Annotated in this window: 39 protein-coding genes, 1 tRNA gene and 1 riboswitch (1 of these 41 only partly in view); of the genes, 28 read left to right on the top strand and 12 right to left on the bottom strand. The window is 68.5% G+C overall.

The window, feature by feature from the left end:
* On the top strand, positions 1 to 595 hold a 595-nt coding region (locus NN2_RS03320; protein WP_063010188.1), incomplete at its 5' end, for a Fic family protein.
* A gap of 488 nt (positions 596 to 1083) precedes the next feature.
* On the opposite strand, the gene NN2_RS03315 is transcribed toward NN2_RS03320, so the two are convergent.
* Positions 1084 to 1863, bottom strand: a complete 780-nt coding sequence (locus NN2_RS03315) for an HAD family hydrolase (RefSeq protein WP_063010244.1) — start codon at positions 1861 to 1863, stop codon at positions 1084 to 1086.
* Between the two features lie 488 nt (positions 1864 to 2351).
* On the opposite strand from NN2_RS03315, the gene ssd reads away from it, so the two are divergent.
* The 7 genes from ssd to NN2_RS03280 all read left to right on the top strand — a co-directional run bounded on the left by ssd (position 2352) and on the right by NN2_RS03280 (position 7005).
* On the top strand, positions 2352 to 3437 hold the full coding sequence (ssd, locus tag NN2_RS03310) for a septum site-determining protein Ssd (RefSeq protein WP_063010186.1): 1086 nt from the start codon (positions 2352 to 2354) through the stop codon (positions 3435 to 3437).
* The gene (locus NN2_RS03305; RefSeq protein WP_063010184.1) at positions 3434 to 4621 is read left to right on the top strand and encodes a TadA family conjugal transfer-associated ATPase; all 1188 of its coding nucleotides are present in this window, start codon (positions 3434 to 3436) and stop codon (positions 4619 to 4621) included. The genes ssd and NN2_RS03305 overlap by 4 nt, the downstream gene beginning before the upstream one ends.
* A gap of 131 nt (positions 4622 to 4752) precedes the next feature.
* Positions 4753 to 5409 (top strand): type II secretion system F family protein, encoded by a 657-nt coding sequence (locus NN2_RS03300; protein ID WP_308248095.1) that lies wholly within the window; start codon positions 4753 to 4755, stop codon positions 5407 to 5409.
* The gene (locus tag NN2_RS03295) at positions 5406 to 6002 is read left to right on the top strand and encodes a type II secretion system F family protein (RefSeq protein WP_063010180.1); all 597 of its coding nucleotides are present in this window, start codon (positions 5406 to 5408) and stop codon (positions 6000 to 6002) included. The genes NN2_RS03300 and NN2_RS03295 overlap by 4 nt, the downstream gene beginning before the upstream one ends.
* Positions 6003 to 6059: 57 nt before the next feature.
* A complete protein-coding gene (locus NN2_RS03290) occupies positions 6060 to 6272 on the top strand; it encodes a DUF4244 domain-containing protein (RefSeq protein ID WP_063010178.1) in 213 nt (70 codons plus the stop codon).
* The gene (locus NN2_RS03285) at positions 6269 to 6616 is read left to right on the top strand and encodes a TadE family type IV pilus minor pilin (RefSeq protein WP_063010176.1); all 348 of its coding nucleotides are present in this window, start codon (positions 6269 to 6271) and stop codon (positions 6614 to 6616) included. Before NN2_RS03290 ends, NN2_RS03285 begins: the two co-directional genes overlap by 4 nt.
* Complete coding sequence (locus NN2_RS03280; protein ID WP_063010174.1) at positions 6613 to 7005, top strand: Rv3654c family TadE-like protein; 393 nt, start codon at positions 6613 to 6615, stop codon at positions 7003 to 7005. Before NN2_RS03285 ends, NN2_RS03280 begins: the two co-directional genes overlap by 4 nt.
* Before the next feature lie 353 nt (positions 7006 to 7358).
* Here the strand turns inward: NN2_RS03280 and NN2_RS03275 are convergent, their stop codons facing one another.
* Positions 7359 to 9734, bottom strand: a complete 2376-nt coding sequence (locus NN2_RS03275; RefSeq protein WP_063010172.1) for a DEAD/DEAH box helicase — start codon at positions 9732 to 9734, stop codon at positions 7359 to 7361.
* A gap of 435 nt (positions 9735 to 10169) precedes the next feature.
* Here NN2_RS03275 and NN2_RS03270 point away from each other — a divergent pair, with 435 nt between their 5' ends.
* The 8 genes from NN2_RS03270 to NN2_RS37615 all read left to right on the top strand — a co-directional run bounded on the left by NN2_RS03270 (position 10170) and on the right by NN2_RS37615 (position 21952).
* The gene (locus NN2_RS03270; protein ID WP_011206895.1) at positions 10170 to 10376 is read left to right on the top strand and encodes a cold-shock protein; all 207 of its coding nucleotides are present in this window, start codon (positions 10170 to 10172) and stop codon (positions 10374 to 10376) included.
* Positions 10377 to 10816: 440 nt separating this feature from the next.
* Complete coding sequence (gene topA / locus NN2_RS03265) at positions 10817 to 13669, top strand: type I DNA topoisomerase (protein WP_063010242.1); 2853 nt, start codon at positions 10817 to 10819, stop codon at positions 13667 to 13669.
* A gap of 76 nt (positions 13670 to 13745) precedes the next feature.
* A complete protein-coding gene (locus NN2_RS03260) occupies positions 13746 to 14957 on the top strand; it encodes a DNA polymerase III subunit delta' (RefSeq protein WP_063010170.1) in 1212 nt (403 codons plus the stop codon).
* 100 nt (positions 14958 to 15057) lie between these two features.
* The gene (locus NN2_RS03255) at positions 15058 to 15615 is read left to right on the top strand and encodes a YdeI/OmpD-associated family protein (protein ID WP_063010168.1); all 558 of its coding nucleotides are present in this window, start codon (positions 15058 to 15060) and stop codon (positions 15613 to 15615) included.
* 57 nt (positions 15616 to 15672) lie between these two features.
* Positions 15673 to 15748, top strand: a tRNA-Thr gene (locus NN2_RS03250).
* 784 nt (positions 15749 to 16532) lie between these two features.
* Positions 16533 to 19046 (top strand): FHA domain-containing protein, encoded by a 2514-nt coding sequence (locus NN2_RS03245; RefSeq protein ID WP_156511193.1) that lies wholly within the window; start codon positions 16533 to 16535, stop codon positions 19044 to 19046.
* A gap of 209 nt (positions 19047 to 19255) precedes the next feature.
* A complete protein-coding gene (locus tag NN2_RS03240) occupies positions 19256 to 21658 on the top strand; it encodes a serine/threonine-protein kinase (protein ID WP_063010166.1) in 2403 nt (800 codons plus the stop codon).
* Positions 21659 to 21796: 138 nt separating this feature from the next.
* Positions 21797 to 21952 carry a DUF6131 family protein gene (locus NN2_RS37615; protein WP_167356738.1) on the top strand — a complete coding sequence of 52 codons (156 nt, stop codon included), beginning with the start codon at positions 21797 to 21799 and terminating at the stop codon, positions 21950 to 21952.
* 131 nt (positions 21953 to 22083) lie between these two features.
* Here NN2_RS37615 and NN2_RS03230 read toward each other — a convergent pair whose 3' ends face one another.
* Complete coding sequence (locus tag NN2_RS03230) at positions 22084 to 22941, bottom strand: cyclopropane mycolic acid synthase family methyltransferase (RefSeq protein WP_063010163.1); 858 nt, start codon at positions 22939 to 22941, stop codon at positions 22084 to 22086.
* Between the two features lie 162 nt (positions 22942 to 23103).
* Positions 23104 to 25062: a heavy metal translocating P-type ATPase gene (locus tag NN2_RS03225; RefSeq protein ID WP_156511192.1), complete on the bottom strand. Its 1959-nt coding sequence runs from the start codon at positions 25060 to 25062 to the stop codon at positions 23104 to 23106.
* A 94-nt stretch (positions 25063 to 25156) separates the two neighbouring features.
* Between NN2_RS03225 and NN2_RS03220 the strand changes: the two genes are divergently transcribed.
* Together NN2_RS03220 and NN2_RS03215 are read left to right on the top strand one after the other, a co-directional pair.
* Positions 25157 to 25519 (top strand): ArsR/SmtB family transcription factor, encoded by a 363-nt coding sequence (locus NN2_RS03220; protein ID WP_039775672.1) that lies wholly within the window; start codon positions 25157 to 25159, stop codon positions 25517 to 25519.
* 237 nt (positions 25520 to 25756) lie between these two features.
* Positions 25757 to 26101, top strand: a complete 345-nt coding sequence (locus NN2_RS03215) for a YrdB family protein (RefSeq protein WP_030517376.1) — start codon at positions 25757 to 25759, stop codon at positions 26099 to 26101.
* A gap of 34 nt (positions 26102 to 26135) precedes the next feature.
* On the opposite strand, the gene NN2_RS03210 is transcribed toward NN2_RS03215, so the two are convergent.
* Together NN2_RS03210 and NN2_RS03205 are read right to left on the bottom strand one after the other, a co-directional pair.
* Complete coding sequence (locus NN2_RS03210) at positions 26136 to 26651, bottom strand: L,D-transpeptidase (protein WP_051041826.1); 516 nt, start codon at positions 26649 to 26651, stop codon at positions 26136 to 26138.
* A 172-nt stretch (positions 26652 to 26823) separates the two neighbouring features.
* Positions 26824 to 27612, bottom strand: coding sequence for an SDR family oxidoreductase (locus NN2_RS03205; RefSeq protein ID WP_063010161.1), 789 nt, complete (start codon positions 27610 to 27612; stop codon positions 26824 to 26826).
* Between the two features lie 99 nt (positions 27613 to 27711).
* On the opposite strand from NN2_RS03205, the gene NN2_RS03200 reads away from it, so the two are divergent.
* The 4 genes from NN2_RS03200 to NN2_RS03185 all read left to right on the top strand — a co-directional run bounded on the left by NN2_RS03200 (position 27712) and on the right by NN2_RS03185 (position 29466).
* Positions 27712 to 28335: a TetR/AcrR family transcriptional regulator gene (locus NN2_RS03200; RefSeq protein WP_146100955.1), complete on the top strand. Its 624-nt coding sequence runs from the start codon at positions 27712 to 27714 to the stop codon at positions 28333 to 28335.
* Between the two features lie 18 nt (positions 28336 to 28353).
* A complete protein-coding gene (locus NN2_RS03195; protein ID WP_082856674.1) occupies positions 28354 to 28731 on the top strand; it encodes a glyoxalase superfamily protein in 378 nt (125 codons plus the stop codon).
* A 64-nt stretch (positions 28732 to 28795) separates the two neighbouring features.
* A complete protein-coding gene (locus tag NN2_RS03190) occupies positions 28796 to 29248 on the top strand; it encodes a DUF2752 domain-containing protein (protein WP_082856673.1) in 453 nt (150 codons plus the stop codon).
* Positions 29249 to 29277: 29 nt separating this feature from the next.
* Positions 29278 to 29466: a hypothetical protein gene (locus NN2_RS03185; protein WP_030517370.1), complete on the top strand. Its 189-nt coding sequence runs from the start codon at positions 29278 to 29280 to the stop codon at positions 29464 to 29466.
* Between the two features lie 16 nt (positions 29467 to 29482).
* On the opposite strand, the gene NN2_RS03180 is transcribed toward NN2_RS03185, so the two are convergent.
* Positions 29483 to 30784, bottom strand: coding sequence for an aminotransferase class V-fold PLP-dependent enzyme (locus tag NN2_RS03180; protein ID WP_063010234.1), 1302 nt, complete (start codon positions 30782 to 30784; stop codon positions 29483 to 29485).
* Positions 30785 to 30996: 212 nt separating this feature from the next.
* A riboswitch (SAM riboswitch) is annotated at positions 30997 to 31110 on the bottom strand.
* Positions 31111 to 31217: 107 nt separating this feature from the next.
* Positions 31218 to 31682, bottom strand: a complete 465-nt coding sequence (locus NN2_RS03175) for a flavin reductase family protein (RefSeq protein ID WP_082856681.1) — start codon at positions 31680 to 31682, stop codon at positions 31218 to 31220.
* Positions 31683 to 31867: 185 nt separating this feature from the next.
* Between NN2_RS03175 and NN2_RS03170 the strand changes: the two genes are divergently transcribed.
* Positions 31868 to 32689: a crotonase/enoyl-CoA hydratase family protein gene (locus tag NN2_RS03170; protein WP_030517367.1), complete on the top strand. Its 822-nt coding sequence runs from the start codon at positions 31868 to 31870 to the stop codon at positions 32687 to 32689.
* Positions 32690 to 32818: 129 nt separating this feature from the next.
* Here the strand turns inward: NN2_RS03170 and ppa are convergent, their stop codons facing one another.
* Positions 32819 to 33310: an inorganic diphosphatase gene (gene ppa, locus NN2_RS03165; RefSeq protein WP_030517366.1), complete on the bottom strand. Its 492-nt coding sequence runs from the start codon at positions 33308 to 33310 to the stop codon at positions 32819 to 32821.
* Positions 33311 to 33578: 268 nt separating this feature from the next.
* Here ppa and NN2_RS03160 point away from each other — a divergent pair, with 268 nt between their 5' ends.
* From NN2_RS03160 to NN2_RS03140, 5 genes are all read left to right on the top strand, one after another.
* Positions 33579 to 35006: a D-alanyl-D-alanine carboxypeptidase/D-alanyl-D-alanine-endopeptidase gene (locus NN2_RS03160; protein WP_063010155.1), complete on the top strand. Its 1428-nt coding sequence runs from the start codon at positions 33579 to 33581 to the stop codon at positions 35004 to 35006.
* Between the two features lie 14 nt (positions 35007 to 35020).
* On the top strand, positions 35021 to 36157 hold the full coding sequence (locus NN2_RS03155) for a zinc-dependent metalloprotease (protein ID WP_082856671.1): 1137 nt from the start codon (positions 35021 to 35023) through the stop codon (positions 36155 to 36157).
* Positions 36158 to 36330: 173 nt separating this feature from the next.
* The gene (gene tilS / locus NN2_RS03150; RefSeq protein WP_063010230.1) at positions 36331 to 37263 is read left to right on the top strand and encodes a tRNA lysidine(34) synthetase TilS; all 933 of its coding nucleotides are present in this window, start codon (positions 36331 to 36333) and stop codon (positions 37261 to 37263) included.
* A 24-nt stretch (positions 37264 to 37287) separates the two neighbouring features.
* Entirely contained in the window at positions 37288 to 37842 is a 555-nt protein-coding gene (gene hpt, locus NN2_RS03145; protein ID WP_030517362.1) for a hypoxanthine phosphoribosyltransferase, read from the top strand.
* Positions 37843 to 38218: 376 nt separating this feature from the next.
* Positions 38219 to 39100 (top strand): LysR family transcriptional regulator, encoded by an 882-nt coding sequence (locus NN2_RS03140; protein WP_030517361.1) that lies wholly within the window; start codon positions 38219 to 38221, stop codon positions 39098 to 39100.
* A gap of 22 nt (positions 39101 to 39122) precedes the next feature.
* Here NN2_RS03140 and NN2_RS03135 read toward each other — a convergent pair whose 3' ends face one another.
* From NN2_RS03135 to NN2_RS03125, 3 genes are all read right to left on the bottom strand, one after another.
* Positions 39123 to 40499, bottom strand: a complete 1377-nt coding sequence (locus NN2_RS03135) for an amidase (RefSeq protein WP_369817529.1) — start codon at positions 40497 to 40499, stop codon at positions 39123 to 39125.
* Between the two features lie 553 nt (positions 40500 to 41052).
* Complete coding sequence (locus tag NN2_RS03130; protein ID WP_063010153.1) at positions 41053 to 41892, bottom strand: SDR family oxidoreductase; 840 nt, start codon at positions 41890 to 41892, stop codon at positions 41053 to 41055.
* Positions 41889 to 43137, bottom strand: the 3' portion of a protein-coding gene (locus NN2_RS03125; protein WP_227463121.1) for an aldehyde dehydrogenase family protein. The gene runs 287 nt beyond the window's last position; the window shows 1249 of its 1536 coding nt (coding positions 288-1536); the start codon falls outside the window, past its right edge — the gene reads right to left on this strand; its stop codon occupies positions 41889 to 41891. Before NN2_RS03125 ends, NN2_RS03130 begins: the two co-directional genes overlap by 4 nt.

Genomic DNA, 43137 nt, shown 5'->3' with positions numbered 1-43137 from the left:
GCGCTCCTCGGCGGCGATCGACGGCGGGGCCACCGAACTGCCCGCCGACGGCCGGGTCGCCGATCCGATTCTGGCGGGAGCGTTGCGGGTCGGGCAGGCCCTCGACGGTGACGCACTGCGGAATCTGGTCGGCGTGTGGCAGCGGGCGCCGCTGCAGGCGCTGGCTCGTCTGCATCTGCTCGCTGCGGCCGATCTGGTCGACAACGAAATCGAACTCGGCCGGCCGCGCCCGGAGCCGGGCATCGCCGAACGACTCGATCTACTGGCTCAGACCGTACTGACCTCGAGCGCGCCGGCCCCCGTGCTGGCCGCGGTGGTGCACGGTGAGCTGATGTCGTTGCGTCCCTTCGGTTCGGCCGACGGCGTGGTGGCGCGGGCGGCGTCCCGGCTGGTGGCCGTCGCGAGCGGCCTGGATCCGCACAGTCTGGGCGTACCGGAGGTCTTCTGGTTGCGACGCCGCCAGGCCTACCTCGACGCCGCGGCGGGCTTCGCCGACGGGACGGCCGAGGGTGTGGGCGGTTGGGTGGTGTTCTGCTGCGGCGCGCTGGAAGACGGTGCCCGCGAGGCTCGATCGATCGCCGATGCGGCGGCATGAACGCGGCGCGTGAGCGCTGATCACAGTGAGTGCGAAACGGGTCCGCACATCGAAGCGGGCGGCGTAGCCGTCGTCGGCCTCACCGCCCGCTAGCACGGACTACCCGGTTACCAAGCGTGCTTGTCGGGTTGTGTTCTGCGGCCTCGGCGATCATCCGAACCCCGCCGGTTCATCCCCGCAACCTGTGCGAGGCCATTGCCGACGTGAACTCGAATTTCGCAGGCCCACAACGCTTCTGCCCTTGTCGCGGCGCGCTCCGCGTGGGTGCCTGGCGTCCGTGCTGGGAAGTGCGGATGGGAGATCGAACCTTCTCTTCCGTTCCGATCTTGGCCTTCCGCCCCTCCGTGCGTCCATTGTTACTCTGTGAGACCCCTCACATCAAGGGTCGAAAGGACATTACTCATAATCGGCGTGTGGCCCCTCGAATCGTGGTTACATCGATGGGTTGCGCGTCGTTGACCAGCCGCGATGCGCTCGGAGCGCCACCCTCAGCGGCGCCGGCGCAGCAGCCGGTAACTGAGGGCGCCGGCCAGTACCGCGCTCACTCCGACCACCGCCGTGGCGGCCACCGTCGTGGTCGACGGCGCGGGAATCCGCGACCACAGTGACACCGGATTGGAGAAGGTCAGGATCGGCCAGTCCCGGGCCACCGCCTCGCGTCGCAGGTTCCGGTCGGGGTTGACCGCGGTGGGGTGTCCGACCGCCGACAGCATCGGCAGATCGGTGATCGAATCGGAATAGGCGTAGCAGCGCGACAGGTCGTAGCGCTCGGACGCGGCCAGCTTCTCGATCGCCTCGACCTTGCCCTCGCCGTAGCAGTAGAACTCGACTTCGCCTGTGTACTTACCGTTTTCGACCACCATCCGAGTGGCGGCGGTATGCGTCGCACCCAGCGCGGCGGCGATCGGGGCGACGATCTCCTCACCCGACGCCGAGACGATCACGACGTCGTGGCCGCGGATCTTGTGGTCGGCGATCAGATCCGACGCCTCCGCATAGATCAGCGGATCGACCAGTTCGTGCAGTGTTTCCGCGACGATCGAGCGCACCTGCGACACGTCCCAGCCGGCGGTCATCTTCGTCAGATGTTCGCGCATCCGCTCCATCTGGTCGTGGTCGGCGCCGGAGAGCAGGAACAAGAAGTGCGCGTAACTGGATTCCAGTACGGTGCGCCGATCGATCAGGCCCTGCGCGAAGAACGGCCGGCTGAAGACGAACGCGCTCGACTTGGCGATGACCGTCTTGTCCAGATCGAAGAACGCGGCGATCCGGGGTGCGGACGAAGCGTCCGTCGTCCGGTGCGCGCGATTCGCTGCTGCATCGTTGCGGTGTCGCGGGTGCCCGGTATCCCCGGCGGCCCGATCGTTCGTAGCTGTTTGGTCGCCCTCGGCCGTCACGGCTCCAGAATAGGGAGCTTCCCCGGTGATGCGGCGTTCAGCCCGGCCGCACGCCCCGTCCGATGCCCCGGGAGCCGCCCGCTCCGGGCCGAAACTTCGTCGCGCGATGGACTTGCATTGCCGCCGGTTTCTGGGTGTAGTATTGCTGGCACCTGGACATGGTCCAGGCGCGTTCAGCCCGACCCCCCGGGGCTGAACCCCGACGGCCCCAGCCTCCTCCCCCCCGGCTGGGGCCGTCCTCTATTTCCGGACCGTCCAGCTGTTACTCGGCGTGCAGTGTTTGTCCACAGCCCGCGAGTTGTCCACATTCGGCGTTGGGGCCCTGGTTCGCCCTGCCGATCCGGGTGAGGCTGGCTGACATGAATTCCGTTGCAGCAGTTCCTCCTCCGGCACTGGTGCTGGTCGGTGACCACCGGCTACGCGACGAGGTGCGTCGCATAGCGGCCGCCGCCGACCGTGGCCTGGACGAACGGTCCATGCCTGTCGGCAGGCATGCCTGGGCCGCGGCCGCGCTGGTGATCATCGATCTCGCGGCGGCGCGTACCTGTGCGGCCGCCGGATATCCGCGGCGCTCGGGCGTCGTGCTGGTCGGCAGCGGTGAACCGGATCTCGACCATTGGCAGGCCGCCGCGGCGGTCGGAGCCGAGCAGGTCATCGCGTTGCCGAGCGCTACCGAAACACTGATCGAGGCCTTCGCCGCCTACGCCTGGCGCGATCCTGGGGACGGACTCGTCCTGGCCGTCGTTGGCGCAGGGGGCGGTGCCGGGGCCTCGGTCTTCGCCGCGACGCTGGCCCTGGCCGCCGCGGCCCGGCGATTCCGGCCGCACATTCTGCTCATCGACGGCGACCCGCTCGGCGGTGGCATCGATCTGCTGCTGGGTATCGAGTCGGTGCCCGGTCTGCGCTGGCCCGAACTTTCCGTCGAGGACGGCCGGGTGGCCGCGCAAGCCCTGCACGACGCTTTACCCGCCGCCGCACCGGGACTCGGCGTACTGGCCTGCAGCAGACCGGCCGGCTCCGGACCGGACGATATCGGCATCGGCGCGGCCCGCGCCGTCGTCGAGGCCGGCCGCGGCGCCGGCGATCTGGTGGTGTGCGATATCTCCGGCAGTCGGGGCCCGCATACCGATCATCTCCTCGATGCCGCCGATCTCGTCGTCTTCGTGGTGCCGGCCCGGTTGCGTGCGGTGGCCGCCGCGGGGGCGGTCGTGGCGGATATCCGTCGTCGAAACCCCAACCAGGCCTTGGTCGTTCGAGGCCCCGCACCGGGCGGGCTGCGCGGTCGCGATATCGCGGAGGCATTGAGGCTGCCCCTGCTGGCCGCCATGCGCGCCCAACCCGGACTCGCGGCCCAACTGGAACGCGGTGGACTGACGCTCGGCCGCGGGCCGCTCGCGGCGGGAGCGGAGTCGGTGCTGTCCGCATTGCCGGAGGGGGCTCGATGAGCGGGGTGGTGAGTGCCGAACTCCTGGACCGGGTTCGGGAGCGACTGGCCGCCCAGCCGGGTGAACACGATCCGGCCCGCCTGGCCGCCGCCATCCGCGCCGAAGCCGGCCGAGTCCTCGGCGATACGGACCTGCTGCGCGCATTGCGCCTGCTGCAGACGGAGATGACCGGGGCGGGCGCGCTGGAACCGTTGCTGCACGACGCCCTGGTCTCGGATGTGCTGGTGACCGCGCCCGATGCGGTGTGGATCGATCGCGGTAGCGGTCTGGAGCGCACCTCGATCCGCTTCCCTGACGAAGCGGCCGTGCGGCGCCTGGCTCAGCGCCTGGCGCTCGCCGCCGGCCGCCGGCTCGACGATGCGCAACCGTGGGTGGACGGGCGGCTGCCGGAATACGAGCGAGCGCCCGGCGAGAGCTTCGGCGTGCGGCTGCACGCGGTCCTCGCGCCCATCGCACAGGGCGGAACGTGTATCTCGCTGCGGGTACTGCGCCCGGTCGGCCACAGCCTGCGCGGACTGACCACCTCCGGAACGCTCACACCGGAGTCGGAACTGCTGCTGGAGAGGATCATTCGCGCACGGCTCGCCTTCCTCGTGGTCGGCGGCACCGGCGCTGGAAAGACCACGTTGCTGTCGGCTCTGCTGGCGCACGTCGACCCCGCCGAACGCATCGTGTGCGTCGAGGATGCCGCCGAACTGTCGCCGCCGCATCCGCATGTCGTCCGGCTGGTCGCGCGTATCGCCAATGTGGAGGGCGCGGGTGCCATCACGGTCCGGGACCTGGTCCGTCAGGCGCTGCGGATGCGGCCGGATCGGATCGTCATCGGAGAGGTGCGCGGGGCCGAGGTGGTGGACCTGCTCACCGCACTGAACACCGGACACGACGGAGGCGCCGGCACGGTGCATGCGAACTCGCCACGGGAGGTGCCCGCTCGTCTGGAAGCCCTTGCGGCACTGGGCGGAATGGGGCGGGCAGGGCTGCACAGTCAGCTCGCCGCGGCCGTCCAGGTCGTGCTCGCGATGCGGCGCCGCCCCGACGGTGGGCGAGTCCTGCAGGAAATCGGGCTGGTGACCCGCGAAGGGGAGGCGGGTGTGCGCATCGAGACGGCCTGGTCCGTGGATCCCGTTGCGGCACCGGCGAACACCGCACTCCAGCGGTTGCTGAACGAGCGGTTGCGGCAATGACCCTGAGCTTGCTGTGCGGCGCCGCAGCGCTGCTGCTCCTGCCGACCACGCCCCGGCGGCACCGACTGCGTGTGCTGTGCGGACGACCGGAGGAAACGCGAAACAACCCGAGCCGCTGGATTATTCGCGGCGTGGCTGCTTCGGCGGTGGGGGCGGCGGTCGTCTTCGGTCCCGGGTCCGCGGGTGCGACCGCGGTGCTCGTCACCACGCTGACCGTGCGTTCGAAGAACCGCCGCGAGGAACGCCGCCACGACGACGAATGCCGGAAACTGCTGGAAGGGCTGGAAGTGGTGATCGGTGAACTGCGCACCGGCGCGCATCCCAGCGCTGCCGCCGCCGTCGCGGCCGCGGAGATCGGTGGAGCGGCCGGAGCGGCCTTCGCGGTGAGCGCCGCGCGGGCCAGGCTCGGCGGTTCGGCCGCGGACGGATTGCGCGGACGTCCCTGCGCCGTCACGACCGAACTGGATCGCGTCGCGGCTGCGTGGGAGGTGGCCGAGCGGCACGGCCTGGCATTGGCCGAACTGTTGAGTGCGGCCCGCGACGACCTCGCCGGGCGAATGCGGTTCAGCGAGCGCACGACCGCCGCCCTGGCGGGTGCGCGGGCCAGCGCCGCGGTGCTGGCCGGACTCCCGCTCCTCGGCATCGCGCTCGGACAGCTGATGGGCGCCCACCCCCTGCAGGTGCTGATGAGCCGAGGGGTCGGAACCATCGTCTTTCCGCTCGGCGCCGGGCTCATCGGTGTGGGATTGCTGTGGGCGGATGCCATCACGCGACGGGTATCGGTATGAACGGTCTGTCGATGGCACTGCTCTGTTCCGGTGCCGCGCTGCTCGCCCTTCCGGGCCGAGTCACATCGGTTGCCCGCCTCCGTGCGGCCCACGGCGCCGCTCCGGTGCCGCGGAACGTTCCGCGCCCGGCCACCGGCGACCCCTTGGCGGTGGCCTCGGCCCTGGATCTGCTCGCCGCGTGTCTGCGGGCGGGACTGCCGACCGCCACGGCGGCCCGCGCGGTTTCCTCGACCGCCCCGGAACCCTTCGCGTCGGCGCTGCGGCGGGCGGCGGAACTGCTGGCGCTCGGCGCGGACCCGGTTTCCGCCTGGGAGCGCGCGGCCAGGGAAGCACCCGTCGCGGAGATGTCCGCGCTCGCCCGGCTGGTGCGCCGTTCGGCCCGCTCCGGTGCGGCCCTGACCGGGGCGGTCTCCGAACTCGCGGACAAGTGCCGCGCGGCGGTCGAGGATGCGGCCGCCGCGCGGGCGGAACGCGCGGGCGTGCTCATCAGCGGCCCGCTCGGGCTGTGCTTCCTGCCGGCCTTCGTCTGCCTCGGCATCGTCCCGGTGGTCGCCGGACTGGCCGGTCGAGTACTGGGCGGTGGGTTGTGGTGACCACACCAGAGATTCGGTGCGGATCCGCCGCGCCGACCGTAGAGAAAGGGGAGACCGATGCTGGCGGCAACGCAATCGGTTGTGCGAGAACTACGTTCGCGGCTGATCCAGGTACTGGTGACCGACGACGGGATGAGTACCGCCGAATACGCCATCGGCACGATCGCCGCAGCGGCGTTCGGAGCGGTGCTCTACACCGTGGTCACCGGCGATTCCATCGTGAACGCGCTGACCAAGATCATCGACAGGGCGCTGAACACCACCGTATGAGGTTCGCTCGTCCGGGCGAACGGGGTGCGGTCACGGTCGAGGCGGCGATTGCGCTGGCGGCCGTGATAGTGGTCGTCGTGCTCTGTCTGGGGGCGTTGCTGGCGGCGTCGATGCAGATCCGCTGTATCGACGCCGCTCGCGAAGCGGCACGTCTCGCCGCGCGAGGTGCGGAGGCGGAAGCTCTGCCGGCAGCGCAGCGGGTGGCGCCGCCCGGCGCCGATATCGAGTTGCGCGCGGAGGGCGACCGGATCGTGGCCACGGTTCGGGCGCGAGCGCCGCTGCTCCCGATGCTGCGGTTACGGGCCGAAGCGGTAGCGGTACGCGAACCGGGCGAGCCGCAATGACACCGGCCACAGTGCCCGCCGCGTGCCGCGGTCGCGGATGCGACGGCGGTGCCACCGTCACGGCATGTCTGGCACTCACCGCGCTGCTACTGGTGACGGTGGTGATCGTGCAGTTCGCGGCAGTGGTCTGCGCACGCCATCGAGCGCAGAGCGCGGCCGATTCGGCGGCATTGGCCGCAGCGGGCGCACTGGATTCCGGCGCTGAGGCGGCCTGCGATCGAGCGGATTCGGTGGTGCGGCAAATGCGGATGCGGGTACGGACGTGTTCGGTCCGGGATTGGGATGTGACGGTAACGGTCGATGGTTCGGTGACGCTCGCTCTTTTGGGCAAGCGATCAGTTGTGGCGGTCGCGCGCGCCGGTCCGGTGAGTGCGGGAAAACGATCATGAATACCGGACGGTTGGTGTGAGAAAGAATGGGTGACCGGAGCCACACCACACTGCCGTAAGTGCGGTGGATTTCCCATTCGGTCGGCATTCAATTCCGGCGGCGCAATTGTGCAAGCATTCGACGCTGCGGGATTCCGATAAATGCACACATGTGAATGCCCACATGGCCGTTATTCGCTAGGGCAATGTGCCGGTTAACATGATCGACTTCCTTTTTATTCCCGGTCGCGCCGTAGGCCTCGATGGCGCCAGGCAGTCCGTGGGACCGGGAAGCGACGACGTCTACCGACGGTGTCCGCATCGTCACGAAACGGATTCGGGCAGGTCATGGCCCGAAATGTTGTCCATGCGGGTCAGCTCGGCGCATCGTCGGGCAGATCGGCGAGGACGGCCGTCAGCAGCGCGGCCGCACCCTCCTTGTCCAGCGGGGAATTCCCGTTGCCGCATTTGGGGGATTGGACGCACGAGGGGCAGCCTTGCGGGCACGAACAGGAGGTGATGGCCGCCCGCGTCGCCGCCAACCAGGTCCGCAGGCGGGTGAACCCGCGCTCGGCGAAGCCGGCCCCGCCCCGATGGCCGTCGTAGACGAAGACGGTAGGTAGCCCGGTATCGGGGTGCTCGGCGATGGAAACGCCGCCCACATCCCAGCGGTCGCAGCTCGCGACCAGGGGCAACATCCCGATCGCCGCATGTTCGGCGGCGTGCAGGGCGCCGGGTACGCGGCGTGGCTCGATCCCCGCCGCGGCCAGCAGGCGCGGTGTGACGGTGTAGAGCACGGCCTGGGTCGGCAGTGTCTGCTCCGGCATATCGAGTTCGACGAGGTCGAGAACCTCTCCACTGGGAAGCGTGCGCAGATACCCGACCACCTGGCGGGTCACCCGGACCCTGGCCAGGGCGGCGGTGACGTGCCCGTACACCCGCTCGTGCGTGCGCTCGTCGATCGCCACCGAGGTGACCATGCGGGCGCTGGTGGTCCATCCGGGCTGCTCGGCGTGGACGAAGGCGACGCCGGCCTCGAGATCCAGTTCGTCGACCACGTAGGTCTCGCCCTGATGCAGGTGGACCGCCCCGGCGTGCAGCGTCGCGGGAGCCCGGCCGGAATCCGCGCTGCCCAGTAGACGGCCGCTGGTCGCGTCCACGATGGCGATCTGGGAGCCGATGCCGCCGCGCACATCCACGTCGTCGTGTGGGTAGGCGCTCGACGTCGGATACCAGCGAGCCTGACCCCCGCCGTTCTCCCGGCGCTTGATCAGGCCCCGCGCGGCAAGATCGGCGGCCACGTCCCGGACGCCGAGGTCGTCGATCTCGGCGTCGGTCAGGGGGTGTTCGCAGGCCGCGCAGAGCAGATGCGGGCCGGCGACGTAGGGGTTGTGCGGATCGGTGATGGTCGCCTCGACCGGCTTGTCCAGCAGGGCGTGCGGGTGGTGGACGAGGTAGGTGTCGAGCGGATCGTCGCGGGCCACCAGCAGTACCAGCGAGCCCTGGGTGCGACGTCCTGCGCGGCCCGCCTGCTGCCAGAACGAGGCGACGGTTCCCGGGAAACCGGCCATCACCACGGCGTCCAGCCCGGCGATGTCGACGCCGAGTTCGAGTGCGGTCGTGGTGGCCGCGCCCAGCAGCGACCCGTCCGCCAGGCCGTTCTCCAGTTCCCGCCGGTCCTCGGCCAGGTATCCGGCCCGATAGGCCGCCACCCGCCCGGCCAGCGCCGGATCCACCTCGGCCAGCATGCGCTGCACGTCGATGGCGACGACCTCGGCGGCCCGGCGGGAGCGAACGAAGGTCAATGTCCGGGCACCCTCGACGACCAGGTCGGTCATGATCCGGGCGGCCTCGGTGGTCGCCGCCCGTCGGACCGGGGCGCCGTTCTCGCCACTGAGGTCGCCGAGCAGCGGTGGTTCCCACAGGGCGACCGTTCGCGCACCCTGCGGGGAGCCGTCCTCGGTCACCGCGGTCACCGGCGCACCGATCAGCCGTGCGGCCGCCGCGGCCGGATCGGCGCTGGTGGCCGAGCACAGGACGAAGGTCGGATTCGCGCCGTAATGCGCGGCCAGCCGCCGCAACCGGCGCAACACCATCGCGACCTGGGACCCGAATACACCGCGATACGCGTGGCATTCGTCGACCACCACGTAGCGCAGCCGCCGCAGCATCCGCGCCCAGCGCTGATGCGCTCGCAGTATGCCGATGTGCAGCATGTCGGGATTGGTGAACAACCACCGCGCATTCGCCCGCCCCCACTGCCTGACCTCGGGCGGAGTATCGCCGTCGTAGGTGGCCGGATGGATATCGCTCAGGCCGCCGGCATGGGTCAACTGCGCGGCCGCGCGGAATTGATCGGCTCCGAGCGCTTTGGTCGGCGATATATACAGAGCGGTCGCTCGCGGATCCCGCCGCAGGTCTGTCAATACCGGAAGTTGATAACCCAGGGATTTGCCCGACGCGGTCCCGGTGCAGACCACGACGTGTGTTCCCGAAGCGGCCAGCTCCGCGGTTCGAATCTGATGCGTCCACGGTGCCTCTACACCGGATTCCCGCAGGGCGTCGACCACCTCCGGAGCAGCCCAGGAAGGCCAGTCGGTGATGCGCGCCGGCCGGGCCGGGAGTTCGGTCACATGGGTGATACGACTCTCCGCATCGGGCACTCCGAAAAGGACACGATTCAGCAACGATGTCCCGTAGCCGATCGCTTCTGCGGGCGTGGGGGCCGATCGCGGGCCTTTCGGATTCATCGGACCGAGACCGTGCGACGCGAAGAAAGTGTGAACCGTGTGTGCCGCCCTCGCCCGAGCTGCCAATTCACTACCGAGTAGCGACCTGCGTCACAGTCTGTTTGCCTGACGCTCGCTCGGTTATCGCTAAGCAAACCTACTTCAAGTTTGGATTTGGGCATTGTGCCCCTCACCTGCACATTCGCAAGATCATCTTTTTTGCAAATTGTCGGTAACTCGGCTGTCGAATTGCGCGCGGACATGGTTCACTAGTTCTCGGTCGCAAGCTTCTGTGTTCGAGGGAACGGATCAAAGGTCCAAACCATCAGCAGGATCGATGTTGCGAACGGTGTGCTTGAAGCTTCCTGCAGGGGGAACAGAGTACAGCGGTCGGAACGGACCCGGTGGACCAACCTAACTTGTCCGCCGTTCCGGTATGGAAAGAGAAGGAACAGAATGGCACAGGGAACTGTGAAGTGGTTCAACGCGGAGAAGGGGTTCGGCTTCATCGCGCCCGAGGACGGCTCCGCTGACGTCTTCGTCCACTACTCCGAGATTCAGGGTTCGGGCTTCCGCACCCTCGAGGAGAACCAGAAGGTCGAATTCGAGGTCGGCCAGGGCACCAAGGGCCCGCAGGCCACCGGAGTTCGCGCGCTCAGCTGAGCGAGTAACCCAACAAGGTCCGATCTCTCGTCCCTCACCGCGAGCACGCGGTGAGGGACGAGTCATATGCGGGGGAAGTAGACTCGATCGAAAACCGGGGCTTTTCGATGTGATCGAGTTGCCCACAAGGGGGTTTTTCTGCAGTTCGCAGCCATTTCGGTTCGGACGGTACCGACGGGGAAGTACCGCGCAGAACAGCCGAGACTCCAGGGTCGCGGGACCGCAGTGCGGACTCCACGACAGCGAAACACGGTATAAACGTCTCTGGCGGGAGACATTTGTCTCTCCCTCTTGCCCCAGCCGCGCGCCGCGCGCCTGCGCCGCGCGGGTCGACAGGAAAGGTGTGTTCGCCGGTGGCAACACGAGACCGCGGTGCATCGCCGACTCCCGATGCGGCTTCCGCCGGGCCCGACGCGGCCGCATCCGGCCGGGGGCGTCCCCTGCGTCGTCTCGTCATCGTCGAGTCGCCGACCAAGGCACGCAAGATCGCGCCCTATCTGGGCCGCGGTTATACGGTCGAGGCATCCGTCGGCCATATCCGAGATCTGCCGCGCGGTGCCGCGGACGTGCCGGCCAAATACAAAGGCCAGTCCTGGGCTCGGCTGGGTGTCGATGTCGACCACGATTTCGAGCCGATCTATGTCGTCAGTCCGGACAAGAAGGCCAAGGTCTCGGAACTGAAGACACTGCTGCGTGATGCCGACGAACTGTATCTGGCCACCGACCCCGACCGCGAGGGCGAGGCCATCGCCTGGCACCTGCTCGAGACGCTGAAGCCGAAGATTCCGGTCCGGCGAATGGTGTTCCACGAAATCACCGAGCCGGCCATTCGCGCCGCCGCGGCCGATACTCGCGAACTCGACAACGACCTGGTCGACGCCCAGGAAACCCGGCGCATCCTCGACCGCCTCTACGGCTACGAGGTCAGCCCCGTGCTGTGGAAGAAGGTCATGCCGCGACTGTCGGCGGGCCGTGTGCAGTCCGTCGCGACCCGCATCGTCGTGCAGCGCGAGCGCGAGCGCATCGCGTTCCGTTCCGCGGAGTACTGGGATATCGCGGCGAAATTCGACGCCGGCGGCGGCCAGAGCGACGAGGCCAACCCGCGCATCTTCGGCGCGCGGCTGGTCACGGTCGACGGTGCACGCGTTGCGGGCGGCCGGGATTTCGGATCCGACGGTCAGCTCAAGGCCCGCAACGGTGTCACCGTGCTCGACGAGGCCGCGGCGCGGCGGCTGGCCGCGGCACTGGACAAGGCGGATTTCCAGGTCACCTCGGTCGAATCCAAGCCGTACACGCGGCGGCCCTATGCGCCCTTCATGACCTCGACGCTGCAGCAGGAGGCCGCCCGCAAGCTCCGCTTCGGGTCCGAGCGCACGATGCGGGTGGCGCAGCGGCTGTACGAGAACGGCTACATCACCTATATGCGTACCGACTCCACGACGCTGTCGGAGTCGGCGATCAGCGCGGCGCGGGCGCAGGCGACCCAGTTGTACGGGCCCGAGTTCGTGCATCCGACGCCGCGGCAGTACACCCGCAAGGTCAAGAACGCGCAGGAGGCGCACGAGGCGATCCGGCCCGCCGGTGACACCTTCGCCACGCCGGGCCAGCTGCACGCCCGGCTGGACCAGGACGAATTCCGGCTCTACGAGCTGATCTGGCAGCGCACGGTCGCCTCGCAGATGGCCGACGCGCGCGGCACCACGCTGACGGTCCGGATCACCGGCCGCGCCGGTACGGGCGAGGAATGCGTGTTCTCCGCATCCGGCCGCACCATCACCTTCGCGGGCTTCCTCAAGGCCTATGTGGAAAGTGTCGACGAGGATGCGGGCGGTCAGTCCGACGACGCGGAATCGCGGCTGCCCGCGCTGACCGAGGGCCAGGGCGTCAACGCCACCGAGCTGACGCCCGATGGGCACACCACCAATCCGCCCCCGCGCTACAACGAGGCCTCGCTGATCAAGGCGCTCGAGGAACTGGGCATCGGACGCCCGTCGACCTACGCCTCGATCATCAAGACCATTCTGGACCGCGGCTACGTCTACAAGCGCGGTAGTGCGCTGGTGCCGTCCTGGGTGGCGTTCGCGGTGGTGGGCCTGCTGGAGGAGTATTTCGGCCGCCTGGTCGATTTCGATTTCACCGCGGCCATGGAAGACGATCTCGACGCCATCGCCGGCGGTCGCGAGCAGCGCGGAAATTGGCTGACCAGCTTCTATTTCGGTGGTGACCACGGTGCCGAGGGTTCGGTGGCGCGTTCCGGCGGACTGAAGCGGATGGTCGGGGAGCGGCTCGACGATATCGATGCCCGCGAGGTCAACTCGATCAAGATGTTCACCGACGACCAGGACCGCGACATCGTGGTCCGGGTCGGGCGCTTCGGTCCGTATCTCGAGCGCATGGTGCAGAACCCGGACGATCCGGATGGCGATCCGATCTCCCAGCGCGCCAATCTGCCCGACGATCTGCCGCCGGACGAATTGACGCCCGAGGTCGCGGAAAAGCTGTTCGCGACCCCGCAGGAGGGGCGCTCGCTCGGTGTGGATCCCGAAACCGGACATCGGATCGTGGCCAAGGAAGGTCGCTTCGGGCCGTATGTCACCGAGATCCTGCCCGAGCCGGAGGCCGATCTCGACGCCAAGAAGGGCACCAAGAAGGCCGCCGCGCCCAAACCGCGAACCGGGTCGCTGCTCAAGTCGATGGATCTGTCGACCATCACCCTCGAGGATGCGCTGAAGCTGCTGTCGCTGCCGCGGGTGGTCGGCAAGGATCCCGAATCCGGTGACGAGATCACCGCGCAGAACGGCCGCTACGGCCCGTATCTGAAGAAGGGCACGGACTCTCGCTCGCTGGCCACCGAAGACCAGATCTTCACCGTGACCTTGGAAGAGGCGTTGAAGATCTACGCCGAACCCAAGCGGCGCGGACGGCAGGCGGCGAGTGCGGCGCCACTGCGGGAGTTGGGCAACGACTCCGCCACCGGCAAGCCGATGGTGATCAAGGACGGGCGGTTCGGCCCGTATGTCACCGACGGCGAAACCAACGCCAGCCTGCGCAAGGGTGACGAGGTGGAGTCGATCACCGACGAGCGGGCCTCCGAGCTGCTCGCCGATCGCCGCGCCAAGGGACCGGTGAAGAAGGCGGCCAAGAAGACCGCGAAGAAGGCACCGGCGAAGAAGACCGCGGCGAAGTCGACGGCGAAGAAGACCACCGCGACCGCCAAGAAGACCACCGCGAAGAAGACCGCGGCCAAGAAGGCGCCCGCGAAGAAGGCGGCGGCGAAGTCTCCGGCCGAGTAGTAGCGCGGCCCGAGTCGTAGCGGGCAGCGTCTCGGTGCCGGTCGGCTTGTCGGTGCGGCCGATTAGGGTGTAGCGCGTGGCAGGTGTCTTCGATCGGCTCGTGGGCCAGGACTCGGTCGAGTCCGAGTTGACCGCTGCCGCCGTGGCGGCGCGCGCCGGAATCGCGTCCTCGGCGATGACGCACTCCTGGCTGTTCACCGGGCCGCCCGGATCCGGCAGATCCGTTGCGGCACTGTGCTTTGCGGCCGCGCTGCAATGTACGGCGGAGGGCACGCCCGGTTGCGGCCACTGCCATGCCTGCACCACCACCATGGCCGGCACCCACGGCGATGTCCGGCGGGTGATTCCGGAGGGCCTGAGCATCGGTACCAAGGAAATGCGCGAGATCGTGCAGGTCGCGGCCCGGCGCCCCAGCACCGGGCGGTGGCAGGTGGTGGTGATCGAGGATGCCGATCGATTGACCGAGGCCGCGGGCAACGTGCTGCTGAAGGTGGTCGAGGAACCGCCGGAGCGGACCGTGTTCCTGCTGTGCGCGCCGTCGGTGGACCCGGAGGACATCTCGGTCACTCTGCGATCCCGGTGCCGGCATGTTCATCTGGTGACGCCGTCGGTGGACGCCATCGCCCAGGTGCTGCGCGAGCGTGACGGGCTGGCCCCGGAACAGGCGGCGTGGGCGGCCTCGGTGAGCGGCGGACATGTCGGTCGCGCCCGCCGCCTCGCGACCGACGAGCAGGCCCGCGCCCGCCGTACCCGGGCATTGTCGCTGGTCTCGGCGGTCGCGCGTCCGGCCGCCGCCTACGCGGCCGGTGACGAGCTGGTCAAATCCGCCGAGGAGGAGGCCAAACAGGTCAGCGCGGAACGGGACGAGCGCGAGCGCGACGAGCTGGCGACCGCGTTGGGCGCCGGCGGCACCGGGAAAGGCGCCGCCTCGGCGACCCGCGGTTCCGCCGGGGTGCTGAAGGACCTCGAGCGCCGCCAGAAATCCCGCGCCACCCGCACCAGCCGTGATGCCCTCGACCGGGCGCTGATCGACGTCGCGGGCCTGTACCGCGACGCGCTGGCTCTGCGGTTCGGGACGTCCGCCGCGAATCCCTCCCCGGCGATCACTCTCACCCACCCGGACCTGTCCGATCAGATCCGCGATCTGGCCGACGAGGTGCGGCCCGAGGGACTACTGCGTTCCATCGAGGCCATCCTCGCCTGCCGCGAGGCCCTCGACCTGAACGTCAAACCCCGCTTCGCCATCGCCGCGATGGTCGCCGGGCTCATCGCGGCCCGCTCCGCCTGAACCACCGCGCAACCGACCGTCGGCGATGTCAGCGACAAAAGTGCTCAAAGGGTGAGCACTTCAACGGGCAGCATGGTGTTCGTCGAGAGGACGAACCGTGATGCGAAAACTCCCTGCTGTCAACCGCTTTCCCGATGCCGCCGCCTGGGCCGACTGGCTGGACGGTCACCACACCGACGACGGCGGCGCCTGGCTGCTGATCGCACGCAAGGGATCGTCCGTGCCCCTGATCACCATCGACGATGCGGCCGTGGTGGCCATGTGTTACGGCTGGATCGACGGTCACCGGCGCGCGCACGACGACCGCTCGTTCCTCCAGCGCTACTCGCGCCGGCGACCCGGCAGCACCTGGTCGCAGGTGAACGTCGTGCGAGCCGAGGCCCTGATCGCCACGGGCCGGATGCGCCCACCCGGCCTCCGCGCGGTCGAGGCCGCCCGCGCCGACGGTCGCTGGGATGCTGCCTACGCGCCACAGCGCTCGGCACCCGTCCCGGCCGAGCTGTCTGCGGCTCTGGCCGAAGACGCCGGTGCGGCGAACCGCTTCGCCGCCCTGGACCGAACCGCCCGCTACCTGCTGGTCCTTCCCCTGCTCGAGGCCCGAACCCCAGCCGCCGAGGCTCGCAGGCTGGCCGAAATCATGGCCACACTGCACCGATGACCTGCCGTTTTCGTGTTCGGTCGCCGAAGACGATAGACTCGCACCGCCGAAAGGCACGCCGCCTTAGCTCAGTCGGTAGAGCGCTTCACTCGTAATGAAAAGGTCGGGGGTTCGATTCCCCCAGGCGGCTCCATACTCCCTGTCAGGGCCGAGTGGATCTCAGGGCCGAGCGGATCGCTTTTGCCGCCGAAGCTCGCGTGAGTCTCGTGGTACGCGATGGTGTTACGGCCCGCGCTCGAATGCACTGAACCTTGCCGACGTGTTCGTCGGGGGCATCGGCGGATCCGCGCAGCCTCCAGCCGCCCGCACGGCTGGGTTGCGAGATGTACTGTCCCGCAACCTGTCCGCCGGACCAACGGGTTTCCCGAGGCCGGCGGAGGTACATGGTTGAGGTCTCATGTCCCTTCGCCCAACGACGACGGCGAAGATGCTGCGCGGAGCATCCGGGTGAAGGCCCCCAACCATCCCGAGGCGCGAGTGCGCCGAGATGTACTCCCCGCTCGTGATACGCACCGCGCAAGCCTTTTCTGCAGAGACCGAGCAGCGTGTCGAGTGCGGTGCGGTTGCCGCGCTGGAGCGGCGGCCTGCACGGTTTTACTGCCTTGTGGCGACGTGGAAGACGCGTAGCGCGGTCACGGCTGTGGGAAAAATATGGGATGTGTCGGAATTCCGGCGCGATGAATCAATGGGAATATTCAGCTTCGACATTCTGTTCGAGTCCGATCGAATTCGTATTACCGATCCCGTTACGGTGATTTCCGCGGCTGGTTCGGTCGGGTGCCGGTGGAGCGGCTGCACTGGCTCGTCGGCGGCTGCCGGGTGGTGGCGGCTCTCCACTCGCAGGTCGTTCTCGCTGGTCAGCGCGGGTTAGGGCGGCGCGAAAACGGAGCAGAGCGGACACTGCTAGGGAATTCTCGGTGGCCGGCTTTGCCGCAGCAGGGCGTTTCAAGTCGTATAATCCCGTTATGGCGGATGACCAGTCCTCCACAGAATTTCCCGAGGCGCCCGTTCTTGTGGTGCAGACGCGAGAGCGCGTCTATCGGCTGCACGCGGGAGGTTCATACAATGTCGGCCGCGATCTGGCGGCCGACATCGTCGTCACCGATCCGCGGGTATCTTCCGTGCACGCCGTCTTGGAGCGTGGGTCGGACGGTTGGGAAATCGAGGACGCGCACAGCCTCAACGGCACCTTTTTCGACGGTCGGCGCGTCGAGCGGATGCTGATCGATCATGACGAGACGTTCCAGCTCGGTCACGCCGTGAACGGCGAGCAGTTGCTCTGTTCGGTGGAGGGGCAAAAAGGACAGCACGGCAGCGAGTCGTCCGGCGATACCGGCGGCGACACGATGCTCGTCCCCGATCCCGGCTACCAGCTCGATGATGAAGACACGATGACGACGTTCCATCCGGGGGGCCGCCCCCGGCGGGTTGCGCGGTCGTCGCCTCCGGCGGCTCACCCCAGCGCGGTCGTCCGGATCGTCTCGGACACATTCCGGATCGGGCGGGCCTCCGACAACGACATCGTCGTGCCCGACCTCATGGTCTCCCGTCATCACGCCGAACTGCGAGTGACCGGCGCAGGCCGGTATCGGGTCGTCGACCTCGACAGCCACAACGGCACCTACGTCAACGGCGCCCGGGTCGATTCGGCGGACCTGTCCGAATCCGACTTGATCGGCATGGGGCATACCACCTACCGGCTGGTCGGCGACGAACTGCGGGAGTACGTCGACACCGGTGACGTGTCGGTCTCGGTGCAGAACCTCATCGTGCGGACACCGGAAGGCAAGGTTCTCCTCGACGAGGTGAGCTTCCCGATTCCGCAGCGCTCGCTCGTCGGGGTCATCGGACCCAGTGGAGCGGGCAAATCGACGTTGCTCGGCGCGGTGACCGGGTTACGTCCGGCGACAGAGGGGACGGTTCGTTACGACGGACGTGACCTCTACACCGACTACGACGAACTCCGCCACCGCATCGGACTGGTTCCGCAAGAAGACATCCTGCACAGCCAACTTCCGACGCGGCGCGCGCTCCTGTACGCGGCCGAACTCCGCTTCCCCGGTGACACGCGCCCCGAGGAGCGTGAGCAGCGGGTCGATGAGGTCCTCGCCGAGCTCGGCTTGGCCCGGCATGCCGACACGCGCATCGATAGGCTCTCCGGTGGCCAGCGCAAACGGGTGAGCGTCGCACTGGAGTTGCTGACCAAACCGTCCCTGCTGTTCCTCGACGAGCCGACCTCCGGCCTCGACCCGGGCCTGGACAAGACGGTCATGGAAATGCTGTCCGAACTGGCCCACGACGGGCGCACCGTGATCGTCGTCACCCATAGTGTCGCGAACCTCGATTCCTGCGACCGCCTCCTCGTGCTGGTACCCGGCGGTCGGCTGGCCTATTACGGGCCGCCCGCGGAGGGGTTGCAGCAGTTCGGGCAGCGCAGTTGGGCCGAGGTGTTTCAGTCCTTCGACCGCGAGGAGGACCGCGACTGGGCTGCTGAATTCCGGGAATCGCCACGCTTCGAGCAGTACGTGGAGGTCGGGCCGACCGACGATGTCGGCCCGGCGGACGTACACGCACCGGCACCCCCGCCCGCGCCGCAGTCCAAGCTCAGCCAGCTCAGTACGGTGTGCCGGCGATACCTGGCGGTCATCGCCTCGGACCGAAGTTACCTGGCGCTGCTCGGCGTGATGCCGCTGATTCTCGGTGGCTTGATCGCCGCGGTGCCGTCGGGCGAGGGTTTCGCCGGGGCGCCCGGAACCAACACCGATGCCCCCACCAAGCTCATGATCTTGGCATTCGGTGCCTGTTTCATCGGCACCGGCAACTCGATTCGCGAGATCGTCAAGGAGCAGACGATCTACCGCAGAGAACGCGCGGCCGGACTGTCCGCGGGGGTCTACCTGATGTCGAAGCTGCTGGTCTTGGGCGTGATCACCATCCTGCAGGCGGCGTTGCTGTTCTTGATCGGCACCATCGGGGTGAGCATGCCGGCGAAAGGCGTATTCACCTCGGTCCCGCTGGAGTTGATCCTGGCGATGGCGATACTCGGCATCGCCTCGCTGGCGTTGGGTTTGCTGGTCTCGGTGTCGGTCAACACCTCGGAGAAGACGCTGCCACTGCTGATTGTGCTGTCCATGGCGCAACTGGTGTTCACCGGCGGTTTGGTACGGCTGCCCGGCACTCCTGTTCTGGAACAGCTGTCCTACCTGTCGCCGTCCCGCTGGGGCTACGCTGCGGCAGCGTCCACCCTCGACCTGGACACCCTGTCGCCGCACAATGGCGCACCCGACCCGCTGTGGCGACATACCCTGGGCACGTGGCTGCTCGACATGGGGGTCCTCGCCGGCCTGGGGGCCGTCTTCCTCGCCCTGGCCGGATACCGGCTGTATCAGCTGCGTCCACGGCGGCGCGGCGCCCGCACCGCGCGGATTTGACGCCGACCGATTACGGCACGACCTCGCAGACGTCGCCCGGATCGACGTAGTCATAGAAGGCCTTCGCGCCCCGAGGGTCGACCGGATGCAGCCGTGCGATTTCTCCTCGATCGAACCGCCTCTCGGGGATGATGGTGTTGGGTGTGGCGGATTGCATCCATCGCTTCACCGACCGGCCAGTGCACGGTTCGGATTCGACAGGAGCGGATATGGCCGACGGCTCCGGCTCAGACAGCGGCTTCGGACGATCAACGGCCGGACTCGAATCCGGCGCGGTGGCCGCCTTCGTAGCCGCGTGGGAATCGGCTGACCCGGCCCCGGCCATCAGCGATTACCTGCCCGACGCGGAGACCTTGCGCTTGGCCGCGTTGATCGAACTGATCCGCGTCGACCTGCGCCAGCGCTGGCTGCGCCGACCCGCGCTCACGCCGTCCGGCGGACCCGAGCCGCCCCGCAAGCGGCTGCCGGACTACTGCGCGGAATTCGCCGAGCTGTCGCCGGACCGCGTTCCGGCCAGCCTGGTCTATGAGGAGTTCGTGATCCGCCGGCACAGCGGCGAGCGGGTCGATCCGCGCGAATATCTGCGCGAATATCCCGCGCAAGCGCCCGAGCTGAGTGAGTTGCTCAATGCCGACGACCAGGATCAGAGCACTCAACGCGCCGGTGCGGACCCGACTGCCATCGCCTCGACCATGGTCTCCCCCGAAGGCACCCGCACCACGGGCGACCTGTCCGCCGAACAGGAGACGACGGGATCGCAGGTCGCTCGGCTGGACAGCATCCGGGTAGGCGATTGCATCGATGATTTCGATCTGCTCACCGGGCTGGGTAGCGGAGCCTTCGCACGGGTGTTCCTGGCCCGGCAGCGCTCGTTGCAGCGGCTGGTGGCGGTGAAGATCTCCGCCGACCGCGGCACCGAACCGCAGACGCTGGCCCAGCTCGACCACGACTACATCGTCCGGGTCTTCGACCAGCGGCTGCTGGGCGAACCGGACCCGCACGGCGATTCCCGCAGCCGCCGACTGCGGCTGCTGTACATGCAGTTTCTGCCCGGTGGCACCCTGCTTGGTGTGTTGCGCCGGGTCCGGTCCACCCCTGCCGACCAGCGCAGCGGCCGGTTGCTGCTGGCCGCGGTCGACGCCGCGATGGAGGAAAAGGGTGAGATCCGCCCGACCGATTCCAGCGTGCGCGCCGAGATCGCGGCGCTGTCGTGGCCGGAAACCGTGGCCTGGCTGGGCCGCCGGCTCGCCGAGGCGCTGGCCTACGCCGACGAGCACGGCGTGCTGCATCGCGACGTCAAACCGGCGAATGTGCTGCTCACCGCGGAGGCGGTGCCGAAACTCGCCGATTTCAACATCAGTTTCAGCCGCGAGGTGGCCGGCGCCAATCCGGTGGCGTACTTCGGTGGGTCGCTGTCGTACATGTCGCCGGAACAGTTGGAGGCCTGCCATCCCGGCTACCGCCGTTCCGCCGACGATCTGGATACCCGTTCCGACATCTACTCGCTGGGTGTGGTGCTGTGGGAGCTGCTGACCGGTGCCAAGCCGTTCGACGACAGCACCGCGGGTGAGCGCAACGACTCCGCCGCACTGGGGGCGATGCTCGCACGTCGTCGTGCTGGTGTGGATTCGGCTGCGCTGCAACGGGTTCCGCCCGATTGTCCAGCGGCACTGTGCAGGGTGTTGCTGACCTGTCTGGCGCCCACGCGTGACAAGCGGTGGTCCAACGGCAACGAACTGGCCCAGCAGTTCGAACTGTGCCTGGACGCGCGGGCCCGCGAACTGGTGGATCCGGCACCCACCAGCTGGCGTTTCCGGGCGCGGAGGTGGATGGTACCGCTGGTGCTGCTGGCCTATGGCACCCCGAATGTGCTTGCGGCCGTGTACAACACGGTGCACAACAAAACCCTGATCATCGACCGGATGAGTGTGCCCGCCCAACAGACATGGTGGATTTTCACCAGCACGGTGAACGCGGTCTTCTTCCCGGTGGGCATCGTGACCGTGATGTACTTGTCGCGCTATCTACTCACCGTGCCGCGTGGTATGCGGCGCGGACGCGAATATGACTCCCGGATACTCGCCCGAGCCAGATCCGATGCCCTGCTGTTCGGTGATCGGTGTGTGGTGGTGGCGTTCTCGCTCTGGAGCCTGTCGGCGATTCTGTTCCCGCTAGTGCTGCACTTCGCGACCCACGAGCTCACCGGACAGGAGATGGTGCACTTCGTGGGCGGTCTGCTGGTGTGCGGCGCGATGGCGGTGGCATATCCGTTCTTCCTGGTGACGTTCTACATGGTCCGCTGCGTCTACCCGCTGTTTCTCCGGCACGGCGACATCAGCCCCGAGGATGCGGTGCACCTGCGCCGGCTCGATCGCCGCTGCAACGGATATCTCGCGGTGGCGGCGTCGGTGCCACTGCTGGCGGTGGCCGGGGTGACATTTCTGCCGCTGAGCGATACTCCGAAGATCATCGTCGCGGTGCGGGTGTTGTGCGTGGGGTCCATCGTCGCCTTCGTGGTCGCCTATGTGCTGTTCCGGGCGCTCGAGGCCGATCTGCGCGCACTGGAGCGTGTGGTGGATCCCGAACATCAGGAGGCTGCCGGCCGGCTATGAGTCTGAACAGCAGCTCATCCATCCGGTGAAGAGAGTTCGTTTCACTCACAGATATCCGGGTATCGGATGTTTCGAGCCACCGCTGATCGCAGCCGGTCGCCGGATCGGTGCGAGGTGAGCGAAAGTGAGGAGATTGCTGTGATCACTCTCGGGGTTGTCCTTCTGGTTCTCGGTTTCCTGCTCGGGATTCCGATCCTGTGGACGTTGGGCATCATCGCGCTGGTCGTGGGGGCCGTGCTGGCTCTGATGGGAGCGCTGGGGCGCCCGGTGGCCGGCCGCGCGCACTACTTCTAGCGCGCTCGGCCGCCGCGGACTACGCGCGGTAGCGGTGTGACCACGCGACCGCCCCGGAAACGCTTTCCGGGGCGGTTTCGCATGTACCGCGCGGACTCACCGAAGCAGCAGAGTTCGGTGGCGGGGGTCCGTTATGCCAGCAGGATGTGCTGGCGGACGTCGATGTAGCCGTCGCGGAACAGGTCTGCGCAGCCGGTGAGGTAGCGGACGTAGCGGTCGTAGACGGTGGGGGAGGTCAGGGCGATGGCTTCGGAGCGATGGTCGCGGAGGGCCTGGGCCCAGAGGTCGAGGGTGTGGGCGTAGTGCGGTTGCAGGGATTGGACGTCGTGGAGGGTGAAGCCGGCCCGTTCGGCGTATTCGCCGATCCACTGGGGCTGCGGGAGTTGACCGCCGGGGAAGATCTCGTCGATGACGAACTTGCTGAATGCCAGATATTCGTGGGTGACGGGGATGCCCATCTCACGCAGTTGGTGGCGGTGGAAGCCGATGATGGTGTGCAGCATCATGCGGCCGTCCGGGGGCAGCAGCTCGTGGCAGCGGTCGAAGAACGCGTCGTAGCGTTCGCGCCGGAAGTGTTCGAAGGCTCCGATCGAGACGATCCGGTCGACCGGCTGGTCGAATTCCTCCCAGCCGCGCAGGTGCACCTCACCGGTGCCGGGCGGTAGGCCGTCCAGCAGGTCGCGCACGTGCTCGTACTGGTTGCGGCTCAGTGTCAGGCCGATCACGCGCACGCCGTATTTCTCGACGGCGCGCATCATGGTGGAGCCCCAGCCGCAGCCGATGTCCAGCAGCGTCATACCCGGATGCAGATCGCATTTGCCGAGCGACAGGTCGATCTTGGCGAGCTGTGCCTGTTCCAGGGTGAGGTCCGGTTCGCGGAAATACGCGCAACTGTAGGTGCGCGTGGGATCCAGGAAGAGAGCGAAGAAATCGTCGGACAGGTCGTAGTGGGCCTGCACGTCGGCGTAGAACGGTGACAGATCGGTCATGGTGACCTCTGGTGGTCGGTTTCGGGAACGTTCTGCCTCTGAAACGAGATACCCCGGCGGTGGGTTCGCCCCGCCCGCCGCACCATGCGCGCTCGACCAGTATGCGCCTCTCGCTGCGGTGGGGTGGCGCGATCGGCGGATCGGCCGAGCCCGCCGAAGCCGTCAATCGGCCCGGCGTGCCGTCCCGCTCTCCCAGGCGCGGCCGCGCAGCAGGCGCAGACCGTTGAGGCCGACGATGACGGTGGAACCCTCGTGACCGGCGACGCCCAGCGGTAGCGGAAGGTGGCCGACGAGATCCCAGGTGATCAGGACGGCGATGAAGGTCGCGGCGATGATCAGGTTGGCGACCACGACGCGGCGCGCGCGACGGGACAGGGCGATGACCGCGGGGACGGTGGTCAGGTCGTCGCGGATGACGACCGCGTCCGCGGTGTGCAGGGTGAGGTCGGATCCGTTGCCGCCCATGGCGATTCCGGCGTGGGCGGCGGCGAGCGCGGGTGCGTCGTTGATACCGTCGCCCACGGCGGTGACGCGGTCGCCCGCGGCTTCCAGTTCCGCGATCGCGGCGACCTTACCTTCCGGCAGCAGGTCGGCCCGGATGTCGGTGAGGCCGAGGCGGGCGCCGAGCTGCCGGGCGGCGGCGAGATTGTCGCCGGTGAGCAGAACCGGTGCGGCTCCGGTGATTTCGGTGAGAGCGTCGACGGAATCGGCTGCTTCGGGGCGCGTCTGATCGGTGATGCCGAGAACCGCGATCGTTCGGCGCTCGCGCCGCACGAGCACAGCGGTGTGCCCCGCGTTCTGTATCTCGGCGACGACTGCCGCGGCAGCGGCGTCGGCCGAATCCAGAAGCGCAGCAGGCGATCCCACCTCGATGCGGTGGCCGTCCACCGTGGCGGTGACCCCGCGTCCGGGCTGCGCGCTGAAGTCCTCGACGGGCGGCAGCGTGAGTCCGCGCTCGCGACCGGCCCGGACGACCGCCGTGGCCAGCGGGTGCTCGCTGGAATATTCCGCACCAGCGGCCCAGCGCAGGACCTCCTCCGCCGTGCCCGGGCAATCGGGCAGCACACGGATGTCGGTGAGTTCGGGCACACCGCGGGTGAGCGTGCCGGTCTTGTCGAAGGCCACGCGGGTGGTGCTGCCCAGCCGTTCCATCACGACCGCCGATTTCACGAGGACGCCGTGCCGGCCGGCATTGGCGATCGCGGCGAGCAGGGGCGGCATGGTGGACAGCACCACCGCGCACGGCGAGGCGACGATCATGAACGTCATGGCGCGAAGCAGCGAATCCCGCAGCGCCGCACCGAAGAACAGTGGCACGGCGAAGACCGCGAGCGTCACCGCGACCATGCCCACCGAATAACGCTGCTCGATCTTCTCGATGAACAGCTGCGCCCGCGCCTTCGTCCGGCCGGCCTGTTCGACCAGGGCGGCGATCCGGGCCACGACGGAGTCCTCGGCGCGGCGACCGACCCGCACCCGCAGGACACCGGTGCCGTTCGAGGTTCCGGCGAACACGTCGTCACCGGGCGATTTGTCGACCGGCATGGGCTCACCGGTGATGGTCGCCTGATCGACTTCGCTCGCGCCCGCGACGACCGTGCCGTCGGCCGCGATGCGATCGCCGGGGCGGACCAGGATCACATCGCCCACCGCGAGATCGGCTGCCCTGACGATCGTTTCGACACCGTCGTCGATTCGGGTGGCGGTGTCGGGTGCCAGATCGAGCAGTCCGCGCACCGAATCCTCGGTGCGCGCGGTCGCGAACGCCTCCAGCGCGCCCGAGGTGGCGAAGATGACGATCAGCAGCGCGCCGTCGGTGACCTGCCCGATCGCGGCGGCGCCGATCGCGGCCACCACCATCAGCAGATCGACGTCCAGCGTCCTTTCGCGCAGGGCGCGCACTCCGGCCAGGGCGGGTTCCCAGCCGCCGGTGAGGTAGCAGGCCAGATAGAGCGACCACCACACCTCGGGGGGTGTGTGCAGGATCCGGGCCACCGAGCCGATCGCGAAGAGCAGGAGAGCCGCTGCGGCCCAACGGATTTCGGGAAGTGCGAACAGCCGGGTCCGCCGCGCGGGTATCGCCGTGAGCGCGGCGGGACGCGTGGCGGCCGGTGCTGACACGAAAAACCTCCGAGGATCGGGAGCGGGCAACCTGAGAATAACAGAACACGTGAAGAGGTCTTCATGTATACCTGGTCCGCTAAACTTCACCGTTATGGGACATGGCGTCGAGGGCCGCGATCGGCCGATCGCCCGGCTGGACAGTGAGTCCGCCGCGCATGTGGCGACCACCCTGCAAGCCCTGGCGACGCCGAGCCGACTGCTGATCCTCAGTGAATTGCGCCAGGGGTCGCGGCCCGTCTCCGAACTCGCCGAGGCGGTGGGGATGGAGCAGTCCGCCGTCTCTCATCAGCTCCGCCTGCTGCGCAACCTCGGGCTCGTCACCGGAACCCGCGCCGGGCGCAGCATCGTCTACAGCCTGTACGACACGCACGTCGCACAGCTGCTCGACGAGGCGGTGTATCACAGCGAGCACCTGCGTCTCGGCCTGTCCGATCGACCGCGAACGGCCGGCTGAGAACGTCTTTTCGGCGGCGTGATCCGGTGTATTCGCCGGCTTTCCTTGTCTGCGCCTGTCGATTTCGGCGCTTCGACGGTCTCGCTCGCGCGGATTGGGTCGATCCTGCGATCTCCCCGTCGGGCCTGCTCTCCCAGCGCCGTCGCGCGGTAATTCTCAACGGTTGACAACGCTTCCGCGCTAGCGCACACTGCTCTTATTAGAGAGCGCTGCTCTCAAGCTAGCGAGAGGGCAGTCATGCAGGAACTGTGGAAGTGGGCCAATCTGACCGTCGCGTTCGCCGCGGAGGTGGGCGCGCTGGTGGTGCTGGGACTGTGGGGCTGGCGCGTCGGCGACAACACCGTGGTGAAAGTCGTTCTGGCGCTGGGCATCCCGTTGGCCGCCGCGGTGGTGTGGGGAATGTTCGCGGCGCCGAAGGCGAGTTTCGATATTCCGCTGCTCGCGGTGATCACCAAGATCGTGGTGTTCGGAGGCGCCGCGGCCGCGCTGTGGGGGCTGGGGCACCGGGTGGCCGCGGTCGTTTTCGCGGGCATCGTGATCGCGAATCTGCTGGCGATCAAACTGGGCCACCTGAATTCGTAGCGCGCCGACCCGGAATCCGGGCCGGCGCGTACGGTCACGGCACGACTTCGAAGACGTCGCCCGGATTGACGTAGTCGTAGAAGGCCTTGGCGCCTTCGGGCGTCATCCGGATGCAGCCGTGGGACTGCTCCTCGATCGGTCCGATGTGGGTGGCGATATCGCCGTTGAAGAAGACGGCCCAACGCATTTCGGCGTTGTGCATGGTGCTCCAGTGGTACGGCTCCTTGAACGCGACGTGGAAGGTGCCGGGCGGTGTCTCATACCCGGGCCGCCCGTGCGAGATGGGGGTCGGGCCGTAGACCACGCGGCCGTTGTCCATCAGCCAGCCCTCGTTGGTCGACAGCCGCAGGCACGCGCGCGCCGCGGCCGAACAAGGAGCCGAGATCTGGCCCGGCGGGGAGGGCACGAGTTGCGGAATGCCGGGGATGTCGGGGCCGCCGGGCCACACCGGGTCGGCGCCCGCGGGCACCGTGACAGCGAATCCGGCGGCCGCGATCGCCGTCGCGGCCGCCGCTCGGATCGTCCATCGGGTGATGCTCGTGCAGTTCATATGCGTCCGACCTCTCTACCCGGCCCGCTGTCCGGCCGGGCCGGGCGGCGGGCGCATTCGTCGACAAGCTGGGACGGCACCGTATGCGACCGATGTGTGCTCGATCACAGTGCATAGTTGATCATTGTGACCTGCCGAGCGCGCAGATGGTACGGAAGAATCCGCGTTGTTATCACAAATCGGGCAGGCCGAGTTCCAGGTTGGGTGCGGCGATACCGCCGTCGATCTCCAGAATCTTGCCGGTGAGATAGCTGCCCGCGGGCGAGCAGAGGTAGACGATGCCGGCCGCGATATCGGTCGGATCACCCAGCCGATGCAGCGGCGTATCCGCCTCCATCTTCGCCTTGACCTCGGGATTCTGTGCCACGACCTCGAGTGCGGAGGTCAGCACCGATCCGACCGCGATGGCGTTGACCCGGATCCGCGGCGACAGATCCGCGGCGGCCAGCCGGGTCCAGTGCGCGAGCGCCGCCTTGGCCGTGCCGTAGGCGAGGAAGCCGCGCCCGGGCGCCCGGCCCATCATCGAGGAGATGTTGACCACCGAGCCGCCCTCGCCGGCGAGCATGTGCGGAACCGCCGCGCGGGTGAGGGCGTGCGCGGTGGAGACGTTGAAGCGGAAGGCCTCTTCGAGGAATTCCGGCGAGGTGGTCATGAAGGTGTTCGGCATGGTGCCGCCGACATTGTTGACCACGATGTCGATGCGGCCGAACTCGGTGGCGGCGGCGTCGGCCAGTGCCGTCACGGCGTCGAGGTCCGACAGATCGCAGGCCACGGCGAGGGCGCGCCGGCCCGTCGCGCGGATCTGCTCGGCGACCGCGTCCAGTTGTGACTGGGTGCGCGCGGCGATCGCCACATCGGCGCCCGCCTCGGCCAGGGCGAGGGCGGTGGCGGCGCCGATACCGCGGCCGGCGCCGGTGACGACGGCGACCCGGCCGTCGAGTCGGAATTTGTCCAGGATCATCGCTAGTCCTCTCGTTGGGTGTCCTCGCAGTGTTAAGAATTAGTTCTTAACTGTCAAGGACTAGTGCTCAATTCGCTGGTAGGACGTATCGTACTCAGGGTGGAAGCAGTAAGTGCCCGGGAGCGGTTGATGATGGCGGGGGAACGGTTGATCGCCGAGCGGGGATATCTGGTCCCGCTGCGCGATATCGCCGCCGCGGCCGGGCAGCGCAACAACTCGGCGATCCCCTATCACTTCGGCTCGCGCGACGGACTCGTCGAGGCCGTGGTGGAGCAGCGGCTGGCGACCCTGGAGGTGCGCCGGCTGGAGTTGCTGGCGCAGCGGCCGGCCGCGACCGGCGACGATGTGCACACGCTGCTCGACGCGCTGGTCATCCCCATGTTCGAACTGGGAGCGCGGAACGAGAGTTCCTATTACGCAAGGTTTCTCGAACAGATCCGCACCCATCCGGCGGTGTCGGACGCGGCCAATCTGGACAGCGCCGAACGGACCTCGGTGCGGGTGATCGTGGGTGGGCTGGACCGCGCGCTCTCGGACCTGCCGCCGCGCCTGCGGCATCGCCGGCTGCGCAGTCTCACCACGGTGCTGTTCGCGCTGCTGGCCGACCACGAACGGGCCGTCGAGGCGGGCCGGATCGCCGCCGACGACCGCGAGGCCTGGGACCAGGTCATCGACATGCTCGCCGGTACCCTCACCGCGCCGGTCACGACGCGGGCCCGGTGAATATGTGACGATCGGGCCATGCACAGCGACGCGATCGGATTCGCCGCTCCGATACCGGTATTGCGGATCTACGACGTCGGCCTGGCCTACGAGTTCTACCTGGACTTCCTGGGTTTCACCGTGGACTGGGAGCATCGGTTCGGCGCGAATTTCCCGCTGTACGCGCAGGTTTCGCGCGCGGCGACCCGGCTGCATCTCAGTGAGCATCACGGCGACGGCACGCCGGGATCGGTGGTGTGGATCGCTGTGGACGATATCGACGCCTGGCAATCCGAGTTGGCCGCGGCGGAATACCGGTACGCCAAACCCGGGCGCCCGGACGACGGCCCCGGCGGCCGGGGGTTCGCCGTGACCGACCCGTTCGGCAACATCCTGCGATTCGCCCAACCGGCCTGAACCGACATCCGGCGGTGGGGCGACGGCTGGCGGCTCACCCGTGCCGCCGATTACCGTGAACACTGTGGATATCGCGCGCGAGCTGCCCGGCGAACGGTCGGTGCCGCGCACCGGATGGCGTACTCAGGGCGGGCCGCTGCTGGCGGCCGGTGCGGTGGTCGCCGCGGCTACGGTGCTGCACTTCCGCGATCCGCACAGCCAGGGGGCGTACGGGATCTGTCCGTTCTATGCGCTGACCGGATGGTGGTGCCCGGGATGCGGTGGATTGCGTGCTGTGCACAATCTCACCGAAGGCCGGGTGCTCGACGCGCTGCACAGCAATGTCTTCGTGCTTCCGCTGCTGCTCACCCTCGCATTGTGGTGGGGACGGTGGGCCCTGGGCCGCTGGCACGGCAGAGCCGACACCGCCTTTCCCTTTACCCTTCGTGGCCAGGCGCAATGGTGGTTGATCGGGCTGCTCGTGGTGTTCACCGTCGCCCGCAACACCCCCTGGGGTACCTGGTTGGCCCCGGTCTAGGCGGGCATGCTGGAAGTATGACCCAGGAAATCGCTGATTCACTGAAGGCTCGGGTGCGCGAGAAGATGCTGCGCCAATTGAACGAGGACGGCGCGCCGGACCCCGAGCAGGACGACCCGCGCCAGATCGCGATCGAGAAGGACCTCGAGGCCATCGAGTCCGTTCCCGACGGCGATCCGCTGATCGAGGAATTGGCCGCCCGCTACCTGGTGCCGTGAATCGGATCGCGCTGGATCAGAGGGTGCACGGCGCCGCGCCGTGCGCCGCCTCGGTCAAACCCGGCCGGGTCTCCGGCAGGGGCGACCACTGTCCGCCCGCATACGTGTAGTTCCACGCAGCGCCGTCTCGAACCAATCGACGCAGCGCCTCGAGTAGTCGATCGACATCCGCGACCGACGTGCCCAGGCCGACGCTTGCGCGCACCGCGCCGTCGACGCCCAGCCGCTGCAACAGTGGATGAGCGCAGAATCGCCCGTCGCGGACGCCGATGCCGAATTCGGCCGACAGATACGCCGCGACGCGGCCGGGCTCGAACCCGTCGACGGTGAACGCCACGATGCCCACACTGTCGGCGCTGTCGGAGAAGATTCGCAATTGCCGCACTCCCGCAACGGTTTCCAGTCCGTCGCGCAGGCGGCGAATCAGGTGGTGTTCGTGCTCGACCACGGCTTGTTCGTCGAGAGCGCTCAACGTTTCGCAGGCCGCCGCGACGGCCGCCGCGCCCAAGACGTTCGGTGATCCCGCCTCGTGCCGCTGCGGTGCGGGCGCCCAGTGCGCCTGTTCGGTGGTGACGGCGGTGACCGCTCCGCCGCCCGCCAGATATGGCGGGGCCGCGTCCAGCCAGTCCCGCCGACCCACCAGCACACCGGCGCCGAAGGGCGCGTACAGCTTGTGCCCGGAGAAGGCCAGATAGTCGATGCCGGTTCCGCCGGATTCCGCGAACGCCTGCAGGTCGATTCGGCAGTGCGGGGCCAGCTGCGCAGCATCGACCAGGATGCGGGCGCCGTGGCGATGGGCGAGTGCGGTCGGTTCCGCCAGCGGCAGCACCTCGCCGGTCACATTCGACGCCCCCGTAATCGCAAGCAGCGCAGCCGGTTCGGCGCACAGCTCGGCCTCGATCCGGTGCAGCGTCTCCGCGATCGTCTCGGCGGCGGGGACCACCCGGCGGCCGCGGCGCGTCCAGGGCAGGAAGTTCGCGTGATGCTCGATATCGAGCACCACGGTGTCGCCGGGAACGCAGCAGGCCAGCAGATTCAAGGAGTCGGTGGTGTTGCGCGTGAACACCACGACCTGGTCGTCGGCGCAGTTCACCGCCCGGGCGACCGAAACCCGTGCCGCCTCGTAGCAGTCGGTGCTGATGCGGGAGGCGTATCCGGCGCCGCGGTGCACGCTGGCGTAATAGGGGAGCAGCTCGTTCACACGGTCGGTGACCTGGGCCAGGGCGGGCGCGCTGGCGGCGTAGTCGAAGTTGGCGTAGGTACGGAAACCGCCCTGTACCAACGGAACTCGTAGATCGCACCCGGAGACGCGCGCGATCGGTTCACCGGTGCGGCAGGAACGGGTGGCATTGCCGGCGCAGTCCGAGGCCGAGCAGGTGCAGGCGGCGCCGGAGCGGGAGGCGCAGCCTCGGTGAGAGCAAACCTGTTCCGGGACAGCCGTTTCGGCGGTGGCGGCGGCAATTGTCGAGACAGCAGTACGCATCGGGACGATCCCTTTGTTCAGGGACTCCGGATGTGGAGGGTGATCGGAGTCCGCGCTTGCCGTGCTCGATCGAGCAGCGGCCAGGTCGTCACCCGGAGCACCCCACCGCGGAGGAGGGTTGCCGACCAGCTAGCCGGGGCTTGACGCTGGTACTCGTGACCTGAGCCGAGATTGGCAGAATTCGCCGGGCATTGTCAAGCGCCGGTATCCGGCGAGAAGGTACGCCGCGCCGCGCCGCAATCGCGACATGCGTGAAACAGCTTGTGGCTCAGTCCAATCCGGCCGGGCGATGATAGGTGCCGTTGTAGTACAGCAGCGGGTTGCGCATCGGTTCGCCGCCGGTGTCGTCGTGTACGCGGGTGACCAGTCCGACGACCAGGGTGTGGTCGCCGATCGGGATCAGCCGGTGCACCGTGGCGCGCACCCAGATCGGGGTGCCGTGCAGCACCGGCTCGCCCGTGTCGAGCGTCGACCACAACTCCGGGTCGGCGAAACGCTGTTCGGCGGCACGCGAAAACCGCTGTGCCAGATGCTGTTGATGTTCGCCGAGGAAGTGCACGACGACCGAATCGGCCTCGGTCATCGCGTCGATGGACGAGGAGGTGTGCGCGATGTTGAACGAGATCAACGGCGGATCCAGCGACAGCGAGGCGAAGGAGGTGGCGGTGAATCCCACCGGGCGTTCCGGCCGGCTCAGGGTGACAATCGTCACTCCTGCGGGGTAGTGGCGCATGGCGGCTCGGTACTGCGCTGCGGTGACGCCGTCGTGCTGAGGTCGGAGATGCTCGGGTTCGAGATCGGCCAGCTCGGCGTCGGGTCGCTGGGAACTGCTCACGCTTCCAACCTACGTCCTGCCCGCTCTCCCGCAATCCCGACCGCTGTCCCGGTGCCGCCGAACTGCCCCGATACGCTGTACGAATGAGTGATTGGAAGGCTTTCGACGTCGAGCGCACCGGTCACGTCGCGCGAGTGACGCTGACCGGACCCGGCAAGGGCAATGCCATGGGCCCGGATTTCTGGAGTGAGTTGCCGCTGATCTTCGGCGAGCTGGACGCCGATCCGGAGATCCGCGCGATCGTGCTCACCGGTTCCGGTAAGCACTTCTCCTACGGTCTCGATCTGCCCGCGATGAGCCCGACCTTCGGTCCGCTGCTGGCCGAGAAGGCCCTGGCCGCACCGCGCACCGATTTCCTCTACGAGATCCGGCGCATGCAGGCCTCGGTGACCGCGGTCGCCGACTGCCGCAAACCCGTGATCGCCGCGATCTCCGGCTGGTGCGTGGGCGGCGGACTCGATCTGATCGCCGCCGCGGATATCCGCCTGGCCAGCGCGGAGGCCAGCTTCAGCCTGCGCGAGGCCAAGGTCGCCATCGTCGCCGACATCGGGTCGCTGCACCGGTTGCCGGGCATCATCGGCGAGGGCCATGTGCGCGAGCTCGCCTACACCGGCAAGGACATCGACGCCGCGCGCGCGGAGAAGATCGGCCTGATCAACGACGTCTACCCCGACCAGGAGGCGGTACTGGCCGCCGCGCACACGCTGGCGGAGGAGATCGCCGCGAACCCGCCGCTGGTCGTGCAGGGCATCAAGGACGTGCTCGATCAGCCCAAGGCCGGCAAGGTGGCCGACGGGCTGCGGTACGTGTCGGCGTGGAACGCGGCCTTCCTGCCCTCGGAGGATCTGACCGAGGCGATCCAGGCCGTCTTCGAGAAGCGCAAGCCGAACTTCCAGGGCAAGTAGCGCTCGAGCCGGCGGCCTGCCGACACGGCTGCCGAATCGGCGAGGGCGCCCGCGGGACGCATACGCCCGCGAGCGCCCTCGCTCGGTAGGGATGTCCGGCGGCCCGGCGGCGCGGGTCGCCGGCGGCACTCAGTGCCCGCCCTGCTCCTGCAGCCGCTTGAACGCCTCATCGGCGAGAGTCTCGGCCTTGGCCCGGCCGTCCCAGCCGTCGACCTTGACCCACTTGCCGGGCTCGAGGTCCTTGTAGTGCTCGAAGAAGTGCTCGATGGCCTTGCGCTCGAACTCCGGGATGTCGTTGACGTCCTGGATGTGATCCCAGCGCTTGTCACCGGCCGGAACCGCGACGACCTTCTCGTCGCCGCCGGCCTCGTCGCTCATCAGCAGCACACCCACCGGACGGGCCTCGACGATCACGCCGGGGAACACCGACTCGGGCAGCAGCACCAGGCAGTCCAGCGGGTCGCCGTCGGAGCCCAGGGTGTTCTCGATGTAGCCGTAGTCGGCCGGGTAGACCATCGGGGTGTAGAGGTAGCGGTCCAGCCGCACCCGACCCGTCTCGTGGTCGACCTCGTACTTGTTGCGCTGCCCCTTGGGGATCTCGATGGTGACGTCGAACTCCACGTCATCTCCTTCGTCCGATGCGTATGCGTTGATGCGGTACGGCTGCTCGCCGGCGTGTGCCGCGGCCGACTCGCCGACCGGTTCGGTGGGCTGCCGACTCGCCAGCTCGTTCGGTGGAACGCCGGCGAGGTGAGGATAGTGTGGTCGATGCGCGCATGGGTGCGGCAGGGAGCGTCCGCCTCACACGGGTGAATAGGGAGACAGCTGTCACGTGGTAGGTCGAGGTAGGAAGAACATCGGTGGGCTGGCCGCTCGCCGACGCCGCAATATGTGGGTCGCGGTGCTGGTCGCAACCGTTGTCGCCGTCGTCGTGGCCACGGTCGCCCTGGTGACGGTGCGCCCGTGGACCGAGGAATTCCGGCACGGGGGTTTGACGATAGCCGCACCCCCGGCCCCCGTGAAGCCTTTTCCGCAGCTGAATCCCGCCTCGGCGAGTGCGCCCGAACCCAGCCGCCAGGGCCTGGCCGATGCCCTGTCCCATGTGGCGACCAGTCCGGACCTGGGCAATTTCGCCGGATCGATCTCCGACCCCGACACCCGCGCCACGCTGTGGAGCGCCGATCCGGACAAGCCGATGATCCCGGCGTCCACCCTCAAGGTCATGACCACGGCGGCGGCCCTGCTGGTCCTGCCGCCGGATCATCGGCTCACCACCCGGGTGGTGGCCGGCTCGGCGCCCGGTGAGGTGGTGCTGGTCGGCGCCGGCGATCCCACCCTGACCGCGCAGGCCGACGGCAAGGGGTACTACCCCGACGGGCCGAAGTTGTCGGATCTGGTGGCCCAGATTCGTGCCGCCGGCCATCCGGTCGACACGGTCGTCGTCGACACCTCGCTGTATTCCGGCCCGACCTCACCGGCCGGCTGGGATCCGGCCGATATCGCGGGCGGTTCATGGGCGCCGATCGAACCGGTGATGATCGATGGCGGTCGCCTCGACCCGCTGGTCGAATATTCGCCGCGTTCGGCCACTCCCGCCTTGGACGCGGGTCGCCGGCTGGCGCTGGAGCTGGGCGCCGACCCCGCGAAGGTACGGCTGGGCAAGGCCGCGCCCGGCGCCGCCGAACTGGCCCACGTGGAATCCGCGCAGCTGCGAGACCGGTTGCGGGACATGATGATTCACTCCGACGATGTGCTCGCCGAGACGATCGGCCGGGAGATCGCCGCGGCGACCGGTGGTGAGCAGTCGTTCGCCGGTGCCGCCTCCGCCACCTTGACGGCGTTGAAGGCGGCGGGATTCGACACCGCGGGCGTCACCCAGATCGACAACAGCGGACTGTCCACCGACGACCGGGTTCCGGCGCGATTGCTCGACCGGATCATCGCCGAGTCGGCCGCGTCCGCGCAGCCGGGCGGTGCGGATCCGGGCGGGACCGCCGCGCCCTCGGTCGTCGACACCGGTGACACCGCCGCGGTCGCCTCTCCGCTGGCGCCGCTGCTGGACTATCTGCCGGTCGCCGGCGGTACCGGATCGCTGGCCGTGCGGTTCGTCGACGGCGGCCCCGAACGCTCCGGAGCGGGCTGGGTGCGCGCCAAGACCGGAACTCTGTCCGTGTCGAGCGCGTTGGCTGGATATGTGTTGGATCGCGACGGCCGGGTCATGACCTTCGCGCTGATGTCGAACGATCGGCCCCCCGAGGCCAGCCGTCCGGCATTGGACGCCGTCGCCACCACGCTTCGCAACTGTGGATGCTCCTGACGGGTGGAAATGCGATGACCGGATCCGGTGACCCCGCCGATGGCCGTACCGCCGACGATGCCGCGGTCGCCGGTCGCGAACCCGTGGAGGTGGCGACGAACTCGGCCGCGAAGCGCTCGGTGCTGGCCGGCTCGGTCGATTGGCAGCTGGCCGCACGCGCCGGTAGCGCCGTCGTGCCGTCCGGTCCCCGCACCACGCGGTATTCGGCCGAACAGGTCGTCCAGGAACTGTCCGAGGCGTCCGTGCGGGCCGAGGGCCCGGTGCGCGAGGTGAGTCTGCTCCTCGACGACCAGCCGGTTCCGCAGGCCACGATCGTCGATCGCCGCGGCTGGATCCGCGCGGCCGCCGAATCCATGTCCGAACTCACCGGGTCCGCCGACGACGAGCGCGGCCGTTTCGCCGGGAAACCGGCCGGTGTTCAGGCCGGGGCGATGCTGGCCTTCCTGTCCACCGCGATCCTCGGCCAATACGACCCGTTCAGCGGGCCGGACGGCACCCTGTTGCTGGTCGCCCCCAACATCATGGCCGTGGAACGCGCGCTCGGCGTCTCGCCCAGCGACTTCCGGCTGTGGGTGTGCCTGCACGAGGTGACGCATCGGGTGCAGTTCTCCTCGGCGCCCTGGCTGGGCGACTACATGAAGAGCAACGTCGACACTCTCGGCGCCGTCGGCGACGAATCGGTGAACGAGGTGCTGACCCGGCTGATGGAGGAGTTACGCCGCCGGCGCGACAACGGTGTCAGCGACGATCCGGCCGATCGCGGCATCCTCGGCCTGCTGCGCGCCACCCAGCCACCGCCGCAGCGCGAGGCACTGGACCGGCTGCTCATGCTCGGCACGCTGCTGGAGGGCCATGCCGACCACGTGATGGATGCCGTCGGCCCGGCCGTGATCCCCACCGTCGCGCAGATCCGCGAGGCCTTCGATCAGCGCCGGCGGCGCCCGGCCAATCCGGTCCAGCGCCTGTTGCGTGCCCTGCTCGGCGTCGATGCGAAGGTCGCGCAGTACGTGCGCGGCAAGGCATTCGTCGACGAGGTCGTCGGCAAGGTCGGCATGCAGCGGTTCAACACCGTCTGGACCGACGCCGACACCCTGCCCCGGCCCGACGAGATCAGCACCCCGCAACGATGGATCGACCGAGTCCTGGGATGAACCCGGCGGATCTGCCCGCGGAGGCGCCGAGAACGGATCCGGTGTCGGCGGCGCAGATCCGATCGCCCGACCATGCGCAATCGCCGTCGGCGTGCGAGCCGGTCCGGCTGGGCGCACAGGAGGCGCGGGCAGTGGAGCCGGCACGGTTGCCCGAGACCCGAGCCGTCTTGGTCATGCGGCACGCGGTGCGGGATTGGCTTGTGCGCTACGCGCCGGACGGAGTGGTTGCCGTCGCGCTCTCCGGCGGGGCGGATTCGCTCGCACTGACGGCTGCGGCGGTGGCCGAGGCCGCGGCGGTCGACGCGCTCATCGTGGACCACGGGCTGCAGGACGGGTCCGCGGAGGTCGCCGCCGAGGCGGCCGCCGTCGCCCGGCGACTGGGATGCCGATCCGCGCGGGTGTGCCGGGTGCGGGTGAGCGGCGCGGGTGGCCCGGAAGCCGCCGCCCGGGAGGCGCGCTATCGGGCCCTGGACGCGGCGCGCGCCGGGCTCCCGGTGCTGTTCGGGCACACCCTCGACGACCAGGCGGAAACCGTGCTGCTCGGATTGGCGCGCGGATCGGGTCCGCGTTCGATTCGCGGGATGACGGAATTCGACGAGCCCTGGGGCCGGCCGCTGCTGGGTGTGCGGCGCGCGGTCACTCGGGAGATGTGCCGGGATCTGGGCCTGGTGCCGCACGAGGATCCGCACAACGCCGCCCCCGAATTCACCCGTGTCCGGCTGCGGACCGAGGTGCTCCCGCTGCTGGAAGAGGTCCTGGGTGGGGGTGTGGCGCCGGCGCTGGCTCGCACGGCCGCGCACCTGCGCGAGGACGGCGAGGCGCTCGATGCGATTGCCGATCGATTGCTGATCGACGCGCGTGATGGTTCGTCACTGTCGGTCGAGACACTCGCCACGATGCCGTCCGCGATTCGTCGGCGTGTCATCCGGGCCTGGCTGCTCGACGGCGGTGCAAAAGCCTTGACGGACAAGCATTTACGCGCGGTCGAGTCCTTGATTACCGAGTGGCACGGCCAGGGCGGCGTCGCGGTCGGCGGAGGAATGCCGGGGATCAGGTTGGTTGCCAGGCGCGAACGTGGCAGGCTGACGTTGGCGTTTGCACGATAACGACCCGAAGGGAAGCCAGCACACGTGTACGGGGACGACATAGCGTCGGTGCTGATCACCGAGGAGCAGATCCGAGCCAAGGTCGACGAGCTGGCCGAACTGATCGCGAAGCGATATCCCCCCGACGCGCCCGAGGGTGATCTGCTGCTGGTCGGCGTGCTCAAGGGTGCGATCTTCTTCATGACCGAGCTGGCGCAGGCGCTGCCGATCCCGACGCAGATGGAGTTCATGGCCGTCTCGTCGTACGGGTCGTCCACCTCGTCCTCGGGTGTGGTCCGGATTCTGAAGGATCTGGACAAGGACATCGCCGGGCGCAACGTGCTGATCGTCGAGGACATCATCGACTCCGGTCTCACGCTGTCGTGGCTCATGCGAAACCTCTCCAGCCGCAACCCCGCCTCGCTGGAGGTGGTGACGTTGCTGCGCAAGCCCGATGCCCTGCGCACCCACATCGAGGTCGCGCACGTCGGCTTCGACATCCCGAACGAATTCGTCGTCGGGTACGGACTGGACTACGCCGAGCGTTACCGCGATCTGCCCTACATCGGCACCTTGAACCCGCGGGTCTACAGCGCCTGAACTGGGCACATGACCGAATTGGTGACCGAATTCCGCCGGACTGTGGCGAAAATCACCGTTTGAAGATGTTCCCTGCGCAATCGCTATCGATGGAAGTTGCTGGTCGGCCCGGATAGTGGGCCGTCTCGGCGACGGAGATCTACGCGCTGCGCCGAAAGTGACATCACCGCTGGTCGTCGCGCGCGGTGAAGTCGTTTCATCGGCTCTCGGCGACGACAGTCGCGTTCGCTGGAAATTTTCCGAGGCGATTGTGCTGGAGTTATGGCGGAGCCCTATGCTGTCGGTAACAAACCGTTTGGCTGTTTCTGACCCTCTATTCGGACTCGAAGGTCTAAAGCGGCTGGATTTCCAAGACCGATTCTGATAGCAAGGTGCTATGGACCCGCATTTGCGCGACCTGCGGTACTTCGTCGCCGTCGCTGAGGAACTGCATTTCACCAATGCCGCCCAGCGGCTGCACATCGCTCAACCCACCCTGTCGCGGCAGATCCGCCAGCTCGAGCGTCAGCTCGACGTGGTCCTGTTCGATCGCAATCAGCGCAGCGTGGCGCTGACCGTCGCCGGTAAAGAGCTGCTCGAGGGTGCCCGCCGCATCCTGGAGCTCTGGGAGGTCACCAACGTGGCTCTCCAGGAAGCCGGCGAGGTGTTGCGGGTCGGTATCCAGAGTTCGATCGGACGCGGTCTGATCGCCGAACTGGAAAGTGCCAGCGGACATCGGCTGGCGCTGCATTCGGCATCGTGGACCGATCCCTCCAGCGGCCTCGCGGGCCGGCAGGCCGATCTGGCGTTGATGTGGCTGCCGGTGCCCGATTCCGGGCGCTACCGCTGGCAGGTGCTGCGCACCGAGGCGAGGTGGGTGCTTCTCCCGGAAAATCACCGGCTGGCCGATCAGGAGACGATCGAATTCGCCGATCTGATCGACGAACCGTTCATCGCGATGCCCGCCGAAGCCGGTGCGGCACGCGACTTCTGGCTCGGCGGCGACGCCCGCGGCGGCCGCCAGGCCAAGATCGGCGGCGAGGCCGCCACGGCCGAGGAGCGGCTCGAGGCCGTCAGCCTCGGACTCGGGGTCTGCCTGCTGGCCGAGAACAACGTGCCGATGTATCGATGGCCCGGGCTCACCGCCCGCCCGGTCGCCGGCCTCGCGCCGTGCGAACTCGCGATGGTGTGGCGCGCGGACGACGACCGGCCGACCATTCTCGATTTCGCCAATCGCGTTGTCGCCGGGGGCTTCTCCGTCGTCGAAGACGACCGATAACGCGACCGAACGATAGGCGCTGTCAGGCGGTGCGTTGCCAGGGCTGGGCCGCCTCCAACTGGGCGGCGAGCCGCAGCAGCGTCGATTCACTGCCGGGTGGCCCGGCCAGCTGTGCTGCCACCGGCGTCCCGGTGCGCGGATGCAGTCCCATCGGGACGCTCGCCGCGGGCCAGCCGACCAGATTCCACAGCGGCGTGAACGGCGAGAAGCGAACGTTGGCAACGACATTGGCCAGCCAGCCGCGGGCGTGCCAGTTGCGTGCCGCCGGAGCGGGGGCGGCCAGGGTCGGGGTGATCACCACATCGTGCTGCTCGAAGAAGTCGAGCAGCCGCGCCTCGAGCCGATCGACCTGATTCGGCCGGACCAGACCGGCCCTCAGCACCGCCCGGCCCAGCGCGATATGCACGCGGCTACGGCGTTGCAGCAGTTCCGGATTCGCCACCGCACCGGCCTCGCGCGCCGCATTGGCCAGCCAGCGCCACGCCAGCGCGGTGGTGGCGCCCTGGTAGGGCAGTGCGGCGGGAGCGACGCCGTGGCCGGCCTCCCCGGCGAGCCGGGCGGCGGTCTGCGCGGCCGCCGCCCAATGCTTGTCCACCCGTACCAGCGGGGACGGCGATCCGGTCGCGATCGCGATGCGCAGCGGCGTCGGCGGTTCCAGATCGGCCAGGGCGGGCCGGTCGGCCAGCACCGAAAGCATGAGTGCCGCATCGGTGACCGTGGTCGCGAGCACTCCGTTCTCGGTCATGCCGCTCCAGGAGTCGACACCGACCTGGGCCGGGACCACGCCGCGCCCCGGCTTGATGCCGAATACGCCGCAGCACGCGGCGGGTATGCGCACCGACCCGAGTCCGTCGTTACCGTGGGCCACCGGCACGAGTCCGGCGCCGACCGCGGCGCCCGACCCACCCGAGGAGCCGCCGGCGCTGTAGCGAATATTCCACGGAGAACGCACAATTCGCTCGGGCGTGTCGGAGGTGCCCCAGAGCCCGCCCTCCGGCATCTCGGTCAGACCGACCACGACCGCGCCCGCGGCGCGCAACCGCCGCACCACCGGATGATCCGAGCCGGCGGGGACGCCCGACCCGGCGCGCGACCCCGCGGCCGTGATCTCACCGGCCACATCGATGTTGTTCTTCACCGCGACGGGAACGCCGGCCAGCGGGAGAATGTCGAGATCCGCGCGGTCGGCCAGGGCCCGGCTCTCGGCCCGTGCCCGCTCCGCGCGGACGGTGTGGAAGGCGCCTACTCGCGTATCGCCTCCGGCGATGCGATCCAGCGCGGCGTCGACGACCTGCCCGGCGGTGACCAGACCGTCGCGCACCGCGGCGGCGATCGCGGTGGCGGTCGTCAATGTCGCCGGGTTCGGGACGGTCTCGGCGGTGTCCGCGGCATCGCCCACGGGGAGCGGCTCGACGTCCGCCGGCCGCGCGGGCGCGTCGGTCCGCTGGGCCGGGTCCGCCGACTGCCCGGTGTCGCCGGGGTGCTCAGGGGGCGCGGCCTGTGCCTTCACGGTGGCTGCGTCCTCCGCCGGTACTGCGGCGGTGGGCGATCGCGACGGGTCGGCCGGGGCGGTCGCCTCGGCGTCGGCAGGAGAATCCTGCTGGAGCTCAGCTGTTTCGGATTCGGAACCGGAGCCCGGAACCGCTGCTTCCGTACCGGTGGTTTCGTCTGCGTCCACTGCTACCTCCCGGGTGGCGCGCGAGACGGCGTTCGATATCGCGTCGGCTAGTGCGGTGCCCTCGTTGTGCATATGTCAAAGCCCCCGTCGCGTTGTGGTCGATATGGGCTGTTTCGATGTTGTCGCGCAAGTTATCACTTTCGGCGATGCACACCGTCGATGATCACAGGGCGTGGCGGATGGTGCCGCGAAACCACGACCGCGTCGACGTCGAATGCACGGTGGCCGCGGCGCCCACTGGACACCGCGGCCGGACAGCTCGTTTCGCTCCGCGCTATTCGGTTCCGCTGCGGACCCGTTCCTCGTACGCCTTGCGGGCCGCCGAATCGACGTCGCCGAGGAAGGTCTGCTGCGCGCCCAGGGCACGCCCGATCGCATCGCCCACCGATTCCGGCAGCAACCCGACCACCTGCGAGATGGCGCCGGCCACCCTGGTCACGCGCACCTTCGACTTCGGCGCCACCAGGAGTTTCGCGATGGCCTCGGCGATCTCCTCCGGCTCGGCCGGGCGCATCAGCTTCGGCGCCGAAACACCCGATCCCAGTTCGGTGTTCGTCAGCGTCGGCAGCACCGAGGAGAACGACACGCCGGTATCGCGGTACTCCTCCCGCAGCGTGTCGGTGAAGCCCAGGACCGCGTGTTTGGTGGCGTTGTAGGTCGCCAGGCCGGGGATGTGGGTCTCCCCGGCGAGGGAGGCGATGTTGATGATGTGGCCGCTGCGCCGCGGCAGCATCCGGGCCAGCGCCAGTTTCGAGCCGAGGATGACGCCGTAGACATTGATGTCGATGATGCGGCGGGTCAGCGCATCCGGTTCGTCGACCACCTTGCCGGTGGGCATGATGCCGGCATTGTTGATCAGCACATCGATCGGGCCGAGCGCCCGTTCCACCTCGTCGAGGAAACTGCTGAACGACTGCTGGTCGGTCACGTCCACTCGGCCGTAGTGGTCGAAATCGTGGTCGGTGCCGGACTGTTTGACGGCCGTCTCGTCCACGTCGCCGATGGCGATCTTCGCTCCGAGTTGCTGCAGCCGCGTCGCGGTCGCCAGGCCGATACCGCGGGCACCGCCCGTGATGACGACGACCTTGCCGTTGATCTTGCCGAAGTCGGTCACTTCTTCCCTCCGACCGTGTCGAGCATGTCCTTGATACCCAGCCGGCGCATGCCACGCGCACCCGCGGCGCGCATCGCGGCCAGCGCGAATCCGAGTTTGGTGGTGTTGTACGGGAACCACATGAGTTCTTTTTCCTGCGTGGGCAGGATCGGCACGGTGATGGCCTGTTTGCGGCAGTATTTGCGCACGCCGTCGGCGCCGCCCCAGCGCGCGCCCACACCGGACTGCTGCCAGCCGCCCATGGGCAGCGCGAAGCTGAACATGTTGGCGAAGACGTCGTTGATATTCACCGCGCCCGCATTCAGCTGACGCGCAATGCGTTCCCCGCGCGCCTTGTCGCCGGTCCACACCGACGCGGACAGGCCGTAGATCGAATCGTTGGCCAGCCGAACGGCTTCGGCCTCATCGGCGACCTTCATCACCGGGATGGTGGGGCCGAAGGTCTCCTCGGTCATACAGCTCATCGAGTGGTCGACGTCGGCCAGCACGGTCGGCTGGTAGAAGGTGCCCACACCGGTGGCCTTGCCGCCGGTCACGGCCCGCGCACCCTTGGCGATCGCATCCTCGACGTGGTCGGTGACGATGGATTTCTGCGCGTCGTTGGCCAGCGCGCCGACATCGTATTTCGGCTCCCGGCCGTCGGCGCCCTGCCGCAGTTCGCGCACGTGCGCGGCCAGTTTCTCGACGAAGGTGTCGTAGATCGGCGCCTCGACGTAGACACGCTCGACCGAGATGCACACCTGCCCGGCGTTGAACAGGCCGCCGAACGCGACGCCGTAGGCGGCGCGGTCGATATCGGCATCGGCCAGCACGATCGCCGGATCCTTGCCGCCGAGTTCCAGGCTGTAGGGGATGAGCCGCTCCACGCAGGCGGCGGCGATCCGCTTACCGGTCTTCGTCGACCCCGTGAACTGCACGTAGTCGACGTTGTCGACGACCGCCGCACCCGTCTCGCCGGCGCCGGTCACCACGGCCAGCACCGGCGGCGCACCGATTTCGGACCAGCCGCGCGCCAGTTCCAGTGCGGACAGCGGAGTCACCTCGGAAGGCTTGAGGACGACCGCCGCACCCGCGGCCAGCGCCGGAATCACGTCGATCACCGGCATCGCCAGCGGGAAGTTCCACGGCGTGATCACACCGACCACGGGATAGGGCCGGTAGGCGGTGGTCAGCTTCTTGACCCGGGCCAGCGGGCTGTGCGGGGAGGGATGTTCGTCGGAGAGGAATTTGCCTGCGCGCCGGGCG

It is taken from the genome of Nocardia nova NBRC 15556, from assembly GCF_001613005.1.
Lineage (GTDB): Bacteria > Actinomycetota > Actinomycetes > Mycobacteriales > Mycobacteriaceae > Nocardia > Nocardia nova.
This window is presented reverse-complemented; position numbering and strand designations above follow the sequence as displayed.

Coding starts and splice junctions, on each gene's coding strand:
- ssd (WP_063010186.1), top strand. CDS start 2,352: ATGAATTCCGTTGCAGCAGTTCCTCCTCCGGCACTGGTGCTGGTCGGT.
- NN2_RS03215 (WP_030517376.1), top strand. CDS start 25,757: ATGCAGGAACTGTGGAAGTGGGCCAATCTGACCGTCGCGTTCGCCGCG.
- NN2_RS03205 (WP_063010161.1), bottom strand. CDS start 27,612: ATGATCCTGGACAAATTCCGACTCGACGGCCGGGTCGCCGTCGTCACC.
- NN2_RS03270 (WP_011206895.1), top strand. CDS start 10,170: ATGGCACAGGGAACTGTGAAGTGGTTCAACGCGGAGAAGGGGTTCGGC.
- tilS (WP_063010230.1), top strand. CDS start 36,331: ATGCGGCACGCGGTGCGGGATTGGCTTGTGCGCTACGCGCCGGACGGA.
- NN2_RS03220 (WP_039775672.1), top strand. CDS start 25,157: ATGGGACATGGCGTCGAGGGCCGCGATCGGCCGATCGCCCGGCTGGAC.
- NN2_RS03195 (WP_082856674.1), top strand. CDS start 28,354: ATGCACAGCGACGCGATCGGATTCGCCGCTCCGATACCGGTATTGCGG.
- NN2_RS03230 (WP_063010163.1), bottom strand. CDS start 22,941: ATGACCGATCTGTCACCGTTCTACGCCGACGTGCAGGCCCACTACGAC.
- NN2_RS03175 (WP_082856681.1), bottom strand. CDS start 31,682: ATGCGCCACTACCCCGCAGGAGTGACGATTGTCACCCTGAGCCGGCCG.
- NN2_RS03305 (WP_063010184.1), top strand. CDS start 3,434: ATGAGCGGGGTGGTGAGTGCCGAACTCCTGGACCGGGTTCGGGAGCGA.
- NN2_RS03295 (WP_063010180.1), top strand. CDS start 5,406: ATGAACGGTCTGTCGATGGCACTGCTCTGTTCCGGTGCCGCGCTGCTC.
- NN2_RS03155 (WP_082856671.1), top strand. CDS start 35,021: ATGACCGGATCCGGTGACCCCGCCGATGGCCGTACCGCCGACGATGCC.
- NN2_RS03240 (WP_063010166.1), top strand. CDS start 19,256: ATGGCCGACGGCTCCGGCTCAGACAGCGGCTTCGGACGATCAACGGCC.
- NN2_RS03280 (WP_063010174.1), top strand. CDS start 6,613: ATGACACCGGCCACAGTGCCCGCCGCGTGCCGCGGTCGCGGATGCGAC.
- NN2_RS03140 (WP_030517361.1), top strand. CDS start 38,219: ATGGACCCGCATTTGCGCGACCTGCGGTACTTCGTCGCCGTCGCTGAG.
- NN2_RS03170 (WP_030517367.1), top strand. CDS start 31,868: ATGAGTGATTGGAAGGCTTTCGACGTCGAGCGCACCGGTCACGTCGCG.
- NN2_RS03290 (WP_063010178.1), top strand. CDS start 6,060: ATGCTGGCGGCAACGCAATCGGTTGTGCGAGAACTACGTTCGCGGCTG.
- NN2_RS03275 (WP_063010172.1), bottom strand. CDS start 9,734: ATGAATCCGAAAGGCCCGCGATCGGCCCCCACGCCCGCAGAAGCGATC.
- NN2_RS03160 (WP_063010155.1), top strand. CDS start 33,579: ATGTGGGTCGCGGTGCTGGTCGCAACCGTTGTCGCCGTCGTCGTGGCC.
- NN2_RS03255 (WP_063010168.1), top strand. CDS start 15,058: ATGCGAAAACTCCCTGCTGTCAACCGCTTTCCCGATGCCGCCGCCTGG.
- NN2_RS03285 (WP_063010176.1), top strand. CDS start 6,269: ATGAGGTTCGCTCGTCCGGGCGAACGGGGTGCGGTCACGGTCGAGGCG.
- NN2_RS03210 (WP_051041826.1), bottom strand. CDS start 26,651: ATGAACTGCACGAGCATCACCCGATGGACGATCCGAGCGGCGGCCGCG.